A 55,388-nucleotide genomic window follows, 5' to 3' on the forward strand; every position below is an offset into this window, starting at 1 on the left:
CCCCCCCCCGGCTTGATTGATGATTCAATTGATTTTAACCGGATCACCCTTGCCCGATTTTTCTGCCCTGCCTTTGGCTCATGTTCAATGCGCCCACCTGACAACCTCAAAACCTTTGAACTTTACGTTCGTTGACCGCTCGGAACCTAGGCAGCTGAATTCGACGAGTCTTCTGCATTTCGCGATTGTCCGCTGCCATACCGTCAATTTTTCCATTGCATGGAATGCACAGGAGCGTCCCTGGGGCGTGAGGAGTGATGCTCGATGAGTGAACAGCCATATGGTCCGGATTCCCTGGCCACCGATGTACCGCACCCAACCCAACCCTTGTCACTGACCCAGGCGCTGCAATTGCCCCGCATCGTGATCGAAGACACGCTGCCAGTGATTGACGGTGGCCTGTTTGCGGCCAAGGCGATCATCGGGCAACCGGTCACCGTGACCAGCAAGGTCTACGCCGACGGGCACGACAAAATGGCGGTCAATATTCGCTGGCGTGCTGCCGATGAGGACACCTGGCATAGCGCGCCAATGCATGAACTGGGCAATGACAGCTGGGTCGGTGAGTTCACCCCGACTTCGGTCAGTCGCTATGTGTTTCGCCTTGAAGCCTGGATCGATCAGTTCGGCAGCTATCGTTACGAACTGGACAAGAAGTTCGGCGCTGGTGTGCCTGTCGACTTGGAACTGGAAGAGGGGCGCATTCATCTGGTGCATGCCGCTGAGCGCAGCCAGCACGATCAGCGCCAGCAGATTGAAAGCCTGCTAGGTCAGCTGGAGCAGGGCGATAAAGACGAGAAGGTCGCGTTGCTGTTGCACAGCGAAACCGCAAACCTGATGAAGCTGGCTGATAATCAGGCCTTCCTGAGTCGTAGCGTTGAATTTCCGCTGGATGTCGAGCGTGAGCTGGCGCAGTTCGCCAGCTGGTACGAGCTGTTTCCTCGCTCGATCACTGATGACCCTGCGCGCCACGGCACCTTCAACGATGTCCATTCGCGTTTGCCGATCATCCGCGACATGGGTTTCGACGTATTGTACTTTCCGCCGATTCACCCGATCGGCCGTGCCCATCGCAAGGGACCGAACAACTCTCTTACCGCAGGGCCGGATGATCCGGGCAGCCCGTACGCAATTGGCAGCGAGGATGGCGGTCATGAAGCCATTCACCCGCAGTTGGGCCGCCGTGAAGACTTCCGTAACCTGGTGAAGGCTGCGGCCGATCACGGGCTGGAAATCGCACTGGACTTCGCCATTCAATGTTCGCAGGACCACCCTTGGCTCAAGCAGCATCCGGGCTGGTTCTCATGGCGTCCGGACGGCACGATCCGCTATGCGGAAAACCCGCCGAAGAAGTATCAGGACATCGTCAACGTCGATTTCTACGCGCCTTATGCCATTCCTGGTCTGTGGCTGGAATTGCGTGACATCGTTCTGGGCTGGGTGAATGAAGGCGTGAAGATTTTCCGCGTCGATAATCCGCACACCAAGCCGCTGCCTTTCTGGCAGTGGATGATCGGCGAGGTGCGCAATCAGCATCCTGAGGTCATGTTCCTTGCCGAAGCGTTCACCAAGCCTGCCATGATGGCGCGACTGGGCAAGGTCGGTTACAGCCAGAGTTACACGTATTTCACCTGGCGCAACACCAAGGCAGAGCTGTCCGAGTATTTCACCCAGCTCAACGAAGTGCCTTGGCGTGACTGCTATCGCCCGAACTTTTTCGTCAACACACCTGATATCAACCCGCGCTTCCTGCACGAGTCTGGCCGTCCTGGATTTCTGATCCGTGCAGCGCTGGCCACCATGGGCTCCGGGCTGTGGGGCATGTATTCGGGGTTTGAGTTGTGTGAAGCGGCACCGATTCCCGGCAAGGAAGAGTATCTGGACTCGGAAAAGTACGAGATTCGCGTTCGGGACTATGCCGCACCGGGCAACATCATTGCCGAGATCGCCCAGCTCAACCGCATTCGCAGGCAGAACCCCGCGCTGCAAACGCACTTGGGCTTGAAACTGTATAACGCGTGGAATGACAACATTCTGTACTTCGGCAAGCGTTCGGCGGATGGCAGCAACTTCATTCTGATTGCCGTCAACCTTGACCCCTTCAACGCACAGGAAGCAGATTTCGAGCTGCCGCTGTGGGAAATGGGCCTGCCGGATGACGCGGCGACGTCGGGTGAAGACCTGATGACCGGACACCGCTGGACCTGGTACGGCAAGTATCAGCACACGCGTCTTGATCCATCACAACCGTTTGGAATCTGGCGCATCCAGGCTGCGCAATAACACTCCCAAGGAGTCAGTAATGGCCAAGAAGCCCGGTGACGCGACATTCATCAAAGACCCGCTCTGGTACAAGGATGCGGTGATTTACCAGGTTCATGTGAAATCGTTCTTCGATTCCAATAACGACGGGATCGGCGATTTCGCGGGCTTGATCGAAAAGCTCGACTACATTGCCGCGCTGGGGGTCAACACCATCTGGTTGCTGCCGTTCTACCCGTCGCCGCGCCGGGACGATGGCTACGATATTTCCGAATACCGCGATGTGCATAGCGATTACGGCACCATGGCCGATGCCAAGCGCTTCATTGCCCAGGCGCACAAGCGTGGCCTGCGGGTGATCAGTGAGCTGGTTATCAACCATACGTCCGACCAGCACACGTGGTTTCAGAAAGCGCGTCATGCCAAGCCCGGCTCCAAGGCACGGGATTTCTATGTCTGGTCGGACACCGACCAGAAGTACGACGGCACGCGGATCATTTTTCTCGACACAGAAACGTCCAACTGGACCAGGGACCCGGTCGCCGGGCAATACTTCTGGCACCGTTTTTACTCCCACCAACCAGACCTGAACTTCGATAACCCGCACGTACTTGATGCGGTGCTTGAAGTCATGCGCTTCTGGCTGGACCTGGGCATTGACGGTTTGCGTCTGGACGCTATCCCATACCTGATCGAACGCGATGGCACCAATAACGAGAACCTTCCGGAAACCCATCAGGTGCTCAAGCGTATTCGCGCCGAGATCGATGCGAACTACCCGGACCGCATGCTGCTGGCCGAGGCCAATCAATGGCCGGAAGACACCCAGCTGTATTTCGGCGACAGCAAGGGGCCGGATGGCGACGAATGTCACATGGCGTTTCACTTCCCGCTGATGCCGCGCATGTACATGGCGCTGGCGCAGGAAGACCGCTTTCCGATCACCGATATTCTGCGCCAGACACCGGAAATTCCGGAGAATTGCCAGTGGGCGATTTTCCTCCGCAACCACGACGAACTGACCTTGGAAATGGTGACGGATCGTGAGCGTGATTACCTCTGGAATTACTATGCCGCTGACCGCCGCGCGCGGATCAACCTGGGTATTCGTCGACGCCTGGCACCACTGGTTGATCGGGACCGCCGCCGGGTCGAACTGTTGAACAGCATGCTGTTGTCGATGCCCGGCACGCCGACGTTGTATTACGGTGATGAGATCGGCATGGGCGACAACATCTATCTAGGCGACCGGGATGGTGTGCGTACGCCGATGCAGTGGTCGATCGACCGCAACGGCGGCTTTTCGCGTGCAGATCCGGCCAGCCTGGTATTGCCGCCGATCATGGACCCGATGTACGGCTTTCAGTCGGTCAACGTCGAAATTCAGGAGCGTGACCCGCACTCGCTGCTGAACTGGAATCGACGCATGCTGGCGGTGCGCAAACAGCAGAAGGCATTCGGGCGTGGCACGCTGAAAATGCTCTCGCCGTCGAACCGCCGCATTCTTGCGTATACCCGCGAGTACACGGCACCCGATGGTCACAGCGAAGTGGTGTTGTGTGTTGCCAACGTTTCCAGCGCCGCTCAGGCTGCAGAGCTTGAGCTGTCGGCTCACGCAGGCACAGTGCCGGTGGAAATGCTCGGTGGCAGCGCATTTCCGCCTATCGGGCAGTTAAGCTATTTGCTGACGCTCCCGCCGTATGGTTTTTACTGGTTTTTACTGGCTTCGGAGAATCAAATGCCCAGTTGGCACGTTGAACCCGCGCAGAGCATGCCGGACTTCCCGACCCTGGTGCTCAAGAAGCGCCTTGAGGAGTTGCTCGAAGAGCCGCTGCGCAGCACCATGGAAAAAACGTCACTGGCTGTTTATTTGCCAAAACGCCGCTGGTTCGCAGGCAAGGGCAAGGACATAGAGCAGGTCAATATCGCGTATGCGGTGCGTTTCGGCGATGAGGCGCACCCTGTGTTGCTCAGCGAAATAGAAGTGACTGCAGACGGCCAGACCGATCGCTATCAGCTGCCATTCGGCTTGCTCGCCGAAGACGACATCAGCAGCGCGTTGCCACAGCAACTGGCACTTGCCAGAGTGCGGCGTAATCGTGATGTAGGGCTGATCACCGATGCGTTTACTCTGGAAACCTTCATTCGTGCAGTGATTCAGGGCATGCAGTCGGATACGGTCATCCCCTGCGCTGACGGCGAGTTGCGTTTCGAGCAAAGTTCGCAGCTGGCACCGCTCGCCCTCACCGCAGAGTCGGAAGTGCGCTACCTGTCTGCCGAGCAGTCGAACAGCTCGGTGGTCGTCGGTGGCAGCCTGGTGCTCAAACTGATTCGTAAAGTCAGTGCCGGGACGCACCCGGAGCTGGAAATGGGTGCTTTCCTGACCAACGCTGGCTTCAAGAATATCTCGCCGTTGCTTGGCTCTGTGGTGCGTGTCGGCAACGACGGAAAACCGAATCTGCTGATGATTGCCCAAGGCTACCTGAGCAATCAGGGTGACGCTTGGGAGTGGACACAGAACAATCTGGAACGCGCAGTACGCGATGAGTTGGCGCATGGCGTTTCCGGCCAGGAACAGCATTACAATGCGTTGCTGGAGCTGGCGGACTTTTCGCGTAGCCTTGGTCAGCGTCTCGGTGAAATGCACCAGATTCTGGCGTCGCCTACCGACAATGCAGACTTCGCTGTTGAAGTCACCAGCAGTCAGGACAGCAAGGCCTCCGGAACCAGCGTCAATGCTCAGCTTGAGCGCGCCTTGCAACTGCTTGAGCAGCGCAAGGGCGATCTGGAACAGGACGATCAGCAACTGGTCAGCGATTTGCTTGCACAGCGCAAGCAGATTCGTCAGCGCGTCGAAGGTCTGGCCAAGCGCTCGGCAGGTGGCCTGCGGATTCGCGTGCATGGTGACTTGCACCTCGGGCAAGTGCTGGTGGTCAAAGGCGATGCCTACCTGATCGATTTCGAGGGTGAACCGGCCCGCGCACTTGAAGAACGCCGTGCCAAGCACAGCCCGTTCAAGGATGTCAGCGGTGTTTTGCGCTCGTTTGACTACGCTGCCGCCATGGCAGTACGCAGCGCACAAAGCGTCGATACCTCGCCTGAGGCTGCCGGTGCTCGCAAACGTGTCGCCGAGACCTACCTGGCGCAGGCGCGGGAAGCCTTTATCGAAGGTTATCGCTCGGCAACGAGCGGAATGGCTCATGCCTGGAAAGATGCAAAAGGGGAGGACGCCGCACTGGAATTGTTCACCCTTGAAAAAGCTGCTTATGAAGTGATCTACGAAGCCGAGAATCGTCCAGCCTGGTTGGCCGTTCCCTTGCAAGGCTTGCGTGGGTTGCTGCAACCGTCTGATGGAGAGCCAATATGAATGCGCCTCACAAAACCGGCACAGGCCGCCGCGCGATTCCCGCTGCTGCGGACCTCGACGCGCTGATCCGCGCGGAACACCGTGATCCTTTCTCGATCCTGGGTCCGCACGGTGACGGCGGCAGCGGGCAATACGTTCGTGCCTATCTGCCCGCTGCGTTGAGCGTGCGTCTGCTGGCCAAAGATGATGGTCGCGAGCTGGGCGAGATGGAAATGAGCGAGGTGCCGGGTTTTTTCGTCGGTCATCTCGAGCAGCCACAGCCTTACCTGCTGAAAATCCAATGGGCTGGCGGCGAGCAGATCACTGAGGACCCTTACAGCTTCGGTCCGCTGCTGGGCGAGATGGACCTTTATCTGTTTGCCGAAGGCAACCACCGCGACCTGAGCAGTTGCCTGGGCGCGCAAGTGACCAACGTCGATGGCGTCGACGGTGTGCGCTTTGCGGTCTGGGCGCCGAATGCCCGCCGTGTGTCGGTGGTCGGCAGTTTCAACAGCTGGGATGGTCGTCGTCACCCGATGCGCCTGCGTCACCCGACCGGCGTATGGGAGATTTTCGTTCCGCGTCTGCAGCCCGGTGAAGTCTACAAATACGAGATCCTCGGTGCCCACGGGATTCTGCCGCTGAAAAGCGACCCTATGGCTCTGGCCACTACGCTGCCGCCCGACACCGCGTCAAAGGTCACTACGCCACTGCAATTCGAGTGGAACGACCAGGAATGGCTGCAATCACGGACAGGCCGCCACGATGTTGCCGCGCCGCTGTCGATCTACGAACTGCACGCAGGCTCGTGGCAGATGGAGCAGCACGAAGACGGTCAATGGCGACAGTACAACTGGCGCGAGCTGGCTGATCGCTTGATTCCCTATGTGAAGGAACTCGGCTTCACCCACATTGAGCTGATGCCGATCATGGAGCACCCGTTCGGGGGGTCATGGGGCTATCAGTTGCTGGCCCAGTTTGCACCGACTGCTCGCTACGGTTCGCCGGAAGATTTCGCCGCGTTCGTTGACGCCTGTCATCGGGCTGAAATAGGCGTGATTCTTGACTGGGTGCCTGCGCATTTCCCGACCGATACCCACGGCCTGGCGCAGTTCGACGGCACCGCGCTGTACGAGTACGCCGACCCCAAGGAAGGCTTCCATCAGGACTGGAACACGCTGATCTACAACCTGGGGCGCACCGAAGTTCATGGCTTCATGCTGGCTTCGGCGTTGCACTGGCTTAAGCATTACCACATCGACGGTCTGCGAGTGGATGCGGTGGCGTCAATGCTGTACCGCGACTATTCGCGTAATGCAGGCGAATGGGTGCCAAATCGCTTTGGCGGACGCGAAAACCTCGAGGCAATCGACTTCCTGCGTCATTTGAACGACGTAGTTGCGCTGGAAGCCCCAGGGACCATGGTGATTGCGGAAGAGTCGACCGCGTGGCCGGGTGTCAGCGAGCCGACCCAGCAGGGTGGGCTGGGCTTCAACTACAAGTGGAGCATGGGCTGGATGCATGATTCGCTGCAGTACATGGAGGAGGACCCGATCAATCGCGGACACCACCACGGCAAGCTGAGCTTCAGCCTGGTGTACGCGTGGTCAGAGCGCTTCGTACTGCCTATTTCCCATGACGAAGTGGTACACGGCAAACATTCGCTGATCGACAAGATGCCGGGTGACCACTGGCAGAAGTTCGCCAACCTGCGCGCTTATCTGTCGTTCATGTGGACGCACCCGGGCAAGAAACTGCTGTTCATGGGCTGTGAATTCGGTCAGTGGCGTGAGTGGAATCACGACCGTGAACTGGACTGGTACTTGATGAAATACGCTGAACATATTGGCGTGAAGAAGCTGGTCAGTGACCTGAACCGAATCTATCGTCAGGAAAAGGCGTTGTACCAGCGCGATGCTGATCCAGCGGGCTTCCAGTGGCTGATCGGCGACGACCAGGCCAATAGCGTGTTTGCCTACCTGCGCTGGAGCAATGATGGCGAGCCGCTGCTGGTGGTGGCCAACATGACGCCAGTGCCGCGCCTGGATTATCGTGTCGGCGCGCCGGTATCAGGTGCATGGACTGAGTTGCTGAACAGCGACGCGGAAACCTACGCAGGTTCTAACATGGGCAATGGTGGGGAAGTGAACACCGAAGACGAGCCAGCACATGGGATGGAGGCTTCACTGAAACTGAACCTGCCGCCGCTTGCCGTGCTTATCCTCAAACCGAAGAAGACTGACCAGGGCGCATCCCCGCGCTGACGGTCGCATTACCACACCAGCCTGAAACCCAGGCTGGTGTTTACTCCCTCCGTTCCTTGTTCGCCCAGATCAACAAGGTAATCAGCGCTCCAGTGCAGACTGGCCTTGCTGCTCAATGTCGCTATCATCCCGGCGCCGATACTGCCCGTCGTTGATCGATGCTCGGTTCTTATCTGCTCTGCATGATCGAATGTCAGCGTGTCATGGCCGTCTTTGGTGTGCCAGAGGTTGGCTCGCAGATAAGGCGCTATCGGTACGCTACTGAATTGATAGCGCCCCTTGAAACGTATGCCGATGCGCCCTGTGGTGTAAGACTGACTGTCGAATCCGAGATGGGCAATGCCGTCATGCTGATCCTGAAGGTCTATGCGTTGGTAGATGATCTGTAGCTGAGGCTCTGCAACCCAGCGCTGTGAGAGTGGCAGCGGATACCCGGCCTCTGCAGACAGGCTCATCACATGGCCTTCAATGTCGACACCTGTGCCCCTGACGGAGCGGCTGCGGCCGTCCAGGCGAGTGCCCATCGCGACTGCGTCAACGTACCCGCCACCGGGTGTCGTCAGCGTCCAGTAGGCCCCCAGGCTTTGCCCGCTCAGTTTCAGGTGCCCTGTTTCGTAGTTTCTGAAACCCTCAGCAAAACCCTGCACTTTGCCATCCAGACGGTTATGCGCGACGAACAGCCCGACGCGCTGGCTCCGCCCGTTGTCCAAGTGCCAGGCATACAGATCATGGCCGATCTGGTAGCCCTTGAATGAAGCGTCCAGGCCTGGGCTCACGTCTCCAGACCAGCGTTGCCTGAAGTCGCTGCCAAACACACGTGCCCATCCGGCAGGCGCCATGTCGTATTCAGTCAGTAGCGCCTGATCACCCTGGCGCTCATGAAAGGTGCCCAGCGAACTCAGCGCCAGGACCGCAGCGCTTGGCGCTGCCACTGAATAGTTGGCGACCTCGGGGCGGTACAACGCGATGGGCGAGGCTCCGCGAACGGGTTCCGGCAGTGGCGGTGTTCCGATCGCGGGCACTGGCAGTGCGGCTGCCGGGAGGACCGGGGCCGGGGTGGTCGGCGCAGGCTCAGGCTCAGGGTTTGGGAGCGGGGCGGGCACAGGTTGCGGTGTTGGTGTCGGCTCGGGAGCAGGTTCGGGAGTCGGCTCAGGTGTCGGCTGGGGAGTTGGCTGTGCAGGTTCGGGGAGGGGCTCTACAGGGGGCGGCGCTGGCGTTGGCGGCGCAATCACCGCAGAGCGCAGGAACCAGCTGTTCTCCGAGCCGGCAGTGGCGCCGCCCTTGAACAGGTAATACTGATAAGCTCCTGCAGACAGCGGACTTTGCAACGAAAAGGCGCTGCTATCGCTGGTTGCACCGTTGATGGCTTGTACCACTTCAATGCCGTTGCCAAGGGTCAGGGCGCCCAGCCCACCCGCGTTGCTGACGATCATGCGCGTAGAACCACTGATCCTACCCTGTGCCACCACCAGTCGGTCGCTGGCGGATGCATCATCGCCCAGTGCCGAGAGCAACAGCAGCCGCCCGTTCTGGCCGGTGTAATTGCCGTTCACCGTCAATGTGCCAGTGAGCGCACTGCCTGCATCGCGCACGTCCAGCGTTCCGGCATTCTCTAATGAAGCGAGGGATGCTGCGCGGAAGGGCGCAATGCTGCCCGAGGTCGAGATCAGCGTACTGCTGGAATCAATGTTCAGAACGCCGGTGTTACTCACGCCGTCACCAAGGACCAGCTTACCGGCCAGATCCAGCTGCGAGCCGTTGCTCAGGTTGACGGTCTCCCAGTTGCCATAGCGACCCGGCTGCAAAGACACAGTGTTATCAAGCGTCAGCACGTCATTGCCAGGGCCGCCGTCAAGCAGCGGGTTGGCGCTCAGGTAATATTCGCTCAGGTTGTACAGCCGCGCCGCATCATCGCCGTCGGCCATCAACACACTGTTGCGGGCGTAGCCACCGTTCAGCCAATTGAAGCTGTCATTACCGGCGCTGGCACGAACTTCACCACGAATATCGCCACCGCTGAGGGTGATCAGGTCGTCGCCGCCGCTGACGCTGACATTGCCGCCCACAGAGCCGCCCAAGAGGGTGATCGTATCCCTGCCAAAGCCGGTTACCAGGTTGTTGATGATCGTGCCACCGGACATCTCGAACACGTTGTTGTCGAGCTTCATGTCAACTCGGCCAATGCTGCCGCCGGTCATCACCGCAACGTCGCCGTCCTCGAACGCACGAGTGATGGTGCCTCCGGTCATCAGAAAGGTATCTCGCCCGTCGCACTGGGCCAGCGAGCCCAGCGTAACGCCGCTCATGAAAAAGTCGTCGGGATCGTCGCCCTGGTTCAGGCCGCCGCTGATCTCGCCCGCCGACAACGTGAATGAGTCGATTCCGGCACTCTGGGTGACGTTGCCGAGAATACGGCCTGACTGCATATCAACGCTGTCGATTCCTGACCCATAGCTGATATCGCCGGCGACCGTGCCTGTTCCGCCTTTGGGAAATATCAGAATGTGATCGCCGCTCAGACCGATAAATGAGCCGCTGATGTCACTGTCGCAGACTTGAACGCCGGACGACGTCGAGGCCCCAAGTGCGCAGGCTCCCTCCGCACAGGACGGGATAATGGCCAGCATAATGAATGGCAGAACATTACGGGTGTGGTACAGATGAATACAACGAATTTTCATGACAGCTCTCCCGGCCAGGCAGGCAGCAGGGAGGCAATCGAAACGGATCAAGGCGCCAGACTGCCACGCTCAGTGACGTCGCCCCAAGGCTGGCGACGGTCGCTTTGCGGGCCTGTTTTCAAGGCCCGCAGTACGAAGTCAAGAGGTCGTTGGCCGATGCGTCAAGAAGTTGACCGACCGGTGGCGAGATTTAAACTTCTGCTACCAACTATTGGAATTACAAGTAAAAAACTTATGCGCTAAAGGTAGTGTTCATGCTGGATATGTTTGGTTGGCGGTGCGGCGTGATAACCAGATTGTCAGCGCCAGCGCGCACGCCGACAGCAACGCCGCGTAAAAAAATATCCAGTCATAGCCCTGACCCAAGGCAATAGCCCCCATTACAGGGCCGGCAATTGCCAAGGCCAGATCGAAGAACACAGCGTAGGCACTCAGGCCTGCGCCTCGGCTGGGGGTAGGTACGCTTTTGATCGCTTCCACGCCCAGCGCCGGGTAGACCAGTGAAAGCCCCACACCGGTCAGTCCTGCCCCAGCCAGAGCAATGCCGCTGCTCGGTGAAAGCCAGAGCATCAGCAGTCCGCAGATCTCCACAGCCATGCAGACGATGGCCGCGTTGTAGCCGCCGAGGCGGTTGATGGCACCGATGAACAGCAGGCGGGCGAGGATAAAGCACACGCCAAACATGCTCAGGCAATAGGCCGCACCTTCCCAGCCGCGGCTTAGATAAAACAGGGTGATGAAGGTGGTCAGCGTGCCGTAGCCGATGGAGGACAACGTCAGTCCCAGACCATAAGGCGCGATCCGGCCGAACACTGACCAATAGGGCAGGTGCTCACCGACTACGACCGGTACCGATGGCTTGTTGCGGATCAGCCAAAGTGCCAGCCCTGCCATCACGATCAAGGCGCCCCCCCAGGCTGTTGAAACCCACGGCGTCGATGACAATCACTCCCAGCGGTGCACCAATGGCTATCGCACCATAGGACGCGATGCCGTTCCACGAGATTGATCGGGCCGTATGTTCCGCGCCGAGCTTGCCGATGCACCAACTAATAGTGCCAACTCCGATAAGCCCTTGGGAAACGCCGAGAAACAGTCGCGCAACGATCAGAATCGACAGGCTCAGCGTGGCAAACTCCTGAAGCAGCGTTGCCAGTAACGTCATGCTGCCACTGATGACGATGCCCCACAGTCCGAACACGATAGAGCGCTTGCTGCCCAGCGTGTCGGTCGCCCGGCCGGCAAAAGGTCGACTCAGCAGCGTTGCCAGGTATTGCGAGGCAATGGTCAGGCCTGCAATCAACGGGCTGAAACCCAGCTGGTCGTGAACATAGCCGGGCAGCACCGCAATAGGCAGGCCGATGCACAGGAAGGCGATGAACGTGTAGAAAACGATGGAAACGATCTGCAGGGTAATCGTCATGGAACCGGAGTGTGCGGCAGGCATTGGGCTCTTCGCTGGCAGGCGGTGGGAGTGCCTCATCATGGCGTGCGCTGTGACTAAAAGAAAGCAGGCTAACGGTTTTATGCGGGCTGATTATCAGGCAGTTGCTGTTCTGTAGATATGGTCATAGGATGACTGATCACACCACAATAATAAAAAGGTTCACCATGAGAAATATTCTGTTGCTGGCCGCTGCAGTCGGTTGTTCGTTTGGCCTGCCTGCCCAGGCAGCCACGTTTGCTTACATTTCCAGTCCCACTGACGGCCTTATATCCCAATACCGTCTGGATGAGCAGAGCGGCGCGCTCAGCCTGGTCGAGCAGACCAAAGCCGGAGACCAGGTCAATCCGATGGCCATCTCACCGGACGGCAAAGCGTTATTTGCAGCGCTACGTTCCAAGCCTTATCAAGTGCTGAGTTACAGCATCGAGCCTGCAACAGGGCATCTCAAACCGCTGAGCCAGGCACCATTGGCCGAGAGCCTGGCCTATTTGTCTACCGATCGCAGCGGGCGCTTCCTGTTCGGCGCATCCTATGGTGCCGATTTGCTCAGCGTACAGCCCATCGATGCGCAACACCGCCCCAGCGACAGTATCCAGACCTACAAGACCGGCATGCATGCGCATTCGGTGCGCACCGACCCGAGCAACCGTTTTGTATACGCCGGTAATCTTGGCGTTGATCGTGTTCTGCAATACCGGCTGGAGCCAAAAGACGGCAAGCTTGTTCCCATTGGCGAGGGCTACGTTGCGGTTGCCGAGAATACCGGCCCGCGCCACTTGGCATTCTCTTCCGATGGCAAATTTCTGTACGTGGTTGGCGAAATGAGTGGCACCGTCACTGCCTTCGCGATCAACCAGAAAACCGGTGCGTTGAAGCAGACAGGCGAGGCGGACGGTATCCCGAAACGCTTGAACCTGGCGCCGGGGCAAGCCCGCGATGCGCGCAACAATGATCTCAAGGACGATCCCACTCCGCGTATCTGGGCGGCAGACATTCGCCTCGCGTCGAATGGCAAGTGGCTGTTTATCAGCGAGCGCACTTCCAGCAGCGTGTCGCTGTTCAAGGTCGAGCCTGCCAGTGGCAAGGTGACGTTTGTCGAAAACTATCCGGTGCAGGAAAAACAGCCACGCAATATCGCTGTGTCACCCAATGGGCGCTGGTTGCTGGTGAGCGGTGAGAAAAGCGACAAGGTCGGCAGTTACGCCATTGCGGCGAACGGTGCCTTGCAGCGGGTCAGCGAAGCGCCCTCGGGCAAGGGTGCGATGTGGATTGAAATGCTCAGCCAGCCGGGCCAGTAGCGGTTTTGAAAATAAAAAGCCCTGTCACATGACAGGGCTTTTTGCTGTAGCAGCCTGACAGGCTTAGAACGAAACGCCCTGGCTGCGCAGGTAGTCGTCGTAGGTACCGCTGAAGTCGATCACGCCGCTTGGGCTGAGTTCGATGATGCGGGTTGCCAGCGAGGACACGAACTCGCGGTCGTGGCTGACGAAAATCAGGGTGCCCGGGTAGTTTTCCAGCGCAAGGTTCAGCGCTTCGATGGATTCCATATCCAGGTGGTTGGTCGGTTCGTCCATCACCAGCACGTTCGGTTTTTGCAGGATCAGCTTGCCGAACAGCATGCGGCCCTGTTCACCACCGGAAATCACTTTGACCGACTTGAGGATCTCGTCATTGGAGAACAGCATGCGGCCCAGAGTGCCACGTACCATTTGCTCGCCGCCTTGCGTCCACTGGCCCATCCAGTCGAAGAGGGTAGATTCGTCTTCAAAATCGTGAGCGTGGTCCTGAGCGTAGTAACCGATTTCCGCTGCTTCGGTCCACTTGACCGTGCCTGCATCGGGTTGCAACTCGTTGACCAGGGTGCGTAGCAGGGTGGTCTTGCCGATGCCGTTCGGACCGATGATTGCAACACGTTCGCCGGCTTCGACCTGGAAGCTGAAGTCCTTGAACAGTGTCTTGCCATCGAAGCCTTTGGCCATGCGATCGACAATGACCGCCTGACGGTGCAGCTTTTTGGTTTGTTCGAAACGAATGAACGGGCTGACACGGCTGGACGGCTTGACCTCGGCCAGCTGGATCTTGTCGATCGCCTTGGCTCGGGACGTGGCCTGCTTGGCTTTCGATGCGTTGGCCGAAAAGCGGCTGACGAACGATTGCAGCTCAGAGATCTGTGCCTTCTTCTTGGCGTTGTCGGACAGCAATTGCTCGCGGGACTGGGTCGCGACGGTCATGTACTCGTCATAGTTGCCCGGGAACAGGCGCAACTCGCCGTAATCCAGGTCGGCCATGTGCGTGCACACGCTGTTCAGGAAGTGACGGTCGTGGGAGATGATGATCATCAGGCTGTTGCGCTGGGTGAGGATGTTTTCCAGCCAGCGAATGGTGTTGATGTCCAGGTGGTTGGTCGGTTCGTCGAGCAACAGCACTTCCGGATCGGAGAACAGTGCCTGCGCGAGCAGAACGCGCAGTTTCCAGCCGGGCGATACTTCGCTCATAGGACCGTTGTGCTGTTCGATGCCGATACCCAGGCCCAGCAGCAGTTCGCCGGCACGGGACTCGGCAGTGTAGCCGTCCATTTCCGCAAATTCGGTTTCCAGCTCGGCCACGGCCATGCCGTCGTCTTCGCTCATTTCCGGCAGCGAGTAGATGCGGTCGCGCTCGGCCTTGACTTTCCACAGCTCTTCATGGCCCATGATCACGGTGTCGAGTACCGTGAATTCTTCGTAGGCGAACTGATCCTGGCGCAGCTTACCCAGTCGTACGTTCGGCTCCAGCATCACCTGACCGCCCGAAGGCTCGAGGTCGCCACCGAGGATTTTCATGAAGGTGGACTTGCCGCAGCCGTTCGCGCCAATCAGGCCGTAACGGTTACCGGCGCCAAACTTGACCGAGACATTCTCGAACAAGGGTTTGGGGCCGAACTGCATCGTGATGTTAGCTGTGGAGATCAATTACTTTACCTATCAATAACTTGGGCAATAACTGGGGAGCGCTGGTGTCAGCGGTGTCGTATTCGAGACACGACCGGAGCTGTTCAGCCTGCTCCGCCTGAGCATGAGCTGATCCAACGGGCATACGTCTACAGCAACGGCAGCCTGCCATGGCCGCGTTGCCGGGATATGAATGTGGGGGTTCATGCCAGACATTGGCGCGCATTGTCGCATAGGTCGGGCGGCAGTGACATGGTGGACAGTGCCGGATTGCCGAGTTGTCCACGTTCCGGCCTGCTCAGGAGCCTGTTGGGTAGCCTTGCTCAAAGCGTGTGCACAAGGCAGAGGCAGGCGCGATTTCAAAAGAAGTCGCAGAAGAAAGATACTGAGTCGTCAAATTGCCTGATCGGGAGGTCGTTTACGTTCGGCTAGCGCTGTAACGGGCAACGCTCACTTTAAGTCGGGCCTCATCAATGCTCAACTTGGGAATGACTTCATCCGGAACTCGCGAGCTGTCGGATAAATTGAACACTTGAAAATCATCCCCGACTACATGCTTCGACATAAGTTCCAGTGACGGGAGAATTCTTGATTCGTAGTGCTGGTCCAGTCCACAAGGCGAGCATACATCTGTCGACGATTCATAGAACCGGCCTGCAGACTGGTTCATATCAAAGCCCACGAGAAAGACGCTATCAAAACCAAGGTGATAAGACAATTGCAAGGCGAGATACATGACCGTGCGAGCGTCGAAAAACCCCAGTTCCAGGTTTTTGCTGAAGCCGATATCCCTGCTTCTATGACTCCATAAAGACACTTTTCTGACCAGTGCGTCGTCTCGTGAGCAGAGCGCCGCAACCGTGGATAACCTCGGTGATTTCTTCAGCGCATAGGCGCGCCCGGAAGGCCTGGGAATGCCGGAGCTGAACTGGTCTTCCCAGAGGCCGACATTCTCGCTCTCGCGCATTGCCGCAGCGAACAGCTCGGGCTGCTGATTGGGAAAATCCCGGTCAGTACACACGTAGAACAATGGTTTGATGTTCGTTTCTGCAAACATCGAGAACGCCCCGTTCATGGTAATCATGGGGACGTCCGAAAAATCTTGAATCGGGAAGTTTCGGGCAGATTGACCTGAGCCAATCAGAAGAACCGGGCCTTTTCTGGTGCCTCTGCATTTGCCGAAATCAAGTACGCGGGTCGGCTTCGGAGTGTGGTCTTCAGCCGATTTGCGAAGATAAGCAGTCGCATTGATGGATTGACTAGTCATGACTACCCTGTAAGCACTAGTGGCAAATTAGTTGGGACATTTTGCGCGCAATACTACTGGCTGGTGGCCATTAGTTCAACATCAAAGAGTTTCAAAAGCGTATCATACTGGAAACATCACGCCACAGATTGATGACTAATTTTTGAGAATTTGCCATTCCTTTACAATGTTCTCAGATGTAAGGCATGGCGCGCGGCATTGTTTAATGTTAATTGGCCAGTATCAAACTAGTGGTTAATGCTCCTGCCGCTAGATGCACTTAACGCAACAATACTGTGTATGCACACAGTCTTGGCGCTGTGCGGGGGAAGGAAGGCGGGAGAGGGTGAGGCTGCAAGGCCCGGCTATTACCGGGCCTCCTTGTTGTGGCGAATTTATTGATGGCTAATCGGATTTCCGTTCCTGCCGCTTCCTCCTGAACCAGCTCCCCAGCGCGTGGAAAGGGTGAATGAACATCGCAATCGCTCCGAGCAGAAAGACGATGGAGACAAGGATCAGGCCCAGGCCCTCGTGTGCAAACATAGTGATTGACTCCTGTTGTTCACTTTGTCGGTCCGCTGAAGACTAGCCGCTGAAACGTTTCACCTCATGAAGAAATGTTAATGAACTTTCCTGGCGGGGGCCGCGAGGCGAGCTTTTGCCTGGCTAGTGCTGTCGCGGCGAAGCTATGAAGTACTCGCGTTTGTTGACTCAAATAGCTGAGAAGGAGCGGATTTTCCGTGAGCCGGTCTGGGGACGGGACTTCTCAAAATTCACCCGTCGCGGAACTAGATGAGGCGATGACGAGACTATAAGCACGCTCGCGTTCATCGGGCCGTGCCTATGAGCGCGCATTCTCATCACCCGGAGGTTCCTGACATGAAGTCCCTTTTCCGTCCAGTCTTGCTGCTGGCTGTTGCTTTACCCCTGTTGCTGACTGGCTGCGGGGATAAGGAGCCCGAACAACGCACTGCGTTCACTCAGTTCCTGCAAACCCGAATTATCGACAAGCCAGGTGTGCACGTTCCCAAACTGACGGACGATGAAAAGAAAGCCTTTGGTGACTACAGCTCGCACTATGCCGTTATTTCCGACTTCGGCGCGGGCATGGACACTGCAGTGCAGCCTCTCGCTGGCTTGATGCAGAAAGGATCCTTTCGCTCGGTAAGCGATGTCATTCAACGTCGCGCAGACCTGGCTGCCGTGCAGACAGGTCTGGATGAAGTCGGCGAGAAGTTGACCATCGAGCAGGGCAAGGCCGATGCGGCACATGCCAAACTCAAGCAGCCCGATGACTTGAAAGTCGTTTATGATAAGGCTTATGACCGGACTGTGAGCGTGCCCGCCAACACGTTCCGTGAAGTCTTGCCGCAAATAAAGGGCACGTTTTCGAGCGGCCTGAAGGTTGCCGATTATGTGGACGCGCACAAATCGCAAATCGATATCTCCGGTTCGGCGATAACCGTCAAGGACCCGGTCGTACAGGCTGAACTCAACAAGTTGCTGCAAGAGCTGAACGAGCAGGGCAAAAACGCTCAGCAGGCTCAGGCTCGCCTGCAATCGCTCATGACCGGTCGCTGAGACTGATCTGGCGGCTTGCCCCGGCCTTGTTGCCGGGCCAGGCCGTGTGTCGGGTATGATTCGCGTGTCTTTTTGCCTGCCCCGGGGCCTGCCTGTTTGATAATCAAACCTCTCTTATCGACGATTGCCCTGCGTGAAGCGGTGCCCGCTGACGCTATATGCCTGAGCGCGCTGGGCATGCAGGTCTTTCTCGACACCTACGCAACGCAGGGCATCCGTGAGTCCATTGCACGCGAAGCCCTCGACGCGTTCTCCCCGCAGGCGTTTGCGCATCTGCTTGGCAAACCGGAAGCGCTCATTATCGTGGCTGAATCTCTAGGGCATCTGATCGGCTTCGCTCAGGTAACGCTGTGCGTCGATCACCCGATGCTTGGCGTATCGACGGCTGCCGAGTTGCAACGCCTCTATGTGCAGGAACGTTTCACTGGATGTGGAGCAGGGCGACTGTTGCTCGAAGCCGCCGAGCAGCGCGCTACGGCCAGAAAGGCGGCGTTGATGTGGGCGACTGTCTGGGTTGGAAACCCGCGCGCGTTGGGGTTTTACCCGCGGCAGGGTTATGAAGTGAAAGGTTCGCCACGTTATGAGTTTCAGGGCGAAACGCATGAGAATAGGCTATTCGCCAAACTGCTCGGCGGGTCAAATCTGACGCGGAATTCTGTTTGATCAACGATTGCAGATGTGTGTCCCTGTGAGCGCAGCGGAACTCCGTGACGCCTCACAAGACTCGCGTTTATCCTTGCGCATCATTCTGAGCATTGTTGCCTTCAAGGAGTCGTTGCAGTGACCACCATCAAAATTACCGCGGCGGATACGAGTTTCTGGCCGAAGCCAATCCGGATGCGCCGCAAACGGTGGAAGCGTTTCTCAAGCTGCTGCCTTATCGGCAGAAATTCATCCATGTGCGCTGGAGTGGCGAAGGCTGCTGGGTGCCGCTGGATGATTATCAACTGAAGCTGAATGACACGTTGATCGGTTTCGAGAACGCAACGAGTCATCCTTCTGTGGGCGACATTCTGTTTTATCCGGGTGGTTACAGCGAAACCGAGATTATCCTGGCGTACGGTTCGTGCTGTTTCGCCAGCAAGATGGGGCAACTGGCCGGCAATCACTTTCTGACCATCACTCAAGGCAAGGAAAACCTGCGCAAACTGGGCGTCAAGACGCTTTGGGAAGGCGCTCAGGATGTGGTTTTCGAGCTGGCCTGAGCCTGTGGTTATTGCGCAGTAGTCATTTGCCAGCATTTCTCGGAACTGCTGATCTTCGCCAGGGGTCTAGTCCACAATGCTTCCAGCTCCCGGAAGCCGACCTGGAGACAAGACCTTGAATATCTTTGAAGCATTGCGTGAAAGCCATGATCGTCAGCGCGGATACGCTGACGCACTGATCCAGACCAGCGGCGACAGTGTCGAACGGGAAAAAGCCTACATACAGCTCAAGGATGAGCTTCAGGCTCACGAGACAGCCGAAGAGCGGTTTTTCTACATTCCCCTGATGGCCCACGACAACGGCGTGGACCTCAGTCGCCATGCCATTTCCGAGCATCATGAAATGGACGAGATGATGGAAGAGCTCGATGAAACCGAGATGTCGAGCCCGGCCTGGCTGGCGACTGCGAAAAAGCTGTCGGAAAAAGTGCATCACCACTTGAAGGAAGAAGAGCAAAAGTTCTTTCAGATGGCAGGCAAGTTACTTGATGAAAAGCAGAAAGAGAGCCTGGCTGGTGAATACGTGAAGGAATACGAAGAGCAATTGGCTGAGGGGTAACAGGTCCGTGCAGTGCTAGAATCGGCTTTTTCATCAGCGAAGGCACGACATGAAGTTTCTGTTTTTGACGAGCGCAACGGTGATTGCGGCAACGGTTCTGGCCGGGTGCGCAGCGCCTTCAAACTCAGCACGTGCGGCAGGGCCATTCAAGGTCCTGTCGAGTGCCAAACAGGATGCCGCCGTTGCCCAGTGCATTCAGGTGACCTGGCAGAACGAAGCGATGTTTGGCACATCTTCAGATGTGTTCCTGCATGATCTTTCCGGTGGCGGCTTCACCGTGTTCACTACCGAATCCAGGTATTTCGCAGACGTACACGCCAAAGGTCCTGCCACTGCTGTCGAGTTCTACGCCCCGCAGGGCGATACCCAGGCCGCCTTGCGATCTGCTGCGATTGCTACCTGCCTCTGACTGAATCTCTTGCCAATGCTCCCGCATTGGCAAGTAGTTCGTGGCGCTTTGCCCCCCTATCATCACTGCGGCGCGACCATTGCGCCTGCACCAGTACTGCGTACTCGACAGCGCGCGCGCACAAGAGTGGGGCCTTACCACTCAAACGTGACAAATGGTAGCGATGCCCTCAAGCCGTAATATCACCCAGCCATCAACCCCTTCATCTCCAGCCTTTTGATTTGCCTCGACATTTTTATGCGGTGTTTTTCGCAGGCCTCGTATGGCACACTTTCTGCTGTCTATTCCGTTGTTACATACCATTGTCCGCTATAGCGGAATAAAAATACTTCGGCGGAGTCTATGTCATGCATCGCGGACCTTCTTTTGTGAAAGCTTGTGCGTTTGTCCTTGCAGCCTCATTCACGCTGGCCAACTCGGCTCAGGCCGCCGAAGGCAGCAAGCTGGATGCAGTATTGAAACGTGGCAATCTGGTGGTGGGTACAGGCAGTACCAATGCCCCGTGGCATTTTCAGGGAGCGGACGGCAAGTTGCAGGGTTTCGATATCGACATCGGCAGGATCATCGCCAAGGGCCTGTTCAATGACCCGAGCAAGGTCGAGTTCGTGGTGCAGTCCTCGGATGCGCGAATTCCCAACCTGCTGACCGACAAGGTCGACATCAGTTGCCAGTTCATCACCGTTACCGCCAGTCGTGCACAGCAGGTGGCGTTCACCTTGCCGTACTACCGCGAAGGCGTAGCGTTGTTGCTGCCTGCCAACAGCAAATACAAGGAAATAGATGACCTTAAAGCCGCGGGCGACGGAGTGACGGTTGCCGTGCTGCAGAACGTATATGCCGAAGAGCTGGTGCATCAGGCGCTGCCCAAAGCCAAGGTCGATCAGTACGACAGCGTCGACCTGATGTACCAGGCGATCAACTCGGGCCGCGCCGACACGGCCGCCACCGACCAGTCTTCAGTGAAGTATCTGATGGTTCAGAACCCTGGCCGCTACCGCTCGCCGGCTTTTGCCTGGAGCCCGCAAACCTACGCTTGTGCCGTCAAACGTGGCGATCAGGACTGGTTGAACTTCGTCAACACCGCCTTGCATGAAGCCATGACCGGTGTCGAGTTCCCGGCTTACGCCGCTTCGTTCAAGCAATGGTTCGGTGTCGATCTGCCTGTGCCTGCAATCGGTTTCCCGATGGAATACAAATAAGTCCACTCTGACCTTCAAGGGCAGGGCAGGCCTTCGGGCTTTCCCTGCCAGGTACGGGCAAGCATGAATTATCAATTGAATTTTGATGCCGTATGGCGTGACTTCCCCAGCTTGCTGGCGGGCTTGGGCCTGGGGCTGGAACTGGCCCTGATCTCGATCGCTATCGGCTGTGTGATCGGGTTGGCAAATGCATTTGCGCTGCTGTCACGTTACAAGGCACTGCGCATTGTCGCGTCGATCTACGTCACCGTGGTGCGCAACACGCCCATTCTGGTGTTGATCCTGCTGATCTACTTCGCCTTGCCCGGGCTGGGCATTCGCCTGGACAAGCTGGCGTCGTTCATTGTCACGCTGTCGCTGTACGCTGGCGCCTATCTGACCGAAGTTTTCCGTGCCGGTTTGCTGAGCATCCACAAAGGTCAGCGCGAAGCAGGGTTGGCCATCGGTCTGGGCGAGTGGCAGGGGAGGGCATACATCATCGTGCCGGTCATGTTGCGCAACGTGTTGCCAGCGCTATCCAACAACTTCATTTCGCTGTTCAAGGACACCTCACTGGCAGCCGCCATTGCGGTGCCGGAGCTGACCTACTACGCGCGCAAGATCAACGTCGAAAGCTACCGGGTGATCGAAACCTGGCTGGTGACTACTGCACTCTATGTAGTGGCCTGCTATGTGATCGCCATGCTGTTGCGCACCCTCGAACAACGTCTGGCGATTCGCCGCTAGGAGGCTGTCATGTATCAACCCCCTGGCTGGTTGCAGGAATTGTGGACCGCGCGAGAAGTGCTCTGGTTCGGCTTTTTGACCAGTATCCAGTGCTCGGCGCTGGCGATTGCTGCGGGCACGCTGATCGGCATGCTGGCCGGTCTGGTGCTGACCAACGGCGGATTCTTCGCACGGTTGCCGATCCGACTCTATGTGGATCTGATACGCGGTACGCCGGTGTTCGTGCTGGTACTGGCAGTCTTTTATATGGTGCCAGCGCTGGGCTGGCAAATCAGCGCGTTTCAAGCTGGCGCAATAGGCCTGACGTTGTTCTGCGGCTCTCACGTATCGGAAATCGTGCGCGGTGCCCTGCAGGCCATTCCCGCTGGCCAGCTGGAGGCTGGCAAGGCGATCGGGCTGCGTTTCAATCAGTCGCTGCGCTATGTGTTGTTGCCGCAGGCCATGCGCCAGATCCTGCCGACGTGGGTCAATTCCTCGACCGAGATCGTCAAGGCTTCGACACTGCTTTCAGTCATCGGTGTGGCTGAACTGTTGTTGAGCACTCAGCAGGTGATTGCGCGCACGTTCATGACCCTGGAGTTCTACCTGTTTGCAGGTTTTCTGTTCTTTCTCATTAATTACGCCATCGAGCTTCTTGGGCGGCAAATCGAAAAACGGGTGGCATTGCCATGACACAGACTCATACCGCAACCCCCGGCCCGGCGCTGCTCAGCATCGAAGGCCTGCACAAGTCCTATGGCGCAGTGGAAGTGCTCAAGGGGGTCGATCTGCGTATGCAGAAAGGCAACGTTGTTACCCTGATCGGTTCCAGTGGGTCGGGCAAGACCACCTTGCTGCGCTGCGTCAATCTGCTGGAAGAGTTTCAGGGCGGTCATATCCGGCTCGAGGGGCAGGATATCGGTTACAGCGACGTAGACGGCAAGCGCACCCGTCATCCGGAGCGGGTTATTGCACAGCACCGGGCAATGACTGGCATGGCATTTCAGCAATTCAACCTGTTTCCGCACCTCAGCGCTCTGCAGAACGTGACCCTGGGCCTGCTCAAGGTCAAGAAGATGCCCAAGGATCAGGCCATTGCCCTGGCGGAAAAGTGGCTGGACCGGGTCGGGCTGCTGGAGCGCCGCAATCACTTCCCCGGCCAGTTGTCCGGTGGTCAGCAGCAGCGGGTCGCAATTGCCCGTGCCATTGCCATGAATCCCAGCCTGATGTTGTTCGATGAAGTCACTTCTGCGCTCGACCCGGAGTTGGTCGGCGAAGTGCTGAGCGTTATCAAGGACCTGGCCGAAGACGGCATGACCATGCTGCTGGTGACTCACGAAATGCGTTTCGCCTATGAGGTTTCAGACCAGATTGTATTCATGAATCAGGGGCGCATCGAGGAGCAGGGGCCACCCAAGACACTGTTCGAACAACCGAAATCGACGCGCTTGAGCGAGTTTCTCAAGAACATCCGTTTTTAACGTTTCACGACGTCCAATGCTTCAAGACAAGGAAAAACTCATGACTATTACCCGTTATGGCGCAGGCAGCACCGCAGGGGGCGGCCAGCCACGTCCATTCGCCCGAGCAGTCGAGGCCGACGGCTGGTTGCACGTTTCTGGCCAGGTGCCTGCGCAGGATGGCGAGATTATCGTCGGCGGTATCGTCGAGCAGACCCACCAGACCATGCGTAACCTGATCGCGATCCTCGACGAAGCCGGTTATGCGCTCGAAGACGTAGTACGTGTCGGTGTGTGGCTGGAAGACCCACGGGACTTCTGGAGTTTCAACAAGGTGTTCGGTGAATACTTCAGCCCCGAGCATGCACCGGCGCGCGCTTGCGTGCAGGCCAGCATGATGGTCGACTGCAAGGTCGAAATCGACTGTATTGCTTATAGGCGCAAGTAGCAGCTTCAAGCCAGAAGCCTCGGGTTATCTGGCTTACAGCTCTACTTAAGGAATGAGCCATGACTGAAGACACAATCAAGCGCCGGGCACGTGGACTGGACCGGGCGTTCGATATTCTGGATTTCCTCAAGGAAAAGGCCAGACCCATGCGTCCCAACGAAATTGCCGGCGGAATCGGCAGCCCCAAATCGACGGTTTACGAGCTGGTGGCGTCGCTGCTGGAGCGGCGTATTCTGGAGACGGTCGGCAAGGACGGGCATGTCTACCTTGGCCGTCAGTTGTACTTTCTCGGTCAGGCGCATTTGCGCCACTTCGATTTCACTCGCGAGGCGGAAGTCTGCCTGGGCGAGATCGTCAGCCAGACGCGGGAAACCGCGCAGATGTGCCTGCTCAATGGCCGGAAATACACCGTTGCGCTGATGAAAGAGGGTGAGCGGCATTTCAGGATTTCCTCGGACATCGGTGAAAACGCACCCATCCCGTGGACCGCTTCCGGGCGTCTGCTGCTCAGCCACCTCAGCGATCAGCAGATCATCGACCTGATTGATCCCGACGATTTCATCCTACCGGGTGGCGAGCGTCTGCCGCTGGAAACCTTTTTGCGGGAGATCCGTAAGGCAGGCGAAGAGGGTTTCTTCTCCTTCGATAGCGTGGCCGACACCTTCACGCACTGTTTCGCCGCGCCGGTGAAAAACGAGCACGGTCAGTGCATCGCAACCCTGTGCATTGTCGCGCCGCGTGCCGATGCCAAGACCCATTACGACGACTATCGGCGGGTGCTGATCGACAGCGCCAACGGCCTGGCTCGTCGAATCAACGAATAACTGCAGGAGATTACTGATGAGCATCGCTGTCATGGACACCGCCGTCATGGACAAGGGCGCTGCACAGCCGGGCGACAGCCTGGTCACTGATGTCAGCCTGCCTGCACTGGTCATCCATCGTCAGGCGCTGGACCACAATATTCGCTGGATGCAACGTTTTGTCACTGACAGCGGTGCAGAGCTTGCACCGCATGGCAAGACCAGCATGGTGCCAGCGCTGTTTCGGCGACAGTTGGACGCGGGCGCATGGGGCATGACCCTCGCCACGGCGGTCCAGACCCAGGCCGCTTATGCGCATGGTGTACGGCGGGTGTTAATGGCCAATCAACTGGTCGGCGCGCCGAACATGGCGGTGATTGCCGATCTGTTGGCTGACCCGATGTTCGAGTTTCATTGCATGGTCGATCACCCGTACAATGTCGCTGCACTGGGCCAGTTTTTCGCGGCACGCGGCCTGCGCCTGAACGTGATGATCGAATATGGCGTACCCGGTGGACGCTGCGGCTGCCGTACCGAAGAGCAGGTCTTGGCCCTGGCGGATGCTGTTCAGGCGCAACCGGCGCTGGCGTTGACGGGTATCGAGGGTTACGAAGGCGTCATCCACGGCGACCATGCCATCGATGGCATCAAGGCTTTTGCGGCGTCGCTGGTGCGCCTGGCTGTCGACCTGCAGGACAAGGGCGCATTCGCTTTGGATCGCCCGATTGTCACTGCATCCGGCTCGGCGTGGTACGACCTGATCGCTGAAGCATTCGATGCCCGGGCCGTTCGCGAACGGTTCCTCAGCGTGCTGCGCCCCGGCAGTTATGTGGTGCATGACCACGGCATCTACAAGGACGCGCAGTGCTGCGTGCTGGACCGACGTGCCGAGCTGAGCGAAGCGCTGCGCCCTGCGCTGGAGGTCTGGGCGCATGTGCAGTCCATGCCGGAGCCGGGTTTTGCGGTGATCGCCATGGGCAAGCGCGACGTTGCCTACGATGCCGGCTTGCCCAACCCGCTGCTGCGTTACAAGGCGGGTGTGCAGCCTGCATCAGGCGACGACGTCAGTGCCTGCAAGGTGACCGCCGTGATGGATCAGCACGCTTTCATGACCGTCGCGCCCGGATGCGAGTTGAAGGTTGGCGACATCATTTCCTTCGGTACCTCACACCCGTGTCTGACCTTCGACAAGTGGCGTTCAGGTTGTCTGGTGGATAATGACATGCGAGTGATCGAGCCTTTCAGCACGTATTTCTAATTCCGGTATTGGCAGGAGTAATCGTCTCATGAGCCTTCCACGGGTCGCCCTGATCGGCGAATGCATGATCGAGTTACAGCAGCATGCCGACGGCAGCCTGCGTCAGAGCTTCGGCGGTGACACGCTCAATACGGCGGTTTACCTTGCCCGATTGTTGGGTGAGCGGGCCAAGGTGGATTACGTCACTGCGCTGGGTGACGACAGCTTCAGCGATGCAATGTGCCGGATCTGGGCCGATGAGGGCATTGGTCTGGGCAAGGTGCAACGCCTGCCGGGGCGTTTGCCCGGGCTCTACTGCATTCAGACCGATGCCAATGGCGAGCGTCGTTTCCTCTACTGGCGCAACGAAGCCGCCGTGCGGGACTGTTTCATGACGCCTGCGGCCGAGCCGATCCTCGCGGCGCTGGCCAGCTATGACGTGCTGTATTTCAGTGGTATCACCCTGGCGGTACTTGGCGAGCAAGGCCGCGCCCGATTGCTGGAAGCACTGGACCGTGCTCGTCAACGTGGGGTCAGGGTTGCCTTCGACAATAACTATCGGCCTCGGCTGTGGGCCAGCGTGGAGCAGGCTCGCGAGGCCTATCAGGCATGCCTGCAGCATGTGGATCTGGCGTTGCTCACCGAAGACGATGAGCAGGCGCTCTATGGTTATGCCGACAGTGAGCAATTACTGGCGGCCTATCGAGGTCGCGGCATCGATGAGATCGTCGTCAAGCGCGGCGCGCAAAGTTGTCTTGTGGAAGCCGGCGGCGAGCGTTTCGACATTGCGTCGCAAAAGGTCGAGCGAGTCGTCGATACCACGGCAGCAGGGGACTCGTTCAGCGCTGCCTATCTGGCCGCCCGGCTCATGGGGGAACACCCGCGACAGGCTGCCGAAGCAGGTCATCGTCTGGCCAGTGTGGTGATTCAACACCCGGGTGCGCTGGTACCAAAATCGGTCATGCCAGTCTGATGGCACCTGCGACGGAACATGCAGTTGATCGGCTAACGCGCTGACAGACAAGCATTTCGCTGGAACCTGCGCGCAAATCCGGCCACCATAGGCGACCTTTTTGCCTGCAAGCCATCCACCGGAGTCTGCGTGCCTGACGACCTTCCTTCTGCGCTTCCTCATGACCTGGATGTCGATCTCATGCCGCCTCGGCAACTGCCGTTTTTCAGGCGTCTGTTATCGCGCCTGATCGGCCGCGGCCTTACAGCGTTAGGCTCGCAGCACACGCCGTCGTGGTTCCAGGGCCATGCCGACGGCTATCTGAACGGGCACATAGAGGGCGTGCGCGAGGGTTATGCCGACGGCTACCTGGATGGTGAGGAAGCAGCGCGTCAGGTGCTGGTCATCAACGATACCCGGCCTGTCCGACATCGCGGCCCCAGAGTTGACGACCATCTGTTCGACGACTGGCGGCTGGCGCTCACGCCTGAACTGAAAAAGCGTATCAAGGCCGATGTCGCCGAAAAGCTCCCTGCGCATGCTCAGCCCAGCACGGCGCAGTGGAAGATGATTTTCAGCGATACGCCATCTACCTACGTCATTGCCGGGGCGGGCGCAGGCAAATCCACATCGCTGGTGCTGCGCATTCTGCTGTTGCATCACTACCTGGGCTTTGAACTGAATGCGATGACAGTCGTGACCTTCACCCGTGAGTCGCGCAAGGACTTCATCGGCAAGCTGATCGAGGTGATGGCCTTGTGGGGGCATGTGACGGGGCAGAAACAGGCTCGTGACCTGGTTCGCACCTTTCACTCGCGTATTCTGCCGCTGGTGCGCAGCCTGCCGGGTTTTGAGCAGCTCAGGGCGTTCGAGAACCTGAGCAGCCAGTCATCCGGCCTGGAAGAGGCGGACAGCAATCCTTTCGACCTGCGGATCAACGATGCGCAGCGTCAGCAACTCAATCTCTGCTACCGCGATCTGTACGCCGGCAACGAGCGTTTCCGCGAAGTCATGGCGCCGCTGTATCGCCATGCCTTGCAGCTCAAGGAACTGGATCGCGACCATCCTGACGTGCAGAAGCGTGTCGCGGTGACCGAGCTATCCTCGAAACGGGATGAAGAGTGGTGTGACACCGTCGAGGACTTGTGGATTCGCGCAGGAGCATGGCCTATAAAGGGCATTGAGCCTATGCGCCAAGCTGTTGAAATAAATGGATTTTCCTTTTGTTTTCACGGCTATATCGCTGAGCTTGATGCCTGGGTTGTGCTGGGCCTGGACGCCAGTGAAGACCAGCAACTCAAGCGGCCGGGTGCCAAATTGCCAGTGTGGGCCGAGGGGGTCATAAAGCGCACTCTGTTTCAAGATTTCTGCAGTAAGCCTTTGATCTGGCTGGATAACTATCAGTCTGCCAGCAAGCTATTGCAGTCATTGGCGGGCGACGCGGTTGCCGGGCCCGGATTCGACTATCGGGTCAAGGGTGAACTCGGTGCTGCGCCGCTATTGGACTGTTTTGTCACCGCCGCCAGCTTCATCGAGAACCTCGGGCTGGATGTACCCAATGCCGTGTCCGAGATGAGCTTTGCCAGCGACGACCCGGATCGTTTCTTCTTCGAAGCGCTGAGTCTGTTCTGGAAAGCTTTCGAAACGCACCTGCTGGCTCAGTCGCCTCCGATCATGACCTATAATCGGATGTTTGCGTTGTTCGGTGAAACATCGCCGGAAAACCTCAAACACGTCAGTGACCAGATGCTCAGACCGCTGTCGCATTTGATGATCGACGAGTTCCAGGATGTGTCGCCGCAGATCGTCTCATGGATACGCGCCAGCCTGCGCGAAATCCGGCGTCGTGGTCCTGCTCTGCATACAGGCCGGATCGCTCAGCATTCATCACTGCTGTGTGTCGGCGATGACTGGCAATCGATCTACGGCTGGCGCGGCAGCTCACCCAAGTATTTCATGGAGTTCGCCAGGGAGTTTTCGTCACCGGCGACCACCAGAGTCATGCTCAGTGACAACTTCCGCAGCCATCAGCACATTATCGATGCCGCAGAGCATATTGTCCGGGCAGCTCCGGCGATTGCGGGCAAGAAGGCTCGTGCCAGCGGCATGCCGCAAGAGTTGCTGCCGGTCACGGTGCTGGATCGTGACGAAGACGAACTGGCCGAGCGTGTAGCCGAGCACTACAACGACGGTGACTCGATTCTGCTGCTGTACCGCAAAGGCAGCGAGAAAAGCCGGTTCTCGGAGCGTTTGCAGGCATTGATCGATGCTGACGCGGCGATGGGCGCGCAAGGTCGTCGCATCAGGACGTTGACGTACCACAGTTCCAAAGGCTTGCAGGCGGATGCCGTGTTTTTGTTGGGCGACTGCCAGCATCTGACTGTCTCGCCTTACAAGAATCAGGTTTACCGTTTGGCAGGGCTGGGTGATGCGAGCGATCTTCAGCCCTTTGATACAGCGCAGAAGGATGAAGTCTTGCGCCTGGCTTATGTCGCCATTACTCGTGCGGCGCGGCATTGCTATTGGTATATCGATCAAGGCACCGGCGGCGGGGAAAGTGCCCAGATGCCTAAAGCTTCAGACAGAATTGCCCAGGACAAGCCTTTCTTCGAAGACTTGCGCGGTAAAGTCCGAACAGGCTGAGGCTGTCATCTCAGGAAAAACCGGCGACCTGTTGCTGCGTATGAGTGCCGAACAATTCCAGCTCATCCTCGATGGCTTCGATGATGCGCTCTACATCTGCGGCATTCATCACCGTGGAACACGGCAGGTCGGCGATGGCGACGACTGTCTCACCGCTGGCGCGGTCGAAAAGTCGTGCAATCATGCTACCGGGAGCATCCATCGAGGCTTCAAAGCCTACCGGATGGAAGTGCCAGCGCATCAGCTGGCACGCATTGGGGAATGTGACTTTGTTCATGACAATGGCCCACCTTAATCAATCGAGCATTTCCCTTGCTCCAATGGGTAGGCAGACAGCCAGAATTCGTCCGGTAAAGCATGATGACGAGAAGATAATCAGCGCAGCGGACTATCGGTCGGTCGGGTTGCTTTCCAGCAGGATCGCTGAGCGGTCTGACGAGTACTGAAAATAGCATTTGCCAGCACCGTTCTGGAAAAATTTTTTATGACGCAGCACAAAAAAATCAATTATATGGCTGTCATCATCGCAAGGTATCAATGGGCACGTTCCATGCATTTGTCATTCACCCCGGAGAAGGCCCCGTAGTGAACTGAATTTGCTTGACGAAGGTGGTTTTCATGCCCGGTCTGGGGCAAGCTATCGTTATTGACCCGAGGAGCTGAAAATGCTGAGAAAATCCCTTGCTGCACTGATGTTGCTGGCCTCGACCAGCCATGCGGCGGAGACGGTCAATATCTACAACTGGACGGATTATATCGCCCCGGACACTCTAAAAAATTTTGAAGCGGCCACCGGTTTCAAGACCTCTTACGAGACTTTCGAAACCAACGAGACGCTGAACACAAAGCTGATTGCTGGCCATTCCGGGTACGACCTGGTCTTTCCGTCCATTCATTTCATGGGTCGACAGATTGAAAACGGCTTGCTCAAGACCCTCGACAAACGGCAGCTCCCCAACTGGAAAAACCTCAACCCGGTTCTGCTCAAGGCACTGGAGGGCAGTGATCCGGGCAACCAGCATGGGTTTCCCTACCTGTGGGGCAGCACCGGAATCGGCTATGACATGGCGAAGGTCAAGGCCATTCTTGGCAAGGACACACCGCTTGACTCATGGGATCTGGTGCTCAAGCCGGAAAACATGAAAAAGCTCGCCCAGTGTGGTGTCGCTTTTCTGGACAGCGCACCGGCGCTGATCCCTATCGCTCTGAACTACCTCGGCCTGCCACCGCACAGCGAGGTGCCGGACGACTACAAAAAGGCCAAGGCGCTGCTGGATGAGGTACGGCCGTATGTGCGCAATTTCAGTTCAGCCGACTATATTGGCGACCTCGCTACGGGCAAGATCTGTGTGGCAGTAGGCTACTCAGGGGATTTTTCCCTGGCGCAGGAGCAGGCCCAAAAAGCGGGCAATAACATCACAATCAGCTATGTGGTTCCAAAGGAGGGCGCGCCAATGTGGTTTGACATGATCGCCATCCCGGCTGATGCCCCTGATCTCAAAGGTGCCTACGCGTTCATGAACTACCTGCTGCGCCCGGAAGTGATCGCCAACATTACCAATACGGTGCATTACGCCAACGGTAACGAAAAGGCCGACGCCCTGAACAATCCCGGCCTGTGGACGGATACCACTGTCTATCCAGACGCCGACATGCTGAGCCGCTTGTTCGTGATGTCTCAGGTCCCGGTTAATATCGAGGTGTTGCGCCAGGGACTCTGGAAAGAGTTCAAGGCCGACAAGTAAGGCTGCGAGGCGACCGACGTCAAATGATATGCGCCTGATGCAGCTCGGTCAGTGCCTGAGCTTTCAGTCGAGCCAGTAACGGATCGCGGCGATCCCTTGGTGCTTGCAGCCCGACCGGCAGTTGCTGGGTGATCGTGCCGGGGCGGCTGCCCATCACTAATACCCGGTCGCTCAGGTACAACGCCTCGTCGACATCGTGAGTCACCAGCAACAGGGTGATAGCGTGACGCTCGGCCAATTGCAGCAGCAGGTCCTGAAGCTTCATTCGGGTAAACGCGTCCACTGCGCTGAAAGGCTCATCCAGCAGCAGTACCGTAGGGTGCGAGTACAGGCCGCGAGCAATGGCCACGCGTTGCGCCATGCCTCCGGACAATGCTTTTGGCAAGGCATCGGCGAAACCGGACAGGCCCACTTCTTCGATCAATTGACCGACCCATCTGCGGTCGTAGCCGGCATCGTCACTGAAGCCGATATTCTGTTCGACGGTCAGCCAGGGCATCAGGCGCGGTTCCTGAAACACAAACGCGACTTCTCCCTCAATGTTGTCCACCGAGCCACGAAAGTCCTGCTCCAGCCCGGCGACAATTCTGAGCAGCGTGCTTTTACCGCAACCGCTTGGCCCCAGCAGGCTGACGATCTCACCTGACTGTAATGACAGATCGATACCCTGCAGTACGGTATTGCCAGCGAATGCCTTGCGGTCTACGCGTATGTTCATCAACGATTCCGGCATTTATCGACCCTCGCGGCTTTGACCGGTGAATGTGTCCCGCCAGGCCAGAAAGCGTTTTTCCAGGCCTGCCAACAGGCCGTCGCTCAACTTGCCCAGTGTCGCCAGAACGATGATGGCCGCCAGCACGATGTCCGGGCGCGAGGTTTCGCGTCCGTCACTGAGCAGGTAGCCCAGGCCTTTGGTGGCCGCGATCAGCTCGGCGGCTACCAGAAACATCCATGACAGGCTCATGCCGCTGCGCAAACCGGTGAACAGGCCGGGCAGGGCGGCGGGCAGAAGAATACGCCGGGTCAGGCGATATCGGCTGAAGCCATACATCTGGCCGACTTCCACCAGCTTTCGGTCAATGCCCCGAATCGCGGCCACGCCGTTGAGGTAGACCGGAAAAAACGCACCGATGGAGATCAGCACAATCTTGGATGTTTCGCCAATGCCCAGCCACAGCAGTAGAAGCGGCACCCAGGCCAGGCTGGGGATGGAACGAAGCCCGGCGAACGTCGGCTCCAGATACGCCTCCGCCTCACGACTGAGCCCCACCCACGCAGCAAATACCAAGGCCAGGCTTGCGCCGATCACAAAGCCGCTGAGCACACGCAACAGACTGGCACTTATGTGTTTCCACAACGCACCATCGGCCAGATCACTTAATGTCAGCACGATCTCGCTGGGGGCTGGCATCTGGTATGAGGGCAGCCAGCCGATGCGCACGATAATTTCCAGCAAAACAATGATTGCAGCGGGGACTACCAGGCCTTTGAGCGGCGTTTTGTAGCGCTGCCAAAACGTGCGCTGCGCCCTGTCAGGCAAGGCCGCCTGCGCACAGGCAGGCAGGGACTTGTCTGGGCTGGTCATGGCGTTGCGATCACGGCTTTGGAAAACTCTGGCGTGATCAACTGATCGATCACTTGTTCGACGTTTACGCCTTTGCGCACCAGGTCCTCGGACACCAGAATCGGCGCCGCGGCCTTGGACGCTTCCATGTCTTTCGCGCTCAGTTGCGGGTTGCTCAGGTCTGTGCGGGTCAATTGCAGCCTGGCGACTTCCAGCGGCAAACCTGACTCGGTCGCCAGCAGCCTGGCCAGCTCATCAGGATTTTTTACTGCCCATTCCCGAGCCCGCTCATAAGCGCTCAATACTGTTCTGATCGCCTGTGGATGCTCCTTGGCGTAGGTTTCCGTGACGCTCAGTACGCCATAGCTGTTGAAGTCCTTGTTGCGGTAAAGCAGGCGCGAGCCGGACTGTATTTCACTGGCCGCCATGTGCGGGTCAAGCCCTGCCCAGGCATCTACGTCGCCTTTTTCGAGGGCGGTGCGTCCATCGGGATGCTGCAGGTGCAGCAACTCGACATCATCCTTTTTCAGCCCGGCCTTCTGCAGCGCGCGCAAGGTGAACAGATAAGGGTCGGTGCCTTTGGTGGCGGCGATTTTCTTGCCTTTGAGTTCGGCAACCGATTGCAGGGGAGAATCCTTGCGCACCACCAGAGCCGTCCATTCTGCCCGGCTGTAGACATACACCGATTTGATCGGGCTGCCGTTGGCCCGGGCCAGCACCGCAGACAGGCTGGCCGACGAAGCAAAGTCGACGCTGCCACTGTTCAGGTATTCCAGCGAGCGGTTGCTGCCCTGGCTCAACACCCAGGTGACTTTCGCCTCCGGCAGGGCTTTCTCCAGCCAGCCAAAATGCTTGAGCGCCAGGCTGACCGGCGAATAATAGGCGTAATCCAGGCGGACTTCGGCAGGCGCGGTTTCAGCGGCCTGTGCTACTCCCTGCAGGCTAATCGCCAATGTGCAGGTCGTTACCATCCAGCGAATCAGGGCTCGCGGCGTTTGCAACCAAAAAGAAATAGGGGGTTGTGGCATAGTGAGCGTCCAGATCGGGGAGGCAAGGGCTGCAAGACTGGTTTGCATATTTCAAAAACAGCAGTCCAGAGAGCATGAAATTCACAAATGGAATATTGCATGCTCTGTGCCAAGGGTCCGGGTGCTTGAGCAGCAAGGTATCAGGGCAATTTTCCAGTGTGAGTGATGTTGATCTGGCAGCAAGGTGTTGAACTGTTGTTGCCTGGTAAACAGTAAGGCTCACGGCCTGTTTTTCGACGATTTTCTGACAGTTTTCTGCTTTTCGGGTGATTTTTTTCTCCAGGTTTGCAACAGAATCGTTTTTTGACACTCCTAATCGTCCACATTCTTAATTTCGAAACATGTGAGCACTAAGATTCGCGCGTGATCCATGAGTGTGCGCCCACTGCGCCCTTGTTTGACTGATCCGCAGAAATTCTTGGGGCGAGCTGCATAAGCCTGCGTATTCGCACCAGCCAGATGGCTGATCCCTTTCAAATGCGCACCGGACTCAGAAAATAATGAATATGCCGAAAATGCCTTCGATCACCCGACTCCAGCGCCGCATCGCATGGTGCTTCTTCCCCTCCTTGCTGGTGGCTTCTGCCCTGGCCCTGTTCACCATGGGCAAGGGGGTTCATGCCGAGCCCAAGAACGGCACGCAGACACTGGTATTTCTTCGTCATGCCGAAAAACCGGCCATGGGGCTGGGGCAACTGAACTGCCAAGGGCTCAACCGGGCCATCGAACTGTCGGAGGTCTTGCCCAGGGAATTCGGCAAAGCTGACTTTATCTTCGCCGCCAACCCCAGCCGACACGTGGAAGAGGGTGAGGGCGACCTGTCCTACAACTACGTGCGTCCGCTGATGACGGTAGGGCCCAGCGCAATCAAACTGGGTCTGCCCGTCAACCTCGACTTTGGTGCCAACGACACCGCAGACCTGGCCGATGAGCTGATGCGGGACAAGTACCACAACGCAGTTATCTACACCGCCTGGTCGCATGGCTACCTGCCGGAGCTGATCAACAAGGTTGCTGAAGAAGCGTCCGGCAAGAGCACTAACCTGCTTGATGACTGGACGAACGATGATTTCGACTCAGTGATTGTCGTCACCCTGAAATGGGTCGATGGCAAGGCCACGCTCGATTACAAGAATCAAAAACAGGGCCTCAACAATGGCACCGAGACCTGCCCTGAGGCGACCTGATCTCGAACCGCAAACGTTTTCAGCCGTTGAGCGACTTCATCGACTCCGGGCTGTAACGCTCGCCCGACACGGCCCCTTGCGCCGGGAAGATCGCATCCAGTTGAGCCAGCTCATCGGTACTCAGTGTCGATGAAGCCGCTGCCACGTTGCTTTCCAGGTACTTGCGCTGTTTGGTGCCCGGGATCGGAATGATGTCGTCGCCTTGAGCAAGTACCCAGGCCAGCGCCAGTTGCGACGCGCTGACGCCTTTGGCCGCAGCCAGTGCCTTGACCTTTTCTACCAGCGCCAGATTGCGATTGAAGTTTTCGCCCTGAAAGCGCGGGCTGAAACGACGGTAGTCATCGGCAGCGAAATCGTCCGGGGTGCGCAATGCGCCAGTCAGAAAACCACGGCCCAGCGGGCTGTAAGCCACGAAAGCAATACCCAGGCGACGGCAAGTGGCGAGCACATTGTCGTGCTCCGGATCGCGTGACCATAACGAATATTCACTTTGCACGGCCGCCAGCGGATGCACGTTGTGGGCTCTTTCGATGGTCGCTGCGCTGGCTTCGCAGATACCTATATGGCGAACCTTGCCAGCCTTGACCAGCTCGGCCATGGCACCGATGGTGTCCTCGATGGGCACATTGGGGTCGACACGGTGCTGATAGTAGAGATCAAGATAATCGGTATTCAGCCGTTTCAGGCTGGCATCGATGGATTGGTGAATGTACGCAGGGCTGCCATTCACGCCACGCGCATGCGGGTCATCGCCACGCACGATGCCGAACTTGCTGGCCAGGTAAACACCTTCACGCTTGCCTTCGAGAGCCCGGCCGAGCAACGTCTCGTTGGTGTGCGGGCCATACATGTCAGCGCTATCAAAAAAAGTGACACCCAGTTCCAGCGCGCGGTGCAAGGTAGCGATGGATTCCTTTTCGTCGATGCCGGTGGTGTAGAAGTCCGACATTCCCATGCAGCCCAGTCCGATGGCAGAAACCTGCGGACCGTGGTGACCCAGTTGGCGCGTGATCACAATGAACTCTCCTGATCGTTGAAAGAGCCGTCAAGTCTCTACGCTTTGGCTGGCGCAATAAACCGGGAGTTTCTTATTTCACTGTTGTGAAAATCCGAATAATTGACGTCTACGAAGCGCGAGAGTGTGCGGCGTCAATCCGACAAACCGTACTAGTCACAAAATCACCAGTGGAGTACAAATGTACTCCATGAGCACATTATCTCCCCGTCGCAGCGCAATCCTTACCTTCATCCGCGATCGCATCGCGCAGCAAGGGCAATCGCCGAGCCTGGCGGAAATTTCCGAGGCTTTCGGTTTTGCTTCACGCAGCGTGGCGCGCAAGCACATTGTGGCCCTCACAGAAGCCGGTCTGATCGAGGTCGTAGCGCACCAGGCCCGGGGTATTCGCCTGCTCAACAGTGAGCCGCGGCCCGAATTGCTCGAAATTCCGGTGTTGGGGCGCGTAGCAGCGGGCGTACCTATCGGGCCGGATCTCGATATTCACACCACATTGCATCTGGATCGCAGCACGTTTACCCGTGTGCCGGACTACCTGCTGCGCGTGCAGGGCGACTCGATGATCGAAGACGGTATTCTCGATGGCGATCTGGTCGGCGTGCACCGTAACCCGCAGGCCAGTGACGGGCAGATCGTCGTTGCCCGCCTGGACGGCGAAGTCACCATCAAGCGCCTGCAACGCAGTGCCGATCAGGTGCGCCTGTTGCCGCGCAACCCGGCCTACGAACCGATCATTGTCACGCCTGATCAGGACTTCGCCATCGAAGGCGTGTTCTGCGGGCTGGTCCGGCGCGAATGATGGGCGCGGTGGTCAGCCTTGACGCCTTGCTGGATGAGCGCAGGGTCTGGAAAGGCCGTCAGCAGAGCGCGCCGCAGGTCAGCCCGCACCCCAGTGGCCATGCATTGCTGGACAGCGCCTTGCCCACTGGCGGCTGGCCTGCTGCCGCCCTGACTGAAATTCTCATCCCGGCCAATGGTAGTGGGGAATTGCGTCTGCTGTGGCCAAGTCTGGCAAGGTTGTCCGCGATCGGTGAGCGCATTGTGCTGGTTGCACCGCCCTACATTCCGTACCCGCAAGCCTGGCTGGCCGCCGGGGTCGATCTGCGCCAACTGGTCGTCATCGAGGCCGGTCCCCGCGATGCCCTATGGGCTGCCGAACAATGCCTGCGCTCCGGCAGCTGTGGCGCGGTCGTGTGCTGGCCCGGCATGGTCGATGACCGTGCGCTGCGACGTTTGCAGGTCGCTGCCGAAACCGGGCAGACCCTGGCGTTTGCCTGCCGCCCGCAGCAGGCCGCCGCCAACCCGTCACCGGCGGCCCTGCGCATCGCTATCGATACCCGTCCTGCACAATCGCGGGTGCTCAAGTGCCGTGGCGGGCTTGCGCCGCCTTTCCCCATTCCATTTTCGACCGACGCTTGAGGTTCTTATGCTCTGGGCCTGTGTCTTGCTGCCGCAACTGGCGCTCGACGGCGTCATGCGTCGTCGTAACGATCCCGATGAGCCTCTGGCGCTGATCAGCGGCAGTGCTCAACGTCGCGTGTTGCAAGCCGTCAATCCGGCGGCGCGTGCGCTGGGTTTGAAAGCCGGGCAGTCACTGACGGCCGCTCAGGCGCTGGTGTCGAACTTCTCCATGGTCGAGCATGACCCAGCCGACATCGAGCGCTTGCAGCAACTGCTCGCGGCCTGGGCATACGGTTTCAGCTCCAATGTCAGCCTCAAGTACCCTCGAGTGCTGCTGATGGAAATCGAGTCCAGCCTCAAGCTGTTCGGCCCCTGGCCGGTGTTCGAGGCACGCTTGCGTGAAGAGTTGACCGCGCAGGGCTTCCGGCATCGCATCGTGGTCGCGCCCAACCCGATAGCCGCACGGATGCTGGCCAACATGCATGACGGGCTGAGCATTGATTGCCCGCAGGCGTTGCGCCGCAGCCTGGAGCATATGCCGCTGGAACGTATCGGTCTGAGCCGTGAAACCGCCACAGCCCTGACACGCATGGGGCTGCGCTCTGTGCGGCAGGTGCTGGCCCTGCCGCGCGATACACTGGCGCGGCGGTTCCCGGCCAGCGTGCTGCAGCATCTCGATACATTGCTTGGCGAACGACCGGTGGCACTGGAGTGCTACACACCGCCGGACTTCTTCGATGTATGCATCGAGCTGAATTTCGACGTCGAGTCGCATCAGGCCCTGTTGTTTCCGCTCAAGCGGCTGATCGCCGATCTGGCTTTGTTCCTGGCCGGACGCGACAGCGGTGTGCAGCGATTTTCACTGCATCTGGAGCACGTTGAAGGTCCGGAGACTGTGGTGCCAGTCGGACTGCTGAGCGCCGAGCGCGATGCGTCGATGCTGTTCGAACTGGCCCGCGGCAGGCTGGAGCAAGTGCTGGTGGCGTCGCCGGTACGTGCCGTGCGCTTGCTGGCGCAGGATTTGCCGGATTTTGTTCCGGCGCACCGCCAGTTGTTCGATGAGCGCGTGCAACAGACCCTGCCCTGGGAGCAACTGCGCGAACGCCTGCGTGCGCGACTGGGCGACGAGTCTGTGAATGGCTTGCGCGCCCAGGCCGATCACCGTCCTGAATGTGCCTGGCAACCACACAGCACAAGTAAACCGGTCTTGCCGGCCAAAGCTTGTATGCGCCCGGGCTGGTTGCTGCGAGAACCCCAGCCGCTGCCACTTCATGCCACGCGCATCGTGGCGGGGCCCGAGCGAATCGAATCAGGCTGGTGGGACGGCGGCGATGTACGCCGCGACTACTATCTGGTCGAAACCTCCAGCGGCCAGCGCGCCTGGGCCTATCGCAGCGTGGGCGAGCAGGGTGAACTGCTGCTGCATGGCTGGTTCGCATGACCAGCGAATACGCCGAGCTGCATTGCCTGTCCAACTTCAGTTTTCAGCGTGGCGCCTCAAGCGCCCGTGAGCTGTTCGAACGTGCCTCGCGCCACGGCTATCAGGCGCTGGCCATCACTGACGAGTGCACGCTGGCCGGTATCGTACGTGCGTGGCAGGCGTCCATCAGCACCGGCCTGCCGTTGATCATCGGCAGCGAAATGCACATCGAGAACGGGCCGAAAGCCGTGCTGCTGGTGGAAAGCCAGACAGGTTATGAGGCGTTGTGCAAATTGATCACGGTGGCACGCCGCAGAGCCAGAAAAGGTGAGTACCGGTTGTTGCGTGAAGATTTCGAGCCTTCGTCGGACGGTTTGCTGGCCATCTGGCTGCCGGACATCGAAGGCGACGCGCAAGCCTGTCTGGCGCATGGACGCTGGTTGCGTGAGCGCTTTGCCGAGCGCCTCTGGCTCGGCGTGGAGTTGCATCGCGGCGCGGATGACGAGCAGCGTCTGGCCGACTTGCTGGCGCTGGCGCAATCGTTGGGTATCCCGGCAGTTGCCAGCGGTGATGTGCACATGCACGCGCGCGGTCGGCGTGCCCTGCAGGACACCATGACTGCCATTCGCCATCACACGACCGTGGCCGAAGCAGGGCACCTGTTGTTTGCCAACGGCGAGCGCCATTTACGGCCACTGGATGCGCTTGCCGAGCATTACCCGGACTGGCTGCTGGCCGAATCGGTGCGTATTGCCCGGCGCTGCACGTTTGATCTCAAACAATTGAAATATGAATACCCGCACGAGCTGGTCCCCAAAGGCCAGACACCCACGTCGTGGCTGCGTGAACTGACCGAGCGCGGTGCCCGCAAACGCTGGCCGAACGGGCTGACGCCAGCCACCCGCGCGCAGGTCGAGAAGGAACTGGCCCTGATCACGGAAAAGAAGTTCGACAGCTACTTTCTGACCGTGCATGACATCGTCGAGTTTGCCCGCAGCCAGCATATCCTTTGCCAGGGACGTGGCTCGGCGGCCAACTCGGCAGTGTGTTATGCGCTGGGGATCACCGAGCTGAACCCGGAAAAGAGCAACCTGCTGTTCGAGCGCTTCATCTCCAAAGAGCGCAACGAGCCACCGGACATCGACGTGGATTTCGAGCACGACCGCCGCGAAGAAGTCATTCAGTACATATTCAGGCGTTATGGTCGGGGCAGGGCGGCGCTGACGGCGGTGGCCAGCACGTATCACGGCTCGGGCGCAGTGCGTGATGTGGCCAAGGTGCTGGGTTTGCCGCCTGACCAGATCAACGCCCTGGCCGATGCCTTTAGCCGCTGGAGCGATTCGCTGCCGTCGCCCGAACGCCTGCGCGAATACGGCTTCGATGCCGACATGCCAATCCTCAAGCGCGTGCTGGCACTCACCGGCGAGCTGATCGGCTTTCCCCGGCATTTGTCGCAACATCCGGGCGGCTTCGTGATTTCCGAGCATCCGCTGGAGACGCTGGTGCCTGTCGAGAACGCCGCGATGGCCGACCGCACGATCATTCAGTGGGACAAGGATGATCTGGACCTGGTCGGCCTGTTGAAAGTCGACATACTTGCACTGGGCATGCTCAGCGCTTTGCGCCGCATGTTCGATCTGGTGCATCTGCACCGGGGCAAGCGCTGGACCCTCGCAGACCTGCCGGGCGACGACCGGAAAACTTACGAAATGATCAGCCGCGCCGACACCATCGGCGTGTTCCAGATCGAGTCGCGTGCGCAGATGGCCATGCTGCCGCGCCTCAGACCGGAAAAATTCTACGACCTGGTCATCGAAGTCGCCATTGTCCGGCCGGGGCCGATCCAGGGCGACATGGTTCATCCGTATCTGCGGCGGCGCAATGGCGAAGAGGCGGTCACTTATCCGCCTAAACTAAAAAGCGTCTTTGAGCGCACCCTGGGCGTGCCGCTGTTCCAGGAGCAGGTCATGGAAGTGGCGATCATCGCTGCCGGTTACACGCCGGGCGAGGCGGACGAGTTGCGCCGCGCGATGGCTGCGTGGAAACGCCACGGCGGGCTGGAGCCGCATCGCGAACGGCTGCGTACGGGCATGCTGAACAACGATTACGACGTAGATTTTGCCGACCGGATCTTCGAACAGATCAAGGGTTTTGGCAGTTATGGTTTCCCCGAGTCCCACGCCGCCAGTTTCGCCTTGCTGACCTATGCCAGTTGCTGGCTCAAATGCCACGAACCGGCAGCGTTCACCTGTGCGCTGATCAACAGCTGGCCGATGGGGTTTTACAGCCCGGATCAATTGTTACAGGACGCACGTCGCCACCACATTGAAATCCGCCCGGTGGATGTTCGCTACAGCGACTGGGATTGTTCGCTGGAGCCGCTCGATCATCCCGACAGCACGCACAATCTGGCGATTCGCCTGGGGCTGCGCATGGTGCGTGGTTTTCGCGAGGATGATGCCCGGCGCATCGAAACGGCCCGCTCGAAACGGCTGTTCAGCGATGCCACAGACCTTACCCTGCGTGCCGGTTTGGACGCTCGCGCCGCTGAAGCACTGGCGGATTCCGGGGCCTTGCGTGGCCTGATTGGTCATCGGCACCGGGCGCGCTGGGAAGTGGCAGGGGTGGAAGCCCAGCGACCGTTGTTCAACGACTTGCCCAGCGAAGACACACAGGTAACGCTGCCGCTGCCTACGGTGGCCGAAGACCTGATGGCCGACTACGCCACTCTGGGCACCACCCTCGGTCCGCACCCACTGGCCTTGCTGCGTCGGCAACTGGCTGCCAAGCGCTTTCGCAGCTCACAAGACTTGTTACACCTGGAAAACGACCGAACCCTCAGCGTGGCGGGGCTGGGCATCGGCCGTCAACGACCGGGCACCGCCAGTGGCGTGACCTTCGTGACGCTGGAAGACGAATTCGGCATGGTCAACGTGGTGGTCTGGCGCGACCTGGCCGAGCGTCAGCGCAAGGTATTGGTGGGCTCGCAATTGCTGCAGGTGTTCGGGCGACTGGAATCGAAAAGCGGCGTACGGCACCTGATTGCCCAGCGGCTGTATGACCTGACGCCGCTGTTGACCGGACTGGATGTGCGCAGTCGGGATTTTCAATAGAAAGGCCCGCAATTTGCAGTGTTGGTTGAACACTTTCATCCTGCCAGCGAGAAGCCCTGTATGTACAAAGACTACCCAGCCGCTTACCAGGTCAGCAAAGGCGCGGCGCTGCAAGTGGATACGGCCTTTTACGAGCGTATCCGCACGAATGCGCAGCAGCGTACCCGCGCCGAGCAATTTGAAGTGCCGATCCGCACCGGGCGGGCCTGGAAGGTCAAGGCCGGTCAGGTGTTTCGTGTCACCACACCGTTTGGCCCGCAGGTGGGCGATTTCAATGTCTGGAACGCCAACGACCCTCGGGAGCGCCTGTGGGCGGCGCGTACGCGTCAGTTGCAGGGCGCGCATGTCAGCACCCATGACCGGCTGTGGTCGAACCTGCCGTTTTTACGGCCGCTGGTCACCATCACCGATGACAGCCTGGCCAGCTACGGGATCGACGAGCATGGTGGCCGCTAGCACGATTTGCTTGGCACGCGCTGTGATCCCTACGTCAACAAGATGCTGACCGGCGAAGACTTTCATCATCACTGCCATTCGAACCTGACCCGCGCAGTGTTGCCGCACGGGCTGACCGAATTCGATGTGCATGACGTGTTGAATATCTTCCAGTGCACCGGCCTGAACCATGACGACATGTACTTCATGAAAGCCTGTCCGGCGCAAAAGGGCGATTACCTGGAGTTCTTTGCTGAAATCGACCTGCTGTGCGCCTTGTCGACCTGTCCGGGTGGCGACCTGTTACTGCCGATGTGGGGGCCTGACGCGCAGGACCCGTTAAGCGTTTGCCGGCCGCTGGGCGTCGAAATCTACGATCTCGACGCTGCGTTGCTGGAGGGTTGGCAGTCTCCCGAACGTGCGGCTTATAACGGTCAGCATGGCTTGCAGATTGCCAAGGCTGAATGGGAAAAATAACCGCTCAGGCTGCGCGAGCCATCTTGCGCAGCCCCCAGACCATCACCGCCCCCAGCCCGAGCATGGCCAGAAGCAGTGCCGGGTAGGCCACCCACCAGTGCAGCGGGGCGGTCATCATGCTGAATTCCGACATGCCGCCGATCCCGGCAATCAGGTTCAGGGGCAGAAACACCACATTGATTAGCGTCAGTTTGCGCAGCAGGGTGTTGGTGCTGTTATTGACCAGATTTCCGCGTGCATCCATCAACCCGGCGAACACCGTGGAATAGATCTCCGCCTGTTTGTAGCACTGGTCGTTCTCGATGATCATGTCGTCGATCAGCGCCAGGCTGTCGGCTGCGTATTGCCGGCCTTGCGCATGGTTGCGCAGACGCGTCAGGACCGCACCGTTGCTGTGGATGGCATTGATGTAATACACCAGACTTTCGCTGAGGTTGAACATCTGCAGCAAATGGCGGTTTTCCAGGGAAGAGTTGAATTTCTGCTGCAATTCCTGGGCGACCATCTTGATGACTTTCAAATGGCCCAGATAGTGATGGATATTGTTGAACAGCAGTTCCAGAAGGATATCCAGCGGCTGGTTCAACGGCCGATGAAGCCCCAGCGCGTTCAAGGGTTGATCGTCATCACAGATCAGCACCAACTGGTCTTGGCTCAGCAGCACGCCAAAGGATGAAACGTCGAACGAGAAGCTGTCTTTGCCCGAGTAATTCTCGGGACGTTTCCAGATCAGGAACAACGCATCAGGATGAAACTCGATGCGTGAAATTTCGTCGGGGTCCAGTGCTGATGCAACGGCATGCTCATCAAGGTGGAAGCGCTCCAGTAATAACCGGCGTTCACCTGCATCAGGTTTGCTGAACCAAAGCACCTGAGCTTTTTGCGGATCACATACAAGCAACCGGCTGTCATCGAGTTTCAGGCCCTGGATCATCGTCTCACCATGCCTGGCCGAGGCGTTTGAGCTCCAGACGGCGGACGAACTCTTCCAGCACCAGGCTGTACAGGTCATCCTGCAGATAAGCGTCTTAGATGCCGGCATCCATGTTCGGGTTGTCGTTGACCTCAATCACCACCACTTGATCGCCTGACTGTTTCAAGTCCACGCCATATAACCCGTCACCAATCAGATTGGCAGTCTTGAGTGCCAGCTCGACCACGGCGCGCGGCGCTTCGTGCACCGCCAGCGTGCGGCATTCGCCAATGACCTCGGCACCGATTGCCTTGTGGTTGTAGATCTGCCAATGCCCCTTGGACATGAAGTACTGGCAGGCGAATATCGGTTTGCGATTGAGAATACCGATGCGCCAGTCGTACTCGGTGTAGAAAAACTCCTGAGCCAGCAACAACACCGAATGCTCGAACAATTGGGCTGTCGCCGTATGCATTTCCTCGGGCGTACTGACTTTGATCACGCCTCTGGAAAAACAGCCATCGGGAATCTTCAATACCAGCGGGAAACCCAGGCGTGTGGCCACGTGCTGCAGTTCTTCAGGGCGATCCTTGTAGGGGATTTCCGTTCGCGGCATGCCCAGATCGTGGCTTTTTAGCAGGTCAGTCAGGTAAACCTTGTTGGTGCAACGCAGGATCGAGGTGGAGTCATCCATTACCACCAGCCCCTCGCTCTCGGCCTTCTTGGCAAAGCGGTAGGTGTGGTTGTCAACGCTGGTGGTTTCGCGAATCAGCAGCGCGTCGTACTCGGCCAGTCGGGCGTAGTCTTTCTTTTCAATCAGCTCGACATCGATGCCCAGGCGCTGACCGACGCGGATGAAATTGGCCAGCGCCTCGGTGTTGGACGGTGGCAGGTGTTCCTGCGGGTCATGCAGGATCGCCAGGTCATAGCGGGCCATGCGCCGGGAGCTGGGCTGGCGCCAGACGTTGCGGCTGAAGCCTTCCAGCGCCATGGCGAACTCATCCTGCTGATCATCGCGCAGGCGCGGCAAAGCACCGGCCTTGATACCGGCAATGTGCCAATTGTCGCGCTTGCGAAACTCCACCATCAGGATCGGGCAGGGGAAGACTTCAAACAATTGACGGGCGAGATCCTTCAACGGCTCAAGTGTGGTCTGGCCGAAGTAAAGTGTCAGGGTAAACCCTTCGGTGTCGTCATAGGGGTGATCCTGAAGTGCGGTTTCCAGCAACTTGTCCAGGTCATCGAGTGCCAGGCCGTAGAGTGACTTGCGGGTCAATTCGCTGATGGTCTTTACCGAGGGAATGACATTGTGCTGGCGTGCTTCGGCCAGCAGGGAACAGTAATAACCGTGGCCCAGGTATTTGTAGCTGCGGCACAGGTTGATGACTTGCACACGCTTGCCTGCCGTGGCTTTCAGCGGCTTTTCCAGATAATCCTGGGCGCTGATCAAGTCTTCGCTGGGGAAGTACGATGCCCAGTCTTCGAGCCGTTCGACAATAATCACCAGTTGCCTCTGCGCTGCAAAGAGTGTTGTGGGGTCTGCTCGTCGGGTTGTTGCTGAAAGCGCAAGTTGCGCAGATACTTCGTTCATCTTCACCTGTGCCGCTGACATGTGTAATCGATCCGATGGGAAACAAGTCCTTTCTATTAAGCATGTGCTTTTTGAAATGTCCCGTTTCGTTACACAACTTTTACGGCGGTGCAGATGGACTTTATATTTCGCGATGCAGTTGAAACCGATGTCGACGAATTGCTGCTCTTGGAGAACCAGTGCTTTGACGGCGACCGCCTGACCGCGCGCAGCTTTCACTGGATGATTCGCCGCGCCAATGCCAGCCTGATCGTCGCCGAGCAGGTCGGAAAGCTCACCGGCTATGCGCTGGTGCTGTTTCATCGGGGCACCTCGCTGGGGCGTTTGTATTCGCTGGCGATTGCCGATGCGGCGCGGAGCAAAGGGCTGGGCAAGCAGTTGTTGCAACGTGCCGAGCAGAAGGGCGTGGGCCGCGACTGCGCTTACCTGCGCCTTGAGGTGCGCCCTGATAACCACGCGGCTATCGGGCTGTACGAACGCAACGGTTACCGGCGCTTCGCTCAGGTCGACGACTATTACCAGGACCATGCGCCGGCGCTGCGTTACGAGAAGCGCATCGTCGAGCATGCCCGGCTGGACAGTCGTTCAGTGCCTTACTACCAGCAGGCTCTGGAATTCACCTGTGGCCCGGCCTGCCTGTTGATGGCGATGAAGGCTCTGCAACCTGCGCGTTTGATGGATCGCGCCGAAGAACTGCAGATCTGGCGCGAGGCGACCACGGTGTTCATGACCTCCGGCCACGGTGGATGCAGCCCTCAAGGGCTGGCGCTGGCTGCCCGGCGACGGGGCTTCGCCGTGAAGTTGCTGGTGTCGGTGGCAGGCCCGCTGTTTCTGGGCGGCGTGCGCAGCGACAACAAGAAACAGGTGATTCGCCTGGTTCACGAGCAGTTCTGTCATGAGCTGCGAACCTGCGGTGTAGAGACGCTGCCCAACCGCTCATTGAACCTGCCTCGCGTACTGGCCGAGGGCGGCAAGCCGCTGGTGCTGATCAGCAGCTATCGCCTGACACGCTCCAAGGCACCGCACTGGGTGATGGTCACCGATTGCGACAGCGATTTTGTCTACCTGCACGATCCTGATATTGATCACAGCCTGCATCGCCAGGCCATCGACTGCCAGCATATGCCGGTAAGCCATGCCGATTTCAACCGCATGAGTTGTTTCGGCACCGATAAACTGCGCGCCGCAGTGATTGTGTTTGCCGCGCCTGTGGATGATCATGCGTGCGCTTCCCAAGCGGCTTCAGCAGTCCGGCCACAGGATCCCGTACATTGATCAAGTCAGCCCTCAAGGCTCTTTGCGCATTGGCCATCGCCGCGAGCCTGTCGGCCTGCATCAGCGCGCCAGTCCCTCTGACGCCAAAAACTGCCGAACAGTTGCAGCAACAGCCACCAGTGCGGTTCCTGCTGAGCTTTGATGACGGCCCCAGTGCGACGACTTTTTACAACCCCAGTATCACCGTACTCGACAGCCTGGCCGACAATCCGTTGCAGCCGAACATCAAGGCCGTGTTCTTCGTGCAGACCGGCGCCACAGGCGCAGGGAATAGTGATCAGGGGCGGGCGATCATGCATCGTCAGCATGAAGAGGGGCATTTGCTCGGCTTTCATACCGCCACGCCGCACCACACCAATCATCGTTCGTTGACCGATGAGGAGCTGGAGCAGTCCCTGACCCAAGGCTGCGCCATCATCGCCTCGATTACCGGCGTGCCGACCACGTTGTTGCGCCCGCCGTTCTGGAACTACGACAAGCGCACGTTCAGCGCCTACCAGCGTCACGACCTGCATGTATTACTGACTGACCTGAGCGCCAATGACGGCAAGATCTGGGGCTATAACTTCAGCCTGCGCCGCCGTTCCAACATGGTCAGTCAGCTCTCGCAGGTGCGCGAGCGCATCGCCGCCGGAGAGCTGCCTGCGGTGGACGGGGTGATTCCGGTGGTGGTGACCTTTCACGACCTGAACCGCTACACCGCGCGGCATGCGCGAGAGTACCTGCAGATACTGGTCGACAGTGCCCATCAGACCGGCGTGCGACTTGCCGACAAGCCGTTCTACGATGACAGCGCGCAGTTGCAGCGCGCTGCCCTGGCGCGCACGGTCAAGGACGCGGGGCAGCCTGTAAGGCTACCCGGCGCATGGAACTGGATCTGGGACCACAACGCTCACTGACGCCCGGTCAGACCAGGGTGTTCTTACGCACGTGACCGCCCTGAACAATCATCGCCAGATGCTCGCCCTGACCGACCAGACAACCGATATCGCTCAGCGGGTCGCCATCCACCACCAGCAGATCGGCTATCGCACCGGCGCTGATGCAACCCAGTTCACCCTCGCGCTGGAGTATCTGCGCCGCAACACTTGTTGCACTGCGTAACGCCGCCAGATTACCGAGCAGTTCGGCGCGAATCTTGAGTTCGTGGGTCTGGTACTCGTGCATTTCCCCCAGTAAATCCGAGCCATAGCCCATCGGTGCGCCCGCTTCGGCGAACAGCAGCAGGGCGTTGCGGCCGGCCTGGCGCACATCCTCGATTTTGGCCACCGAGTCCGCTGGCAGGCCGAAGCGCTCGCCGTATTCGGCAAGCATTTCATAGGTGACCTGAGTCGGCACCGCAAATGCGCCTTTTTCGGCCATCAGTCGGGCGGTGTCGGCATCCACCAGGTTGCCGTGCTCGATGGTTCTTACGCCGCATTCTATGGCGCGCCGAATCGCTCGTGCGGTATAAGCATGGGCCATCACGTAGGTATTCGCAGCGGCGGCTTCGTCAACGATGGCGCGGATTTCAGCTTCGCTGTATTGGGTGTTGGCAATCGAATCGGTTGGTGACGAGACGCCGCCCGAAGCCATGATCTTGATCTGGTTGGCGCCCTGTTGCAGCTCTTCGCGCACGGCCAGACGCACGTTATCGACGCCGTCCACTACGCGGGCGATGGCCCCGGCCCGAAAGCAGCACGAGCAAGGCTCGTTGAGCAGCAATTCGCCCCGTGCGCGCATGTCGCCATGGCCGCCGGTCTGCGACAGTGCTTTGCCCGAAGCGAAGATCCTTGGCCCGGGAATCAGCCCCATCTGGATCGAACGCGCCAGCGCCCAGTCGGCACCCCCGGCATCACGCACAGTGGTAAAACCGCGGTTGAGCATCGCAGCCAGAATCGGTAATGCGCGGTACATGATGATTGCGTTGGGTTGCAGGGCATTCATGCCCAGGTTGGCGTTGGAAGCCAGCACATGCACATGGCAGTCGATCAGGCCGGGCATCAGGGTTCTGCCGCCCAGATCGATAATCTGAGCGCCAACCGCGGCAGGCTCGCCTTCGGCACGCACTTCGATAATGCGCTCACCCTCGATCACGACTTCCTGGCCGGAAATCAATTGCCCTTTTTGCAGGTCCAGCAGACGGCCGTTGCGCAGGATCAGGCGTGTAGGATCAGCAATACTCATTGGAAAGCTCCAGACAGGGGACGATGGGCAGCAGGCGCACGGTCGCGATACAGCAGCGCACCAATGCCGCTGACGACGGCCGCGAACATGATGTAGAAAGCGGGTGCCAGGTTGCTGCCGGTCGAGGCAATCAGCCAGGTGATGGTGAAGGTGGCAAAGCCGCCGAAAATGGTGACGGCAAAGTTGTAGGCCACCGAAAGCCCGGTGGACAGCACGTGGGTGGGCAGTAACTCGCCGAAGGCCGCAAGGATCGAACCGATGTATCCGGAAATCAGCAGGCCGAGTACCAGTTCAAAGACCAGCAGCGAAAACAGTCCCGGCATCTGGTTGATGAACAGGAACATCGGGTAGGCGCTGAAGAGGATGGCAATTGCCGAGCCCAACAACCATGGGCGATGCCCGCTACGGTCTGCCAGGGCGCCGACAATCGGTGTGGCGACGATCAGTACTGCACCACCCATCATGCCGGCGCTGAAGCCCATCCATGACGGCAGGCCGAGCACGCGCTGGGCGTAGGAGGGGATGTAAAACAGGATGGCATAGGTGCAGACGGTCCACAGCACGACCAGCGAAAAGCTGATCAGGGTCTGGCGCGGGTAGGTCTTGATGACTTCGCGCAGAGGCGACTCGACTGGTTTTGCGGCCTTGTAGGCAGGCGTCTCATCCACCCGGCTGCGAATATAGAAGCCGACCGGCCCGATCAGTGTGCCAATCAGAAATGGCACCCTCCAGCCCCAGCTTTCCAGCTGCGCCTGGGTAAGGTAACTGGACAGAATGGCACCCAGCGCAGAGCCGAGCAGCACTGCAACGCCGATGCTGGCCTGAATCCAGCTGGAGTAGAAGGCTTTCTTGCCGGGCGGAGCATGCTCGGTCAGGAATGCGGTGGCACTGCCCATCTCGCCACCGGCAGAGAACCCTTGCAGCAGTCGCGCCAGAACAATCAGCAGCGGTGCCAGATAGCCAATTTGCGCGAAGCTGGGCGTCAATCCGATGATCAGCGTCCCCAGCGCCATCAGCAGGATGGTCAGGGATAAAGCCGCCTTGCGCCCGCGCTTGTCACTGTAGATGCCCAGAACAATGCCGCCCACCGGACGCATGAAGAAGCCGACCCCGAAGGTCGCCAGCGCCAACAGGTAAGAGGTCAGCTCGCTGCCGGTGGGGAAGAACACTTTGGCAATGATCACCGAGAAGAAGCTGTAGACCGTGAAGTCAAACCATTCCAGGCCATTGCCGATCACCGTAGCGGTCACCGCGCGGCATGTCTTTTGTTCATGGGTGCGTGAAGCAGAGGATCGTAATGTGCTCACTGGATAGGCTCCTGCATGCGATACACGCAGGGAGGCCCCCTGCAGTGGCTGCATTGATTAAGGGGCAGGGTTGATGTAAGTGCGGCTGAGTCAGGTCTTTTTGCCCGTTTCAGTCGAGAGTAGGTGCTGGGCCGATTTTAAGAAAACGCTCATTGCGCAGGTTTGCATGCGTTATGTGCATGCAAGCGTCAGAGGCGGGGCGCTAGTGTGGTTATCTCATCTGTCAGCCATTTCTCGAACGCACGCGCAGCGCGCCGGGGCGTTTTACCGCTGGGTGTCAGCAAGTAATAGCCGCCTACCGCGCCGACGCTTTTCTTGCAGGCTGGTACCAGTGCACCGGATTGCACATGGCGGTCAATCATTGGCTGCCAGCCAAGCACGATGCCGTGCCCGGCGACAGCCAGGTCGACCAGCACCGGATACAGGTTGACGGTCATGCGCTTGCGGATCAGCGACGCATCAACGCCCTGACGGCCGAACCAGTCTCCCCAGGACAGCCACTGACGTTGCCCGTCTTCCAGCATCAGCAGGCAGTGGTCCAGCAACTGTGCAGGTTCCAGCAGTTGGCCGTTCAGGTAGTCTGGCGAGCAGTAGGCATTTACCGATTCGGCGAACAGCAAACGACTGTCGAGGCCCGTCGGTGATGTTTCGCGCAGGAAATACAGCGCCAGATCGAATTCCGCGCGAATCAGCGAGTCCAGCCCGTCAACCACTCGCAGGCGGATATCCACGGCGGGGAAGGCATCGCGATAGCGTCCCAGCAAAGGGCCCAGCCACAGTGCGGCCACGCCGCTGGAACACGCCAGCGTCAGTTGTTGTTCGCCGCTATGGGTAATGACTTGTGCCGTGGCCTCTGCACACAGGGTCAGCACGCGCTGGATCTGCTCGGCGTAAATCTGCCCGGCGACCGTCAGATGAATGCGCTTGTGCTCGCGACGAAACAGCGCGCGGCCGAGAAATTCCTCCAGTTGCGCGACCTGACGGCTGATCGCGCTCTGGGTGAGGTTCAGTTCGCTGGCGGCACGGGTAAAACTAGCGTGCCGAACGGCGGCTTCGAAGGCGATCAGGTTCTGCAAGGGTGGAAGGGGCTCGATACGCACGGCGGCTCCTGTTGCGGGCAGGTTTTACAAAGGGTCGGGAAACGGTGTCGATAGCAGCCAATCCCTGAACACGCACAGCGATGGCAGGTTCTGAAAGCGCGTCGCGTACGCCAGGTAGTAATTGCGCCCGCTGTCCAGCGGCTCGAACAGGGTGACCAGTTCGCCGCTGTTGATTTCGTCCTGCACCAGAATGCGCGGTACCAGTGCGATACCGATGCCCGCCGCCACAGCCTGGATCAGGTGCGAGGTCAGTTCGAAACTCGGGCCGGGGCGCATGATGTGGTGGTCCAGCCGATTACTGTCGAACCAGTCCGACCAGGCATTGGGCCGCGATACCACGCTCAGCAACGAATGCTGGGCCACCTGCGCCGGGGTGATCGTCTGGTAGCCGACAAGCGCAGCAGGGCTGGCAATGACCACCAGTTTTTCGCTGACCAGCGGGTGGGCGATGTAACCGGGCCAGTTGCCGTTACCCGCACAGATGATCGCGTTCATTTCGCTGGCTGCCGGCGTCAGGTCGGCATGCACGATGCGTGAGTGGATGTGCACCACATAGCCCGGATGCCGGGTGTAAAAATCATGCATCCGCGGCAGCAGCCATTTGGAGCCGAAGGTGGGCAGCACGGCCAGGTGCAGCGTGCCGCCTTCTGCCTTGTGCGCAATGGTTTGCAGGGTTGCACTGCGAATACGGCCCAGCGCCGCGGCCAGCTCATGCTGGTACAAGGCACCGGCAGTGGTCAGTTCGATACGTCTGCCATCACGCTTGAACAGCTCGACTTCCAGTTGGGCTTCCAGCGCCTGCACCTGGCGGCTGACGGCGCTCTGGGTCAAGGCCAGTTCGTCTGCGGCTTTGGTGAAGCTGCCATGCCGCGCGGCCGCCTCGAAAGCGAGCAACAAAGACATGGAGGGCGTCAGTCTTCTGGTGTTCATTCATAAAACTCATGGAAAAACGGCATCTTTTACGTTTGCACTGAAGCATGACACGCCGGAGAATCACGATAACCGTTGATAACGCCATGCATACGAGCGTTTCGAAGCATACGTGCTTTGCATATAAAACGCCTAGCCAGCCAGGAAGACCACCATGATTGCGCTGTTGAAACCGACCTCCGAGCAGGTCGGTCACTATGACCGTTTCCTCAATGCCCTGGTGGAGGGCGGCTTTCGCGGCGAAATAGCCAGGGACCTCGGCTCGCGTACTGTGCTGGCCACTGACAACTCCATCTATCAGCGCCTGCCGCAGGCTGCGGTGTTCCCGATGGACAGCCACGATGTGGCAATTGTCGCCCGCCTGGCAGCGCGGCCCGAGTACAAGCAGGTGGTGCTGACCCCGCGTGGTGGTGGCACAGGGACCAATGGGCAGTCGTTGACCGACGGCGTGGTGGTCGACCTGTCGCGGCACATGAACAATATCCTTGAAATCAACGTCGAGAAACGCTGGGTGCGGGTGCAGACCGGCGTGGTCAAGGACCAGCTCAACGCAGCGCTGAAGCCGCACGGGCTGTTTTTCGCGCCGGAACTGTCGACCTCCAACCGCGCCACGATTGGCGGCATGATCAACACCGACGCCAGCGGGCAGGGCAGTTGCACCTACGGCAAGACCCGTGGCCATGTGCTGGAACTGACGACCGTGCTGCTCGGTGGTTCCTACGTCAACAGTCAGGCATTCAGCGCTGAGCAGCTGGCCAGCGAGCAAGCGCGTGTTGACCGTGCTGGCGATGTGTATCGCTGTGCGCAGCAGATCGCCGATACGCAGGCGCAATTGATCAAGGACGTTTTTCCGCCGCTCAACCGTTGCCTGACCGGTTACGATCTGGCGCACCTGCGTGAGGAAGACGGGCGTTTCAACCTCAACAGCGTGCTTTGCGGTTCCGAGGGGTCGCTGGGTTTTATCGTCGAGGCCCGACTCAACGTCCTGCCAATCCCCAAACATTCGATTCTGGTCAACGTTCGTTATGCCGGTTTCATGGACGCTCTGCGGGATGCCAAGGCGTTGATGGCGCACAAGCCGCTGTCCATCGAGACCGTGGACTCCAAAGTGCTGATGCTGGCCATGCAGGATATCGTCTGGCACGGCGTGGCCGAGTATTTCCCGCAGGACCCGGCCACGCCGACTCTGGGCATCAACCTGATCGAGTTCAGTGGTGATGAGCTGGATGAAGTGGAACAGCGCGTCCATGCATTTGTCGCTCACCTGCAAAAAGACACCTTGGTGGTGCGCCTAGGTCATACCCTGGCAACTGGCAGCGCTGCGGTAAACCGCGTCTACGCCATGCGCAAGCGTTCGGTAGGGCTGCTCGGCAACGTCAAGGGTGAAGCGCGGCCGCAGCCGTTTGTTGAAGACACGGCTGTGCCACCGGAAAACCTTGCCGATTACATTCAGGAGTTTCGTGCGCTGCTGGACAGCTACGGCCTGCAATACGGCATGTTTGGCCATGTTGATGCAGGCGTGCTGCACGTACGACCGATTCTGGACATGAAAGACCCTGCGCAGGCTGCGTTGATTCGGCCAATATCCGACGCCGTCGCCGCGCTGACCAAGCGCTACGGCGGGCTGCTGTGGGGCGAACATGGCAAGGGCCTGCGTTCGCAATACGTGCCTGAATATTTCGGCGAGTTGTATCCCGCATTGCAGGCCCTTAAGGCTGCCTGCGACCCGTTCAACCAGCTGAACCCCGGCAAGATCGCCACGCCTGCGACGGTGCCGGAATCACGCTTGACGCTGGTGGATGAAGTGACGTTGCGCGGTGATCTGGATCGCACTATCGATGAACGGGTCTGGCAGAGCTACGACAGCGCGCTGCACTGTAATGGCAACGGTGCCTGTTACAACTACGACACCGACGATGCCATGTGTCCGTCATGGAAAGCCACGCGTGACCGCATTCACTCACCCAAGGGCCGCGCTTCGCTGGTCCGGGAATGGCTGCGTCTGCAAGGCGAGCAGGATGTCGACGTCCTGACCGCCAGCGCCAGGGCGCGGAATGCCAATGTGCTGAAAAGTCTTGCCGAGCGAACTGTCAACAGCGTGGCCAGAGTAGCAGGGCAGAAGGATTTCTCTCATGAAGTCTACGATGCCATGGCCGGTTGTCTGGCCTGCAAGTCCTGCGCGGGGCAGTGCCCGGTCAAGGTCAACGTGCCTGAGTTCCGTTCGCGTTTTCTGGAGCTGTACCACAGCCGCTACCTGCGCCCGATCAAGGATTACCTGATTGGCTCGCTGGAGTTCAGCACTCCGCACCTGGCGCGCTTTCCGAAGCTGTATAACGCGATCATGGGCGCAAAACCGGTGCGTTACCTGCTTGAGCATGTCGCCGGTATGGTCGACAGCCCATTGCTCAGCCTGATGGACTTTCGCGCGGCCTGCGCCCGCTGGAATGTCAGCATTGCCACGCCGCAGCGTCTGGCCGCGTTGAGCGAGCAGGAGCGCAAACGTACGGTGGTGCTGGTTCAGGATGCGTTCACCCGATACTTTGAAACCCCGCTGGCAGCAGACTGGCTGGAGCTGATCTCGCGCATGGGTTATCAGGTTTATCTCGCACCGTTCGCACCCAACGGCAAGCCGCTGCACGTGCAGGGTTTTCTGGCCGCGTTCGAGAAGGCTGCCAGTTTCAACAGCCAGTCGCTTGTCAAGCTGGCAGGGTATGGCATTCCGCTGATCGGTCTGGACCCGGCCATGACCCTGGTCTATCGCCAGGAGTACAGCAAGACGCTGGGCAGCGAGAGCGTACCGACCGTCATGCTGCCGCAGGAATGGCTGGCTTCTGCGCTTGAGGAGCAGTGTGACGCTCCGTCTGGTGAGACGTATTACTTCCTGCCGCATTGCACTGAAAAGACCAACGAGCCCGCCAGTGTCGGCCTTTGGCAGAAAGCCTTCGCTCGCGCCGGGCTCAGGCTTGATGTGCTGGCCAGCGGTTGCTGTGGCATGTCCGGCACTTATGGGCATGAAACCCGAAACGCGAAAACCAGCGACACCATCTATCGTCAGTCCTGGCAGCCGCTGGTGGCCCGGCATGGCGTTGATGGTCGACTGGTCGCCGATGGCTACTCATGCCGCAGCCAGGTCAAGCGCCAGGATGGCAAAGTGGTGCAGCATCCACTACAGGTACTGCTGGAACGGGTGAGGGCGCTATAGAGAGGACGCAGAGCGTCCATAACGGCATGCCCACGCGGAGCATGGGCACGATAGTTACAAAACTATCGTTCCTCACGCTCTGGTATGCCCCCCGAAGGTTGGACAATTATCCACTTACGCTGCCTTGGCGGCCTGCATCCTG

General features: G+C 58.8%; 40 protein-coding genes and 4 pseudogenes. 28 read left to right on the top strand and 16 right to left on the bottom strand.

Annotated features, from left to right (window positions below):
• Positions 1-264 precede the first annotated feature (264 nt).
• From AO277_RS12375 to glgB, 3 genes are read left to right on the top strand one after another with little or no spacing between them, the layout of a single operon-like run.
• Positions 265-2,283 carry an alpha-1,4-glucan--maltose-1-phosphate maltosyltransferase gene (locus AO277_RS12375; RefSeq protein ID WP_044318081.1) on the top strand — a complete coding sequence of 673 codons (2,019 nt, stop codon included), beginning with the start codon at positions 265-267 and terminating at the stop codon, positions 2,281-2,283.
• Positions 2,284-2,302: 19 nt separating this feature from the next.
• Positions 2,303-5,629: a maltose alpha-D-glucosyltransferase gene (gene treS / locus AO277_RS12380; RefSeq protein ID WP_044318082.1), complete on the top strand. Its 3,327-nt coding sequence runs from the start codon at positions 2,303-2,305 to the stop codon at positions 5,627-5,629.
• Positions 5,626-7,872, top strand: coding sequence for a 1,4-alpha-glucan branching protein GlgB (glgB, locus tag AO277_RS12385; RefSeq protein WP_044318083.1), 2,247 nt, complete (start codon positions 5,626-5,628; stop codon positions 7,870-7,872). Before treS ends, glgB begins: the two co-directional genes overlap by 4 nt.
• Before the next feature lie 8 nt (positions 7,873-7,880).
• Here glgB and AO277_RS12390 read toward each other — a convergent pair whose 3' ends face one another.
• Positions 7,881-10,553, bottom strand: a complete 2,673-nt coding sequence (locus AO277_RS12390) for an autotransporter family protein (protein WP_044318084.1) — start codon at positions 10,551-10,553, stop codon at positions 7,881-7,883.
• Positions 10,554-10,805: 252 nt separating this feature from the next.
• Positions 10,806-12,000 (bottom strand): annotated as a pseudogene (locus AO277_RS12395) (MFS transporter).
• Positions 12,001-12,164: 164 nt separating this feature from the next.
• Here AO277_RS12395 and AO277_RS12400 point away from each other — a divergent pair.
• Positions 12,165-13,298, top strand: a complete 1,134-nt coding sequence (locus AO277_RS12400) for a lactonase family protein (protein ID WP_044318085.1) — start codon at positions 12,165-12,167, stop codon at positions 13,296-13,298.
• Between the two features lie 63 nt (positions 13,299-13,361).
• On the opposite strand, the gene AO277_RS12405 is transcribed toward AO277_RS12400, so the two are convergent.
• Both AO277_RS12405 and AO277_RS12410 read right to left on the bottom strand, forming a co-directional pair.
• Positions 13,362-14,951, bottom strand: a complete 1,590-nt coding sequence (locus tag AO277_RS12405) for an ABC-F family ATPase (protein ID WP_002553692.1) — start codon at positions 14,949-14,951, stop codon at positions 13,362-13,364.
• A 397-nt stretch (positions 14,952-15,348) separates the two neighbouring features.
• Positions 15,349-16,197, bottom strand: a complete 849-nt coding sequence (locus tag AO277_RS12410) for a WaaZ-like lipopolysaccharide core biosynthesis protein (protein WP_004667587.1) — start codon at positions 16,195-16,197, stop codon at positions 15,349-15,351.
• Positions 16,198-17,055: 858 nt separating this feature from the next.
• Here AO277_RS12410 and AO277_RS12420 point away from each other — a divergent pair.
• The 14 genes and pseudogenes from AO277_RS12420 (at position 17,056) to AO277_RS12490 (ending at position 29,377) form a co-directional block, all read left to right on the top strand.
• The gene (locus tag AO277_RS12420; protein WP_005732846.1) at positions 17,056-17,757 is read left to right on the top strand and encodes a DUF3053 domain-containing protein; all 702 of its coding nucleotides are present in this window, start codon (positions 17,056-17,058) and stop codon (positions 17,755-17,757) included.
• A 96-nt stretch (positions 17,758-17,853) separates the two neighbouring features.
• Positions 17,854-18,420, top strand: coding sequence for a GNAT family N-acetyltransferase (locus tag AO277_RS12430; protein ID WP_004665523.1), 567 nt, complete (start codon positions 17,854-17,856; stop codon positions 18,418-18,420).
• A gap of 117 nt (positions 18,421-18,537) precedes the next feature.
• Positions 18,538-18,962 (top strand): annotated as a pseudogene (locus tag AO277_RS12435) (DUF3830 family protein).
• Between the two features lie 115 nt (positions 18,963-19,077).
• Positions 19,078-19,521, top strand: a complete 444-nt coding sequence (locus tag AO277_RS12440; protein WP_044318086.1) for a hemerythrin domain-containing protein — start codon at positions 19,078-19,080, stop codon at positions 19,519-19,521.
• A gap of 49 nt (positions 19,522-19,570) precedes the next feature.
• Positions 19,571-19,930, top strand: coding sequence for a hypothetical protein (locus AO277_RS29110; RefSeq protein ID WP_005743630.1), 360 nt, complete (start codon positions 19,571-19,573; stop codon positions 19,928-19,930).
• A 347-nt stretch (positions 19,931-20,277) separates the two neighbouring features.
• Positions 20,278-21,129, top strand: coding sequence for a transporter substrate-binding protein (locus AO277_RS12450; RefSeq protein ID WP_005732848.1), 852 nt, complete (start codon positions 20,278-20,280; stop codon positions 21,127-21,129).
• 63 nt (positions 21,130-21,192) lie between these two features.
• Positions 21,193-21,855 (top strand): amino acid ABC transporter permease, encoded by a 663-nt coding sequence (locus AO277_RS12455; protein WP_099258994.1) that lies wholly within the window; start codon positions 21,193-21,195, stop codon positions 21,853-21,855.
• A gap of 9 nt (positions 21,856-21,864) precedes the next feature.
• The gene (locus AO277_RS12460; protein WP_044318087.1) at positions 21,865-22,527 is read left to right on the top strand and encodes an amino acid ABC transporter permease; all 663 of its coding nucleotides are present in this window, start codon (positions 21,865-21,867) and stop codon (positions 22,525-22,527) included.
• A complete protein-coding gene (locus AO277_RS12465; RefSeq protein ID WP_002553702.1) occupies positions 22,524-23,315 on the top strand; it encodes an amino acid ABC transporter ATP-binding protein in 792 nt (263 codons plus the stop codon). The genes AO277_RS12460 and AO277_RS12465 overlap by 4 nt, the downstream gene beginning before the upstream one ends.
• 40 nt (positions 23,316-23,355) lie before the next feature.
• Entirely contained in the window at positions 23,356-23,742 is a 387-nt protein-coding gene (locus AO277_RS12470) for a RidA family protein (protein WP_002553703.1), read from the top strand.
• A gap of 59 nt (positions 23,743-23,801) precedes the next feature.
• Positions 23,802-24,566: an IclR family transcriptional regulator gene (locus AO277_RS12475; RefSeq protein ID WP_005732851.1), complete on the top strand. Its 765-nt coding sequence runs from the start codon at positions 23,802-23,804 to the stop codon at positions 24,564-24,566.
• A gap of 31 nt (positions 24,567-24,597) precedes the next feature.
• Positions 24,598-25,803 carry an amino acid deaminase gene (locus AO277_RS12480; RefSeq protein WP_080899191.1) on the top strand — a complete coding sequence of 402 codons (1,206 nt, stop codon included), beginning with the start codon at positions 24,598-24,600 and terminating at the stop codon, positions 25,801-25,803.
• 28 nt (positions 25,804-25,831) lie between these two features.
• The gene (gene kdgK, locus AO277_RS12485) at positions 25,832-26,755 is read left to right on the top strand and encodes a 2-dehydro-3-deoxygluconokinase (protein WP_005732854.1); all 924 of its coding nucleotides are present in this window, start codon (positions 25,832-25,834) and stop codon (positions 26,753-26,755) included.
• Positions 26,756-26,884: 129 nt separating this feature from the next.
• Positions 26,885-29,377, top strand: a complete 2,493-nt coding sequence (locus tag AO277_RS12490) for a UvrD-helicase domain-containing protein (protein ID WP_044318089.1) — start codon at positions 26,885-26,887, stop codon at positions 29,375-29,377.
• Positions 29,378-29,387: 10 nt separating this feature from the next.
• Here AO277_RS12490 and AO277_RS12495 read toward each other — a convergent pair whose 3' ends face one another.
• Positions 29,388-29,654: a DUF1652 domain-containing protein gene (locus AO277_RS12495; RefSeq protein WP_044318090.1), complete on the bottom strand. Its 267-nt coding sequence runs from the start codon at positions 29,652-29,654 to the stop codon at positions 29,388-29,390.
• Between the two features lie 388 nt (positions 29,655-30,042).
• Between AO277_RS12495 and AO277_RS12500 the strand changes: the two genes are divergently transcribed.
• Positions 30,043-31,122, top strand: coding sequence for a polyamine ABC transporter substrate-binding protein (locus tag AO277_RS12500; protein ID WP_044318091.1), 1,080 nt, complete (start codon positions 30,043-30,045; stop codon positions 31,120-31,122).
• 19 nt (positions 31,123-31,141) lie between these two features.
• Here AO277_RS12500 and AO277_RS12505 read toward each other — a convergent pair whose 3' ends face one another.
• The 4 genes from AO277_RS12505 to AO277_RS28510 are packed head-to-tail and all read right to left on the bottom strand — an operon-like array spanning position 31,142 to position 34,024.
• Positions 31,142-31,855, bottom strand: a complete 714-nt coding sequence (locus AO277_RS12505) for an ABC transporter ATP-binding protein (protein WP_044318092.1) — start codon at positions 31,853-31,855, stop codon at positions 31,142-31,144.
• The gene (locus tag AO277_RS12510) at positions 31,856-32,707 is read right to left on the bottom strand and encodes an ABC transporter permease (RefSeq protein WP_044318093.1); all 852 of its coding nucleotides are present in this window, start codon (positions 32,705-32,707) and stop codon (positions 31,856-31,858) included.
• Positions 32,704-33,714: an aliphatic sulfonate ABC transporter substrate-binding protein gene (locus tag AO277_RS12515; protein ID WP_044318094.1), complete on the bottom strand. Its 1,011-nt coding sequence runs from the start codon at positions 33,712-33,714 to the stop codon at positions 32,704-32,706. Before AO277_RS12515 ends, AO277_RS12510 begins: the two co-directional genes overlap by 4 nt.
• Positions 33,629-34,024 (bottom strand): hypothetical protein, encoded by a 396-nt coding sequence (locus tag AO277_RS28510; protein ID WP_161795780.1) that lies wholly within the window; start codon positions 34,022-34,024, stop codon positions 33,629-33,631. The genes AO277_RS12515 and AO277_RS28510 overlap by 86 nt, the downstream gene beginning before the upstream one ends.
• 190 nt (positions 34,025-34,214) lie before the next feature.
• Here AO277_RS28510 and AO277_RS12520 point away from each other — a divergent pair, with 190 nt between their 5' ends.
• The gene (locus tag AO277_RS12520; RefSeq protein WP_002553713.1) at positions 34,215-34,901 is read left to right on the top strand and encodes a hypothetical protein; all 687 of its coding nucleotides are present in this window, start codon (positions 34,215-34,217) and stop codon (positions 34,899-34,901) included.
• A gap of 19 nt (positions 34,902-34,920) precedes the next feature.
• Here AO277_RS12520 and AO277_RS12525 read toward each other — a convergent pair whose 3' ends face one another.
• Complete coding sequence (locus AO277_RS12525) at positions 34,921-35,916, bottom strand: aldo/keto reductase (RefSeq protein ID WP_044318095.1); 996 nt, start codon at positions 35,914-35,916, stop codon at positions 34,921-34,923.
• Positions 35,917-36,097: 181 nt separating this feature from the next.
• Between AO277_RS12525 and lexA the strand changes: the two genes are divergently transcribed.
• The 5 genes and pseudogenes from lexA to AO277_RS12550 all read left to right on the top strand — a co-directional run bounded on the left by lexA (position 36,098) and on the right by AO277_RS12550 (position 42,762).
• The gene (gene lexA, locus AO277_RS12530; RefSeq protein WP_044318096.1) at positions 36,098-36,715 is read left to right on the top strand and encodes a transcriptional repressor LexA; all 618 of its coding nucleotides are present in this window, start codon (positions 36,098-36,100) and stop codon (positions 36,713-36,715) included.
• Positions 36,715-37,335 (top strand): translesion DNA synthesis-associated protein ImuA, encoded by a 621-nt coding sequence (gene imuA, locus AO277_RS12535; protein WP_044318097.1) that lies wholly within the window; start codon positions 36,715-36,717, stop codon positions 37,333-37,335. The genes lexA and imuA overlap by 1 nt, the downstream gene beginning before the upstream one ends.
• A 7-nt stretch (positions 37,336-37,342) precedes the next feature.
• Positions 37,343-38,758, top strand: a complete 1,416-nt coding sequence (locus tag AO277_RS12540) for a Y-family DNA polymerase (protein WP_044318098.1) — start codon at positions 37,343-37,345, stop codon at positions 38,756-38,758.
• Positions 38,755-41,850, top strand: coding sequence for an error-prone DNA polymerase (locus AO277_RS12545; protein ID WP_099258996.1), 3,096 nt, complete (start codon positions 38,755-38,757; stop codon positions 41,848-41,850). The genes AO277_RS12540 and AO277_RS12545 overlap by 4 nt, the downstream gene beginning before the upstream one ends.
• A gap of 60 nt (positions 41,851-41,910) precedes the next feature.
• Positions 41,911-42,762 (top strand): annotated as a pseudogene (locus AO277_RS12550) (urea carboxylase-associated family protein).
• 4 nt (positions 42,763-42,766) lie between these two features.
• On the opposite strand, the gene AO277_RS12555 reads toward AO277_RS12550, so the two are convergent.
• Positions 42,767-43,696: a magnesium transporter CorA family protein gene (locus AO277_RS12555; RefSeq protein WP_044318100.1), complete on the bottom strand. Its 930-nt coding sequence runs from the start codon at positions 43,694-43,696 to the stop codon at positions 42,767-42,769.
• Between the two features lie 4 nt (positions 43,697-43,700).
• Positions 43,701-45,287, bottom strand: a pseudogene (locus tag AO277_RS12560) (RimK family ATP-grasp domain-containing protein).
• 93 nt (positions 45,288-45,380) lie between these two features.
• Here AO277_RS12560 and AO277_RS12565 point away from each other — a divergent pair.
• Both AO277_RS12565 and AO277_RS12570 read left to right on the top strand, forming a co-directional pair.
• Positions 45,381-46,541 (top strand): GNAT family N-acetyltransferase/peptidase C39 family protein, encoded by a 1,161-nt coding sequence (locus AO277_RS12565; protein WP_044318101.1) that lies wholly within the window; start codon positions 45,381-45,383, stop codon positions 46,539-46,541.
• The gene (locus tag AO277_RS12570) at positions 46,538-47,440 is read left to right on the top strand and encodes a polysaccharide deacetylase family protein (RefSeq protein WP_005732053.1); all 903 of its coding nucleotides are present in this window, start codon (positions 46,538-46,540) and stop codon (positions 47,438-47,440) included. The genes AO277_RS12565 and AO277_RS12570 overlap by 4 nt, the downstream gene beginning before the upstream one ends.
• Before the next feature lie 7 nt (positions 47,441-47,447).
• Here the strand turns inward: AO277_RS12570 and AO277_RS12575 are convergent, their stop codons facing one another.
• From AO277_RS12575 to AO277_RS12590, 4 genes are all read right to left on the bottom strand, one after another.
• Positions 47,448-48,707, bottom strand: a complete 1,260-nt coding sequence (locus AO277_RS12575; RefSeq protein ID WP_044318102.1) for a metal-dependent hydrolase family protein — start codon at positions 48,705-48,707, stop codon at positions 47,448-47,450.
• Complete coding sequence (locus tag AO277_RS12580; protein ID WP_044318103.1) at positions 48,704-50,014, bottom strand: MFS transporter; 1,311 nt, start codon at positions 50,012-50,014, stop codon at positions 48,704-48,706. Before AO277_RS12580 ends, AO277_RS12575 begins: the two co-directional genes overlap by 4 nt.
• Before the next feature lie 188 nt (positions 50,015-50,202).
• Positions 50,203-51,114, bottom strand: a complete 912-nt coding sequence (locus tag AO277_RS12585; RefSeq protein WP_002553725.1) for a LysR substrate-binding domain-containing protein — start codon at positions 51,112-51,114, stop codon at positions 50,203-50,205.
• 24 nt (positions 51,115-51,138) lie between these two features.
• Positions 51,139-52,044, bottom strand: coding sequence for a LysR substrate-binding domain-containing protein (locus AO277_RS12590; protein WP_080899189.1), 906 nt, complete (start codon positions 52,042-52,044; stop codon positions 51,139-51,141).
• A 154-nt stretch (positions 52,045-52,198) separates the two neighbouring features.
• Between AO277_RS12590 and ydiJ the strand changes: the two genes are divergently transcribed.
• Positions 52,199-55,246 carry a D-2-hydroxyglutarate dehydrogenase YdiJ gene (gene ydiJ, locus AO277_RS12595; protein ID WP_044318105.1) on the top strand — a complete coding sequence of 1,016 codons (3,048 nt, stop codon included), beginning with the start codon at positions 52,199-52,201 and terminating at the stop codon, positions 55,244-55,246.
• Positions 55,247-55,388: the final 142 nt, after the last annotated feature.

Origin of the sequence: Pseudomonas amygdali (assembly GCF_002699855.1) — a bacterium.
In the GTDB taxonomy this organism is placed as follows: domain Bacteria; phylum Pseudomonadota; class Gammaproteobacteria; order Pseudomonadales; family Pseudomonadaceae; genus Aquipseudomonas; species Aquipseudomonas amygdali.

What these genes read in the sequence shown, in the direction of transcription:
- AO277_RS12465 (WP_002553702.1), top strand. Translation starts at nt 22,524, where the DNA reads ATGACACAGACTCATACCGCAACCCCCGGCCCGGCGCTGCTCAGCATC.
- AO277_RS12420 (WP_005732846.1), top strand. Translation starts at nt 17,056, where the DNA reads ATGAAGTCCCTTTTCCGTCCAGTCTTGCTGCTGGCTGTTGCTTTACCC.
- AO277_RS12390 (WP_044318084.1), bottom strand. Translation starts at nt 10,553, where the DNA reads ATGAAAATTCGTTGTATTCATCTGTACCACACCCGTAATGTTCTGCCA.
- glgB (WP_044318083.1), top strand. Translation starts at nt 5,626, where the DNA reads ATGAATGCGCCTCACAAAACCGGCACAGGCCGCCGCGCGATTCCCGCT.
- AO277_RS29110 (WP_005743630.1), top strand. Translation starts at nt 19,571, where the DNA reads ATGAAGTTTCTGTTTTTGACGAGCGCAACGGTGATTGCGGCAACGGTT.
- AO277_RS12505 (WP_044318092.1), bottom strand. Translation starts at nt 31,855, where the DNA reads ATGCCGGAATCGTTGATGAACATACGCGTAGACCGCAAGGCATTCGCT.
- AO277_RS12475 (WP_005732851.1), top strand. Translation starts at nt 23,802, where the DNA reads ATGACTGAAGACACAATCAAGCGCCGGGCACGTGGACTGGACCGGGCG.
- AO277_RS12375 (WP_044318081.1), top strand. Translation starts at nt 265, where the DNA reads ATGAGTGAACAGCCATATGGTCCGGATTCCCTGGCCACCGATGTACCG.
- AO277_RS12460 (WP_044318087.1), top strand. Translation starts at nt 21,865, where the DNA reads ATGTATCAACCCCCTGGCTGGTTGCAGGAATTGTGGACCGCGCGAGAA.
- AO277_RS12400 (WP_044318085.1), top strand. Translation starts at nt 12,165, where the DNA reads ATGAGAAATATTCTGTTGCTGGCCGCTGCAGTCGGTTGTTCGTTTGGC.
- AO277_RS12590 (WP_080899189.1), bottom strand. Translation starts at nt 52,044, where the DNA reads ATGAACACCAGAAGACTGACGCCCTCCATGTCTTTGTTGCTCGCTTTC.
- AO277_RS12510 (WP_044318093.1), bottom strand. Translation starts at nt 32,707, where the DNA reads ATGACCAGCCCAGACAAGTCCCTGCCTGCCTGTGCGCAGGCGGCCTTG.
- AO277_RS12470 (WP_002553703.1), top strand. Translation starts at nt 23,356, where the DNA reads ATGACTATTACCCGTTATGGCGCAGGCAGCACCGCAGGGGGCGGCCAG.
- ydiJ (WP_044318105.1), top strand. Translation starts at nt 52,199, where the DNA reads ATGATTGCGCTGTTGAAACCGACCTCCGAGCAGGTCGGTCACTATGAC.
- imuA (WP_044318097.1), top strand. Translation starts at nt 36,715, where the DNA reads ATGGGCGCGGTGGTCAGCCTTGACGCCTTGCTGGATGAGCGCAGGGTC.
- AO277_RS12455 (WP_099258994.1), top strand. Translation starts at nt 21,193, where the DNA reads ATGAATTATCAATTGAATTTTGATGCCGTATGGCGTGACTTCCCCAGC.
- AO277_RS12555 (WP_044318100.1), bottom strand. Translation starts at nt 43,696, where the DNA reads ATGATCCAGGGCCTGAAACTCGATGACAGCCGGTTGCTTGTATGTGAT.
- AO277_RS12520 (WP_002553713.1), top strand. Translation starts at nt 34,215, where the DNA reads ATGAATATGCCGAAAATGCCTTCGATCACCCGACTCCAGCGCCGCATC.
- lexA (WP_044318096.1), top strand. Translation starts at nt 36,098, where the DNA reads ATGTACTCCATGAGCACATTATCTCCCCGTCGCAGCGCAATCCTTACC.
- AO277_RS12575 (WP_044318102.1), bottom strand. Translation starts at nt 48,707, where the DNA reads ATGAGTATTGCTGATCCTACACGCCTGATCCTGCGCAACGGCCGTCTG.
- AO277_RS12480 (WP_080899191.1), top strand. Translation starts at nt 24,598, where the DNA reads ATGGACACCGCCGTCATGGACAAGGGCGCTGCACAGCCGGGCGACAGC.
- AO277_RS12450 (WP_005732848.1), top strand. Translation starts at nt 20,278, where the DNA reads ATGCATCGCGGACCTTCTTTTGTGAAAGCTTGTGCGTTTGTCCTTGCA.
- AO277_RS12515 (WP_044318094.1), bottom strand. Translation starts at nt 33,714, where the DNA reads ATGCCACAACCCCCTATTTCTTTTTGGTTGCAAACGCCGCGAGCCCTG.
- AO277_RS12545 (WP_099258996.1), top strand. Translation starts at nt 38,755, where the DNA reads ATGACCAGCGAATACGCCGAGCTGCATTGCCTGTCCAACTTCAGTTTT.
- treS (WP_044318082.1), top strand. Translation starts at nt 2,303, where the DNA reads ATGGCCAAGAAGCCCGGTGACGCGACATTCATCAAAGACCCGCTCTGG.
- AO277_RS12540 (WP_044318098.1), top strand. Translation starts at nt 37,343, where the DNA reads ATGCTCTGGGCCTGTGTCTTGCTGCCGCAACTGGCGCTCGACGGCGTC.
- AO277_RS12500 (WP_044318091.1), top strand. Translation starts at nt 30,043, where the DNA reads ATGCTGAGAAAATCCCTTGCTGCACTGATGTTGCTGGCCTCGACCAGC.
- kdgK (WP_005732854.1), top strand. Translation starts at nt 25,832, where the DNA reads ATGAGCCTTCCACGGGTCGCCCTGATCGGCGAATGCATGATCGAGTTA.
- AO277_RS12495 (WP_044318090.1), bottom strand. Translation starts at nt 29,654, where the DNA reads ATGAACAAAGTCACATTCCCCAATGCGTGCCAGCTGATGCGCTGGCAC.
- AO277_RS12565 (WP_044318101.1), top strand. Translation starts at nt 45,381, where the DNA reads ATGGACTTTATATTTCGCGATGCAGTTGAAACCGATGTCGACGAATTG.
- AO277_RS12410 (WP_004667587.1), bottom strand. Translation starts at nt 16,197, where the DNA reads ATGACTAGTCAATCCATCAATGCGACTGCTTATCTTCGCAAATCGGCT.